Origin of the sequence: Arthrobacter sp. NPDC057259 (assembly GCF_042668995.1) — a bacterium.
GTDB lineage: Bacteria > Actinomycetota > Actinomycetes > Actinomycetales > Micrococcaceae > Arthrobacter.
The window spans coordinates 1-56,611 of the sequence record NZ_JBHUYA010000007.1 but is presented as its reverse complement, the minus strand read 5'-3'; the positions used below and the strand labels follow the sequence as shown (position 1 = coordinate 56,611).

General features: G+C 69.0%; 54 protein-coding genes, 6 tRNA genes and 1 riboswitch (1 of these 61 cut by a window edge). Of the genes, 39 read left to right on the top strand and 21 right to left on the bottom strand.

The features are described from left to right. The 5 genes from ACFUCU_RS12535 to ACFUCU_RS12515 form a co-directional block, all read left to right on the top strand. On the top strand, positions 1-939 hold the 3' portion of the coding sequence (locus ACFUCU_RS12535; protein ID WP_377972944.1) for an HlyD family efflux transporter periplasmic adaptor subunit. Its footprint begins 630 nt before the window's first position; the window shows 939 of its 1,569 coding nt (coding positions 631-1,569); the start codon falls outside the window, past its left edge; the stop codon is at positions 937-939. A 3-nt stretch (positions 940-942) separates the two neighbouring features. After that, on the top strand, positions 943-1,662 hold the full coding sequence (locus tag ACFUCU_RS12530; RefSeq protein WP_377972943.1) for an ABC transporter ATP-binding protein: 720 nt from the start codon (positions 943-945) through the stop codon (positions 1,660-1,662). Continuing rightward, positions 1,659-2,903, top strand: coding sequence for an ABC transporter permease (locus ACFUCU_RS12525; RefSeq protein ID WP_377972942.1), 1,245 nt, complete (start codon positions 1,659-1,661; stop codon positions 2,901-2,903). The genes ACFUCU_RS12530 and ACFUCU_RS12525 overlap by 4 nt, the downstream gene beginning before the upstream one ends. A 7-nt stretch (positions 2,904-2,910) precedes the next feature. Beyond that, positions 2,911-3,495 (top strand): hypothetical protein, encoded by a 585-nt coding sequence (locus tag ACFUCU_RS12520; protein ID WP_377972941.1) that lies wholly within the window; start codon positions 2,911-2,913, stop codon positions 3,493-3,495. A 163-nt stretch (positions 3,496-3,658) separates the two neighbouring features. Continuing rightward, on the top strand, positions 3,659-4,006 hold the full coding sequence (locus ACFUCU_RS12515) for a VOC family protein (RefSeq protein WP_377972940.1): 348 nt from the start codon (positions 3,659-3,661) through the stop codon (positions 4,004-4,006). A gap of 103 nt (positions 4,007-4,109) precedes the next feature. On the opposite strand, the gene ACFUCU_RS12510 is transcribed toward ACFUCU_RS12515, so the two are convergent. The 9 genes from ACFUCU_RS12510 to ACFUCU_RS12470 form a co-directional block, all read right to left on the bottom strand. Beyond that, a complete protein-coding gene (locus ACFUCU_RS12510) occupies positions 4,110-6,275 on the bottom strand; it encodes a 3-hydroxyacyl-CoA dehydrogenase NAD-binding domain-containing protein (protein WP_377972939.1) in 2,166 nt (721 codons plus the stop codon). Next, entirely contained in the window at positions 6,272-7,576 is a 1,305-nt protein-coding gene (locus tag ACFUCU_RS12505) for a thiolase family protein (protein ID WP_377972938.1), read from the bottom strand. The genes ACFUCU_RS12510 and ACFUCU_RS12505 overlap by 4 nt, the downstream gene beginning before the upstream one ends. Positions 7,577-7,721: 145 nt before the next feature. Continuing rightward, the gene (locus tag ACFUCU_RS12500) at positions 7,722-9,104 is read right to left on the bottom strand and encodes an HRDC domain-containing protein (protein ID WP_377972937.1); all 1,383 of its coding nucleotides are present in this window, start codon (positions 9,102-9,104) and stop codon (positions 7,722-7,724) included. A 116-nt stretch (positions 9,105-9,220) separates the two neighbouring features. Beyond that, positions 9,221-9,865, bottom strand: coding sequence for a DUF3000 domain-containing protein (locus ACFUCU_RS12495; protein ID WP_377972936.1), 645 nt, complete (start codon positions 9,863-9,865; stop codon positions 9,221-9,223). 69 nt (positions 9,866-9,934) lie between these two features. After that, a complete protein-coding gene (locus ACFUCU_RS12490; RefSeq protein ID WP_377973038.1) occupies positions 9,935-11,026 on the bottom strand; it encodes a threonine aldolase family protein in 1,092 nt (363 codons plus the stop codon). 37 nt (positions 11,027-11,063) lie between these two features. Then, entirely contained in the window at positions 11,064-11,795 is a 732-nt protein-coding gene (locus tag ACFUCU_RS12485) for an SDR family NAD(P)-dependent oxidoreductase (RefSeq protein ID WP_377972935.1), read from the bottom strand. Further along, positions 11,792-13,165 (bottom strand): DUF6421 family protein, encoded by a 1,374-nt coding sequence (locus tag ACFUCU_RS12480; RefSeq protein ID WP_377972934.1) that lies wholly within the window; start codon positions 13,163-13,165, stop codon positions 11,792-11,794. Before ACFUCU_RS12480 ends, ACFUCU_RS12485 begins: the two co-directional genes overlap by 4 nt. Before the next feature lie 146 nt (positions 13,166-13,311). Continuing rightward, positions 13,312-13,809, bottom strand: coding sequence for a peptide-methionine (R)-S-oxide reductase MsrB (gene msrB, locus ACFUCU_RS12475; RefSeq protein ID WP_377972933.1), 498 nt, complete (start codon positions 13,807-13,809; stop codon positions 13,312-13,314). 14 nt (positions 13,810-13,823) lie between these two features. Continuing rightward, a complete protein-coding gene (locus ACFUCU_RS12470) occupies positions 13,824-14,315 on the bottom strand; it encodes a hypothetical protein (protein ID WP_290258084.1) in 492 nt (163 codons plus the stop codon). Positions 14,316-14,495: 180 nt separating this feature from the next. Between ACFUCU_RS12470 and ACFUCU_RS12465 the strand changes: the two genes are divergently transcribed. Beyond that, positions 14,496-15,923, top strand: a complete 1,428-nt coding sequence (locus ACFUCU_RS12465) for an alpha/beta fold hydrolase (protein WP_377973037.1) — start codon at positions 14,496-14,498, stop codon at positions 15,921-15,923. 16 nt (positions 15,924-15,939) lie between these two features. On the opposite strand, the gene ybaK is transcribed toward ACFUCU_RS12465, so the two are convergent. The 3 genes from ybaK to ACFUCU_RS12450 are packed head-to-tail and all read right to left on the bottom strand — an operon-like array spanning position 15,940 to position 17,831. Then, positions 15,940-16,434: a Cys-tRNA(Pro) deacylase gene (gene ybaK, locus ACFUCU_RS12460; RefSeq protein ID WP_377972932.1), complete on the bottom strand. Its 495-nt coding sequence runs from the start codon at positions 16,432-16,434 to the stop codon at positions 15,940-15,942. An 8-nt stretch (positions 16,435-16,442) separates the two neighbouring features. Continuing rightward, entirely contained in the window at positions 16,443-16,904 is a 462-nt protein-coding gene (locus ACFUCU_RS12455) for a SufE family protein (protein WP_290258081.1), read from the bottom strand. Between the two features lie 9 nt (positions 16,905-16,913). After that, on the bottom strand, positions 16,914-17,831 hold the full coding sequence (locus tag ACFUCU_RS12450) for a sulfurtransferase (RefSeq protein WP_377972931.1): 918 nt from the start codon (positions 17,829-17,831) through the stop codon (positions 16,914-16,916). 213 nt (positions 17,832-18,044) lie between these two features. Here ACFUCU_RS12450 and zapE point away from each other — a divergent pair, with 213 nt between their 5' ends. Further along, positions 18,045-19,082, top strand: a complete 1,038-nt coding sequence (gene zapE / locus ACFUCU_RS12445; RefSeq protein WP_377972930.1) for a cell division protein ZapE — start codon at positions 18,045-18,047, stop codon at positions 19,080-19,082. Between the two features lie 152 nt (positions 19,083-19,234). Here zapE and ACFUCU_RS12440 read toward each other — a convergent pair whose 3' ends face one another. The 6 genes from ACFUCU_RS12440 to ACFUCU_RS12415 all read right to left on the bottom strand — a co-directional run bounded on the left by ACFUCU_RS12440 (position 19,235) and on the right by ACFUCU_RS12415 (position 20,243). Then, positions 19,235-19,501, bottom strand: a complete 267-nt coding sequence (locus ACFUCU_RS12440) for an antitoxin (RefSeq protein ID WP_377972929.1) — start codon at positions 19,499-19,501, stop codon at positions 19,235-19,237. A gap of 203 nt (positions 19,502-19,704) precedes the next feature. Then, positions 19,705-19,776 (bottom strand) — tRNA-Val (locus tag ACFUCU_RS12435). Positions 19,777-19,810: 34 nt separating this feature from the next. Continuing rightward, a tRNA-Gly gene (locus ACFUCU_RS12430) sits at positions 19,811-19,883 on the bottom strand. A 54-nt stretch (positions 19,884-19,937) separates the two neighbouring features. Then, positions 19,938-20,012, bottom strand: a tRNA-Val gene (locus tag ACFUCU_RS12425). A 40-nt stretch (positions 20,013-20,052) separates the two neighbouring features. Further along, positions 20,053-20,123, bottom strand: a tRNA-Cys gene (locus ACFUCU_RS12420). 47 nt (positions 20,124-20,170) lie between these two features. After that, a tRNA-Gly gene (locus tag ACFUCU_RS12415) sits at positions 20,171-20,243 on the bottom strand. 442 nt (positions 20,244-20,685) lie between these two features. Here ACFUCU_RS12415 and ACFUCU_RS12410 point away from each other — a divergent pair. The 3 genes from ACFUCU_RS12410 to ACFUCU_RS12400 all read left to right on the top strand — a co-directional run bounded on the left by ACFUCU_RS12410 (position 20,686) and on the right by ACFUCU_RS12400 (position 22,411). Beyond that, positions 20,686-20,760 (top strand) — tRNA-Val (locus ACFUCU_RS12410). A gap of 259 nt (positions 20,761-21,019) precedes the next feature. After that, positions 21,020-21,865, top strand: a complete 846-nt coding sequence (locus ACFUCU_RS12405) for a cytochrome (protein WP_377972928.1) — start codon at positions 21,020-21,022, stop codon at positions 21,863-21,865. A gap of 303 nt (positions 21,866-22,168) precedes the next feature. Then, positions 22,169-22,411 (top strand): hypothetical protein, encoded by a 243-nt coding sequence (locus tag ACFUCU_RS12400; RefSeq protein WP_377972927.1) that lies wholly within the window; start codon positions 22,169-22,171, stop codon positions 22,409-22,411. A 235-nt stretch (positions 22,412-22,646) separates the two neighbouring features. Here the strand turns inward: ACFUCU_RS12400 and ACFUCU_RS12395 are convergent, their stop codons facing one another. Beyond that, entirely contained in the window at positions 22,647-24,254 is a 1,608-nt protein-coding gene (locus ACFUCU_RS12395) for a DUF222 domain-containing protein (RefSeq protein WP_377972926.1), read from the bottom strand. A gap of 130 nt (positions 24,255-24,384) precedes the next feature. Between ACFUCU_RS12395 and def the strand changes: the two genes are divergently transcribed. From def to ACFUCU_RS12305, 18 genes are all read left to right on the top strand, one after another. Further along, a complete protein-coding gene (gene def / locus ACFUCU_RS12390) occupies positions 24,385-24,960 on the top strand; it encodes a peptide deformylase (protein WP_377972925.1) in 576 nt (191 codons plus the stop codon). Beyond that, positions 24,957-25,877: a methionyl-tRNA formyltransferase gene (gene fmt / locus ACFUCU_RS12385; RefSeq protein ID WP_377972924.1), complete on the top strand. Its 921-nt coding sequence runs from the start codon at positions 24,957-24,959 to the stop codon at positions 25,875-25,877. Before def ends, fmt begins: the two co-directional genes overlap by 4 nt. Further along, a complete protein-coding gene (locus ACFUCU_RS12380) occupies positions 25,874-27,490 on the top strand; it encodes an RsmB/NOP family class I SAM-dependent RNA methyltransferase (RefSeq protein WP_377972923.1) in 1,617 nt (538 codons plus the stop codon). The genes fmt and ACFUCU_RS12380 overlap by 4 nt, the downstream gene beginning before the upstream one ends. A gap of 48 nt (positions 27,491-27,538) precedes the next feature. Then, entirely contained in the window at positions 27,539-28,195 is a 657-nt protein-coding gene (gene rpe / locus ACFUCU_RS12375; RefSeq protein WP_364137674.1) for a ribulose-phosphate 3-epimerase, read from the top strand. A 125-nt stretch (positions 28,196-28,320) separates the two neighbouring features. Then, positions 28,321-28,471: riboswitch (FMN riboswitch) on the top strand. A 155-nt stretch (positions 28,472-28,626) separates the two neighbouring features. Then, on the top strand, positions 28,627-29,769 hold the full coding sequence (ribD, locus tag ACFUCU_RS12370; RefSeq protein WP_377972922.1) for a bifunctional diaminohydroxyphosphoribosylaminopyrimidine deaminase/5-amino-6-(5-phosphoribosylamino)uracil reductase RibD: 1,143 nt from the start codon (positions 28,627-28,629) through the stop codon (positions 29,767-29,769). Next, positions 29,769-30,407, top strand: coding sequence for a riboflavin synthase (locus tag ACFUCU_RS12365; RefSeq protein WP_377972920.1), 639 nt, complete (start codon positions 29,769-29,771; stop codon positions 30,405-30,407). The genes ribD and ACFUCU_RS12365 overlap by 1 nt, the downstream gene beginning before the upstream one ends. Next, positions 30,404-31,099, top strand: a complete 696-nt coding sequence (ribB, locus tag ACFUCU_RS12360; protein ID WP_377972919.1) for a 3,4-dihydroxy-2-butanone-4-phosphate synthase — start codon at positions 30,404-30,406, stop codon at positions 31,097-31,099. Before ACFUCU_RS12365 ends, ribB begins: the two co-directional genes overlap by 4 nt. Positions 31,100-31,121: 22 nt before the next feature. Further along, complete coding sequence (gene ribA, locus ACFUCU_RS12355; protein ID WP_377972918.1) at positions 31,122-31,838, top strand: GTP cyclohydrolase II; 717 nt, start codon at positions 31,122-31,124, stop codon at positions 31,836-31,838. A gap of 55 nt (positions 31,839-31,893) precedes the next feature. Further along, positions 31,894-32,376, top strand: a complete 483-nt coding sequence (ribH, locus tag ACFUCU_RS12350) for a 6,7-dimethyl-8-ribityllumazine synthase (protein WP_377972917.1) — start codon at positions 31,894-31,896, stop codon at positions 32,374-32,376. An 81-nt stretch (positions 32,377-32,457) separates the two neighbouring features. After that, positions 32,458-32,721, top strand: coding sequence for a phosphoribosyl-ATP diphosphatase (locus tag ACFUCU_RS12345; protein ID WP_290258065.1), 264 nt, complete (start codon positions 32,458-32,460; stop codon positions 32,719-32,721). 103 nt (positions 32,722-32,824) lie between these two features. Beyond that, positions 32,825-33,667, top strand: a complete 843-nt coding sequence (hisG, locus tag ACFUCU_RS12340; protein WP_290258064.1) for an ATP phosphoribosyltransferase — start codon at positions 32,825-32,827, stop codon at positions 33,665-33,667. 74 nt (positions 33,668-33,741) lie between these two features. Continuing rightward, entirely contained in the window at positions 33,742-34,518 is a 777-nt protein-coding gene (hisF, locus tag ACFUCU_RS12335; protein ID WP_290258063.1) for an imidazole glycerol phosphate synthase subunit HisF, read from the top strand. 943 nt (positions 34,519-35,461) lie between these two features. Next, on the top strand, positions 35,462-35,665 hold the full coding sequence (locus ACFUCU_RS12330; protein WP_377972915.1) for a hypothetical protein: 204 nt from the start codon (positions 35,462-35,464) through the stop codon (positions 35,663-35,665). A gap of 739 nt (positions 35,666-36,404) precedes the next feature. After that, complete coding sequence (locus ACFUCU_RS12325) at positions 36,405-36,785, top strand: hypothetical protein (protein ID WP_377972913.1); 381 nt, start codon at positions 36,405-36,407, stop codon at positions 36,783-36,785. A 68-nt stretch (positions 36,786-36,853) separates the two neighbouring features. After that, positions 36,854-37,771, top strand: coding sequence for an NmrA family NAD(P)-binding protein (locus ACFUCU_RS12320; RefSeq protein ID WP_377972911.1), 918 nt, complete (start codon positions 36,854-36,856; stop codon positions 37,769-37,771). A 394-nt stretch (positions 37,772-38,165) separates the two neighbouring features. Then, positions 38,166-38,618: a VOC family protein gene (locus ACFUCU_RS12315; RefSeq protein WP_377972910.1), complete on the top strand. Its 453-nt coding sequence runs from the start codon at positions 38,166-38,168 to the stop codon at positions 38,616-38,618. Between the two features lie 278 nt (positions 38,619-38,896). Further along, complete coding sequence (locus ACFUCU_RS12310) at positions 38,897-39,316, top strand: hypothetical protein (RefSeq protein ID WP_377972909.1); 420 nt, start codon at positions 38,897-38,899, stop codon at positions 39,314-39,316. Between the two features lie 14 nt (positions 39,317-39,330). Continuing rightward, positions 39,331-39,633: a hypothetical protein gene (locus ACFUCU_RS12305; protein ID WP_377972907.1), complete on the top strand. Its 303-nt coding sequence runs from the start codon at positions 39,331-39,333 to the stop codon at positions 39,631-39,633. A 108-nt stretch (positions 39,634-39,741) separates the two neighbouring features. On the opposite strand, the gene ACFUCU_RS12300 is transcribed toward ACFUCU_RS12305, so the two are convergent. Next, a complete protein-coding gene (locus ACFUCU_RS12300) occupies positions 39,742-40,125 on the bottom strand; it encodes a hypothetical protein (RefSeq protein ID WP_377972906.1) in 384 nt (127 codons plus the stop codon). Between the two features lie 120 nt (positions 40,126-40,245). Beyond that, positions 40,246-40,890, bottom strand: coding sequence for a TIGR03085 family metal-binding protein (locus tag ACFUCU_RS12295; RefSeq protein WP_290258047.1), 645 nt, complete (start codon positions 40,888-40,890; stop codon positions 40,246-40,248). A 244-nt stretch (positions 40,891-41,134) separates the two neighbouring features. Here ACFUCU_RS12295 and hisI point away from each other — a divergent pair, with 244 nt between their 5' ends. From hisI to pyk, 11 genes are all read left to right on the top strand, one after another. Then, positions 41,135-41,530 (top strand): phosphoribosyl-AMP cyclohydrolase, encoded by a 396-nt coding sequence (gene hisI / locus ACFUCU_RS12290; protein WP_364137633.1) that lies wholly within the window; start codon positions 41,135-41,137, stop codon positions 41,528-41,530. A gap of 107 nt (positions 41,531-41,637) precedes the next feature. Then, a complete protein-coding gene (locus ACFUCU_RS12285; RefSeq protein ID WP_377972904.1) occupies positions 41,638-43,206 on the top strand; it encodes an anthranilate synthase component I in 1,569 nt (522 codons plus the stop codon). Next, on the top strand, positions 43,203-43,817 hold the full coding sequence (locus tag ACFUCU_RS12280) for a Trp biosynthesis-associated membrane protein (protein WP_377972902.1): 615 nt from the start codon (positions 43,203-43,205) through the stop codon (positions 43,815-43,817). The genes ACFUCU_RS12285 and ACFUCU_RS12280 overlap by 4 nt, the downstream gene beginning before the upstream one ends. A gap of 113 nt (positions 43,818-43,930) precedes the next feature. Continuing rightward, positions 43,931-44,218, top strand: a complete 288-nt coding sequence (locus ACFUCU_RS12275) for an HGxxPAAW family protein (RefSeq protein WP_290258043.1) — start codon at positions 43,931-43,933, stop codon at positions 44,216-44,218. Between the two features lie 2 nt (positions 44,219-44,220). Continuing rightward, a complete protein-coding gene (gene trpC / locus ACFUCU_RS12270) occupies positions 44,221-45,036 on the top strand; it encodes an indole-3-glycerol phosphate synthase TrpC (protein ID WP_377972900.1) in 816 nt (271 codons plus the stop codon). A gap of 93 nt (positions 45,037-45,129) precedes the next feature. Next, positions 45,130-46,494 carry a tryptophan synthase subunit beta gene (gene trpB / locus ACFUCU_RS12265; RefSeq protein ID WP_377972899.1) on the top strand — a complete coding sequence of 455 codons (1,365 nt, stop codon included), beginning with the start codon at positions 45,130-45,132 and terminating at the stop codon, positions 46,492-46,494. Further along, entirely contained in the window at positions 46,491-47,336 is an 846-nt protein-coding gene (gene trpA / locus ACFUCU_RS12260; RefSeq protein ID WP_377972897.1) for a tryptophan synthase subunit alpha, read from the top strand. Before trpB ends, trpA begins: the two co-directional genes overlap by 4 nt. 3 nt (positions 47,337-47,339) lie before the next feature. Beyond that, entirely contained in the window at positions 47,340-48,629 is a 1,290-nt protein-coding gene (gene lgt, locus ACFUCU_RS12255) for a prolipoprotein diacylglyceryl transferase (protein ID WP_377972896.1), read from the top strand. A 262-nt stretch (positions 48,630-48,891) separates the two neighbouring features. Next, positions 48,892-53,508 (top strand): glutamate synthase large subunit, encoded by a 4,617-nt coding sequence (gene gltB / locus ACFUCU_RS12250; protein WP_377972894.1) that lies wholly within the window; start codon positions 48,892-48,894, stop codon positions 53,506-53,508. Continuing rightward, on the top strand, positions 53,501-54,958 hold the full coding sequence (locus ACFUCU_RS12245; RefSeq protein ID WP_377972893.1) for a glutamate synthase subunit beta: 1,458 nt from the start codon (positions 53,501-53,503) through the stop codon (positions 54,956-54,958). The genes gltB and ACFUCU_RS12245 overlap by 8 nt, the downstream gene beginning before the upstream one ends. A 104-nt stretch (positions 54,959-55,062) precedes the next feature. After that, on the top strand, positions 55,063-56,562 hold the full coding sequence (gene pyk, locus ACFUCU_RS12240) for a pyruvate kinase (RefSeq protein ID WP_377972891.1): 1,500 nt from the start codon (positions 55,063-55,065) through the stop codon (positions 56,560-56,562). Positions 56,563-56,611: the final 49 nt, after the last annotated feature.

Below are 56,611 nucleotides of genomic sequence, written 5' to 3'. Positions count from 1 at the left end.
TCCTCCACCCAGCTCAAGGACAAGCAGCAGCTCGCCACCGCGTCCACCGCGCTGGGTAACGCCCAGAACTCCGCGGCCTCCGCCGGCGGTACCAACATCACGAGTGCCCAGGTGGCGGTGGAGACCGCGCAGGCCAACCTGGCCTCCTGCAACGTCAACGCCCCCGCTGCCGGCACGGTCACCGCCGTCAACGCCACGGTGGGCGCTCTCGCCGGCTCCTCCGGCGGCTCGGGCTCCGCCGCAGCGGGGTCCACCGGAAGCGGCGCAACCAGCGGCGGGGCGTCCGGCGGGTCCGCCGCCTCCGCCGGCAGCAGCACCACCGCGGCCAGCGGCGGCTCCTCCGCGGGCTTGGTCACCATCAGCGACACCACGCACCTCCAGGTGGTGGCCGGGTTCTCCGAGTCGGACATCGCCGCCATGAAGCCGGAGCAGACCGCCCAGTTCGTCTTCCCGGCCCTGAACGCCCAAGGCAACGCCCAGCCGGCCACCGCCGCACCGGTGACCGGCAAGGTGGTCTCCATCGCGCAGACCTCCAGCACCACCAACGGCGTCGTAACCTACCCGGTGACCGTGTCCATCGCCAACCCGCCCGCGGGCCTGCGCCTGGGCCAGAGCGCCAACATCACCGTCACCACCGCCGTCGCGGACAACGCGCTCCTGGTCCCGAGCCTCGCGGTGACCACCAGCGGCGACCGGCAGACCGTGAACGTCACCCGGAACGGCGTCACCACCCCCACCAAGGTCACCACCGGAATCACCGCCAACGGCAGGACCCAGATCCTGACCGGGCTCTCCGAGGGCGACCAGATCGAGCTGCCCGCCATCTCCAATACCCTGGACAGCGGCACCGGGACCACCCAGCAGGGCGGCGCCGGCTTTGGCGGGGCCGGGTTCGGCGGCGGCACCCGCGGCGGCGGCAGCCGGAACGGCGGCCAGTAGGCCATGGCGGCGGTCATCGAGCTGACCAACGTCAGCAAGGTCTATGGCAGGGGAGAGGCCGAGGTCCGGGCCCTGGACGGTGTCAGCATCGGCATCGAACGCGGTGACTTCGTGGCCATCATCGGCGCCTCCGGGTCCGGCAAATCCACCATGATGAACATCATCGGCTGCCTGGACGCCCCCACCTCGGGCGGCTACTTCCTCGACGGCATCCGCACCGCTGACCTGGACGAGTACCAGCAGGCGCAGATCCGCAACCGCAAGATCGGCTTCGTCTTCCAGAACTTCAACCTCATCTCCCGCACCAAAGCCGCGGACAACGTGGCCATGCCGCTCGCCTACGCGGGCGTCGGCCGGCAGGAACGGCACACCCGGGCGCTGGCGATGCTCGACGCCGTCGGCCTCGCCAGCCGCGCCGACCACAAACCCTCCCAGCTTTCCGGCGGCCAGCAGCAGCGCGTGGCGATCGCCCGGGCGCTGGTCACCAACCCCGTGCTGCTCCTCGCCGACGAACCCACCGGCGCCCTCGATTCCTGGTCCTCCGACGAGATCCTCGACCTGTTCGAACGGCTGCACGCGGCCGGCCGCACCATCGTCATGATCACCCACGAGATGGACGTGGCGGAGCGCGCCGGCCGCGTGGTCCGGATGCAGGACGGGCGGATCATCTCCGACGTCCGGCAGCGTCCGCTCCGCGTCCCCGCCCTGGCGGCGGCGCAGTGAGCCTCCTGGAGGCCGCGCGCTTCGCCCTGGCCGGCGTCGCGGCCAACAAGCTGCGCTCGGTGCTCACCACGCTGGGCATCCTCATCGGCATCGCCGCGGTGATCGTCCTGCTCGCCGTCGGCGCCGGCACCAGCAACGCCATCAAGGCGCAGATCGGCAAACTCGGCACCAACGTGCTGACCGTCAGCCGCTCCACGTCGGTGGGCGGACGGGCCGGGGCCGGCACCGCGGTCAGCGGCACCCGGACCAGGAGCACCAACCTCACACTGGACGACGAGAAGTCGCTGACGGACCCGGTGCTGGCGCCCGACGTCGCCCGCACCGCGCCGATCGTGCAGGCACAGGGGGTGACCGGGACGTACAACAACGCCACGCACTCGGTGGCGAGCTTCCTCGGCACCACGGCGCCCTACTTCACCATCAGCAACAGCACGGTGGCCACCGGCAGCCTCTTCACCGACGCGGACCAGCAGGGGGCCGCTCCGGTCGCGGTGATCGGAGCCACGGTTGCCTCGGACCTCTTCGGCGCCTCCACCGCCTCCGCCGTCGGCCAGACCATCCAGCTCAACGGGCAGAACTTCACCGTGTCCGGGGTGCTCACCGCCAAGGGCTCCTCCGGCCTGAACGATCCCGATGACATCGTGGTTGTCCCGCTCTCGACGGCGCAGAGCAAGTTCACCGGCTACGCGCCGACGCTCGCCTCGATCACGGTCCAGGCGGCGTCCGCGGATGTGATGAACCAGGCGCAGAACGAACTGCAGATGATCCTGGACGCCCGGCACGGCGTGGATGCGACCAACCGCGATTACCAGATCCGGAACCAGGCACAGATCCTTACCACCGCCACCAACACCACCCAGACCCTGACCATCCTGCTGGGCGCCGTGGCGGCGATCAGCCTGCTGGTGGGCGGCATCGGCGTCATGAACATCATGCTGGTCACGGTCACCGAACGGACGCGGGAGATCGGCATCCGCAAGGCGATCGGCGCCTCCCGCGGCAGCATCGTCGCCCAGTTCCTGATCGAGTCGCTGATCATCTCCGTGATCGGCGGTGTGGCCGGGATCGTGATCGGGTTCGCCGGCAGCGCCTTCCCGGTGCTCGGTGTGCAGCCCGAGGTCCAGCCGTGGACGGTGTGGCTGTCGCTGGCCGTCTCCGCCGTGATCGGCCTGGTCTTCGGTGTCTATCCCGCCAACAAGGCCGCGAAGCTGCGGCCCATCGACGCCCTCCGCTATGAATAGGACAGCCATGAAGAACGTATTTGCCGGCGCCGAGGGCGCACGCCGCCGCCGCGGGACCGTTGGGGAGGACGACGGCGGGGCCGCCCTTGGGGGGACGGACGCCGAAGCCGCCGGCACCCAGGCGCTGCCGGTGACCGCGGAGACCGGGTCCTGGGGAGGCCCGCACCCGGCCACGGACGCGCTGCCCGCCGGTACGGCGACGGAGGCGCTGCACACGGCGGCGCTGCCGGCGTCGGCCCCGGAACTGCCGGACGCCGCGGACGAGCCGTTCGTCCCGCGCAGCCGCTACGTCATGGGCCGGTCCACCAAGATCCTCGTCTGCGTCGCCCTCGTGGCCGGCGGCATGTTCGCGGGCTCCGCCGTGCAAAAGCAGATCGACGCCGGCAACCGCTCCCAGCGGGCCAACTTCGGGACCTTTCAGAACGGCGGCAACGCCGGATCCCAGAACGGCGGAGGCGCCGGTAGCACGACGCCGGGCCAGGGCCGCCGCGGCGGACAGACGGGCACCGGCGGGACCACCGGCACCGCCGGCGGCAGTGGAACCGGCGCGGGCGGGCAGTCGTCGGCGCCGGCCCAGGGCGGGAGCAAGTAGGGCGGTCCCGGTGGTGCCGAACGTGCAGAACGTGCAGAACGTGCCGGCGCACCGTACGGGCTTCCGCGGTGCGGTCCGCCCCTCCTGGTAGAGTGCGCGGCAGTTTCCTATCCCTCTCCCGTCCCGAGGAGAGGCGCATCAACCAACCGGAGGTCCGCCGCCCATGAATCCCGTCCGCGCCGAGATCGGTACAGTCTTCGTCCCCGTCAGCGACATCGCGGCCGCGAGGGACTGGTACTGCGGCCTCATGGGCGTACCGGCGGACGGTGAGATCCTCTTCGACCACCTCTATTTCCTGCCGATGACGGGCGCCGGGCTGGTCCTGGACAGCAAAATCTTCTCCCCGGACGCCGTGTTCCGGGCGCCGGCCTTCCACCTGAACACCGGCGATATCGACGCCGCCCACCGCCACCTGACCGGCCTCGGCGGGGAAGTCATGGACATCACGGACGGCCGGTGGTTCACCTTCCGCGACCCGGACGGCAACCTCCTGATGATCTGCGAGTGCTAGGCCGCCAGCTGCTGCAACGGTAGGGTCCGAACGCAAAGCGCCGCCGCTCCCCGCCCGGAAGGGCAGGGAACGGCGGCGTTTGGTTGCCGGGTGATCCGGCAGCCTACGCGGCTGGCTCCGAGGCCACGCCCGCGGGCAGGAACTTCTTCCCGTTGACCCGCTCCGAGGCGCCCACCCGGTCCAGGTAGGGGGTGATGCCGCCCAGGAACATCGGCCAGCCGGCACCCAGGATCATGCAGAGGTCAATGTCCTCCGGCCCGGCCACGACGCCCTCGGAGAGCATCAGCCCGATCTCCTCGGCCAAGGCGTCCTGCACCCGGCGCAGCACCTCCTCGCCGGTCGAGGGCGAGTCGCCGAAGCTCATCAGCGCCAGCGTTTCCTCGGGGATCCGGGGGGAGCCGGCCTTCACGGAGGCGGGGTCCCACACGGAGGTCACGCCGTTGTCGATCAGGGCCTGCAGGTTCTTCGAGACCGGGAAGCGGTCGCCGAAGGCCGCGTGCAGGGATTCCTGGACGTGCTGCGCGACCGGCAGTCCCACCATGGCGCCGAGGACGAACGGCGTCATCGGCAGGCCCATCGGGCGCAGGGCGTTGTCCGCGACATCGGCCGGGGTGCCCTCGTCGAACGCTGCAGTGACCTCGCCCATGAGCCGCAGCAGGATCCGGTTGACCACGAACGCCGCGGCGTCCTTGACGAGGACGGCGGACTTCTTGAGTCCCTTGGCGAGGACGAACGCGGTGGCCAGCACGGCGTCGTCGGTCTTCGGCGCCCGGACGATCTCCAGCAGAGGCATCACGGCCACCGGGTTGAAGAAGTGGAAGCCCACCAGGCGCTCCGGGTGCTCCAGGTCCTCCGCCATGGCGGTGACCGAGAGCGAGGAGGTGTTGGTGGCCAGGATGCACTCGGGCGAGACGATCGCCTCGACCTCCTTGAACACCTGCTTCTTGACGTTGAGTTCTTCGAAGACAGCCTCGATCACGAAGTCGGCGTCGGCGAAGGCTTCCTTGGACACCGAACCGCTGACCAGTGCCTTGGTGCGGTTCGCGGCGTCGGGGCTGATCCGCTTCTTCGCCAGCAGCTTGTCCACCTCGCCGTGGACGTAGGTGACGCCCTTGTCCACTCGGGCCTGGTCGATGTCCGTCATCACTACGGGGACCTTGAGCTGGCGGGCGAACAGCAGCGCCAGCTGGCCGGCCATCAGGCCCGCGCCGACGACGCCGACCTTGGTCACCGGCCGGGCAAGCTTACGGTCCGGGGCGCCTGCGGGCCGCTTGGCCCGGCGCTGCACCAGATCCAGGAAGGCGTACACGGTGGAGCGGAACTCGTCGGTCTGCATCAGGTCGGCGAGGGTCTCGCACTCCAGCTCGGCCGACTCGGCCTGGGTCATGGTGCGGTTGGCCTCGAGGACGTCCAGGACCTTGGCCGGGGCGGGGGAAGCGTTCGAGGTCTTGGCCTCCACGAACGCCCGTCCCGCGGCGACCGCGCCGGCCCAGCGCTCGGCGACCGCGGGATCGGCGGGGTCGACGGCGGCGGCGCGTGCCGGGGTTTCGACGCCGGCGATCACCTTCGCGGCCCAGGCCACGGACTGCTCCACGAAGTCGGCCGGTTCGAAGATCGCGTCCGCGACGCCGAGGTCGAAGGCCTGCGGTCCGGTCAGGGTGCGGTTGTTGCTCAGCGGGTTCTCGATCATCACCTTGACGGCGTTCTCCGGCCCGATCAGCCGCGGCAGGATGTACACGCCGCCCCAGCCCGGAACCAGGCCGATGAATGCCTCCGGCAGCGCCAGGGCACCCGCACCGGTGGAGACCGTGCGGTAGGTCGACTGCAGCGCGATCTCCAGCCCGCCGCCCAGGGCCAGGCCGTTGATGAACGCGAAGCTCGGCACGCCCAGATTCGCCAGGGTGGAGTAGACCTCGTGGCCCAGTTGGGCCATCCAGAGGCCCTGCTCGCGGCCGCTGACCGACTTGACCGTGGACAGGTCCGCGCCGGCGACCAGGAAGTAGGGCTTGCCGGTGACGCCGACGCCGACGATCTCGCCGCGGGCGGCCCGCTCGCGCAGGCCTTCGAGGACGGTGCCCAGCTCCACCAAAGTGTTCGGGCCAAGGGTGGTGGGCTTGGAGTGGTCCAGGCCATTGTCGAGGGTAACCAGCGCGAACGTGCCCGGGCTGGTGCCGTTCACGGCTGGAAGCTCGATGTCCTGGACGTAGGAGTGGGTCACCGTCTCGTTCGGAAACAGGGTGGCAAGTTTCTGGAAATCGGCGGCGCTCATGCTGCTGCTCCCGTCTCGGTGGCGGTGTCGCCCGTGGTGGTGGTCTCGGTGCCGTAGTCGGCGTGGTGCGGGTTCTCCCAGATGACGGTGGCGCCCATGCCGAGGCCGATGCACATGGTGGTCATGCCGTAGCGGACGGACGGGTCCTCTTCGAACTGGCGGGCCAGCTGGTTCATCAGGCGCACGCCCGAGGAGGCCAGCGGGTGGCCGACGGCGATCGCGCCGCCGTAGCGGTTGACCCGGGGGTCGTCGTCGGCGATCCCGAAGTGGTCCAGGAAGCTGAGCACCTGCACGGCGAAGGCCTCGTTGATCTCGAACAGGCCGATGTCCTCGATGCCGAGGCCGGAGTTCTTCAGCGCCTTTTCGGTGGCCGGGACCGGGCCGATGCCCATGACCTCGGGTTCGACGCCGGCAAAGGCGTAGCTGACCAGGCGCATCTTGACCGGCAGGCCCAGTTCCTCGGCGGCGTCGGCGGAGGCCAGCAGTGCGGCGGTGGCGCCGTCATTGAGGCCGGCGGCATTGCCGGCGGTGACCCGGCCGTGCGCGCGGAACGGCGTGCGCAGCCCGGCGAGGTCCTCGACCGTTGTGCCGGGGCGGGGAGGCTCGTCCACGGAGTTCACGGTCCAGCCCTGGCCTGGCTTCATGGTGGCCACGGGGACCAGGTCCGGCTGGATCTGCTCCTTGGCGTAGGCCGCCGCGAGCTTGTCCTGGGAGGCGACGGCGTAGGCGTCGGTGCGCTCCTTGGTGATGGCGGGGAACCGGTCGTGCAGGTTCTCGGCCGTGTTGCCCATGTTCAGGGCGGCGGGGTCCACGATCCGCTCGGACATGAACCGCGGGTTCGGGTCCGCGCCGGCGCCCATCGGGTGGTTGCCCATGTGCTCGACGCCGCCGGCGATGACGACGTCGTAGGCGCCGAAGCCGATGCCGCTGGCCGTGGTGGTCACGGCGGTCATGGCGCCCGCGCACATGCGGTCGATGGCGAAGCCGGGAACGGTGCGGGGCAGGCCGGCGAGCAGGGCAGCGGTGCGGCCGATCGTCAGGCCCTGGTCACCGGTCTGCGTGGTGGCGGCGATGGCGACCTCGTCGATCCGCCCGGCCGGGAGGGAGGGGTTGCGGCGCATCAGCTCGCGGATGCACTTGACCACCAGGTCATCGGCGCGGGTCCCGGCGTAGATGCCTTTCTCGCCGGCGCGGCCGAATGGGGTGCGCACGCCGTCGACGAAGACGACGTCGCGCACGGCGCGGTGGGCGGAGCGGGGGGTGCCGCTGCTGCGGGCTCCGCTGGGGCTGTCTTGGCTCACGTGTAACTCCTCATTGAGACAGGGGTGCCGGGCCCGTCCCCGCGGCCGGTGACGGCTGGTGCGCGGGATGGCCCTGGCGGCATCGCTAGCAATGTTACTCGTGAGTAACATCACAAGCAAGGAGCCCTGCCCCGGAACTTAGGCGTCACACGGCTGGCGGCGTGACCGGCTTGGGTTCTTTGGGCGGCAGCGGTTGCGGGTTGAGGAACGAGTCCGCGATCAGCCCGGCGGTGAGTTCGATCTGCCACTGGCGGGCGCCGAGGTTCTGCAGCTCCTCGGCGATGCCCTCCTCGCTGACCTCGGCCGGCGGGCGCCAGGCCACGCGGCGCAGGAAGTCGGGGGTGAGCAGGTTCTCCACCGGCAGGTTCAGTTCCTCGGCCAGGGCCTGCAGCCGGGGACGTGCGGTGGCGAGGCGTGCCGCGGCCTCGGGGTCACGATCGGCCCAGACGCGCGGCGGCGGGGGAGCGTTGGTGGGCAGGTGCAGCGGAGGCAGGTCCTCAAGGTTGCGGGCGGTGCTGATGCAGCGGAGCCAGCGCGGGGCCTCGCGCTGGGCGGCCCGGCCGTGGAAGCCCTTGGTGCCCAGCAGCTGCGGGACCGTGGTGGGCATCGCCTTCGCCGCGGCCACCAGGGAGGAATCGGGGATCAGCCGGCCGGGGGCGACGTCGCGCTTCTGGGCCAGCGAGTCACGCTCGAGCCAGAGTTCGCGGACCGCTGCGAGTTGCCGGCGGTCGCGGATCTGGTGCAGGCCGGAGGTCTTGCGCCACGGGTCCACCCGCGGCGGCGCCTGTCCGGCCTCGAGGATCGCGGCGAATTCCTGCTCGGCGTACTCCAGCTTGCCGTCCGCGGCCAGCAGTTCGATCAGTTCCTCGCGGAGCTCGGTGAGGACCTCGACGTCGAGGGCGGCGTAGCGCAGCCAGGGTTCGGGCAGCGGCCGGGTGGACCAGTCTGCGGCGGAGTGTTCCTTCGCCAGGCCGAAGCCCAGGAGCTGTTCGATCACGGCGGCCAGGCCCACCCGGGGAAGTCCGGCCAGCCGGGCGGCGAGTTCGGTGTCGAAGAGTTTGTCCGGCCACATGCCCAGCTCGGAGAGGCAGGGGAGGTCCTGGCTTGCCGCGTGCAGGATCCATTCCACGCCGCGGAGCGCGTCGTTGATGATGGTCAGGTCGCGGAACGGTTCCGGGTCGATTAGCCAGGTGCCGGCACCCTCGCGGCGGATCTGGACCAGGAAGGCCCGCTGGCCGTAACGGAAGCCGGAAGCGCGTTCGGCGTCGACGCCGGCGGGGCCATGGCCCGCGGCGAGGGCCGCTGCGCAGCGTTCCAGTCCGGCCTGCGTTTCGATCACGAGGGGGACCCCGTCGCGCGGGGCGTCCAGGTCGATGACCGCGGGAACCAGGCTGTCGAAGCCCTCGACGGTGATGTGCTCGGCTCCTCCGGGCTCCGGCGTGCCGCCCGCTGTGGCGGCGGCGGTGGGGGCGGCGGCTGGTGCGTCAGCCGTGTCTGCGGGGCTGGAGTCCGGTATCTGAGCGGTCATGGTGACTCCAGTTTACCGATAACCCCGCTGAGCAGGCCGAAAGCCGCTTGACGGCACACCGCGGCAGGGTCCGGCAAAGGGTGTAATCGGGGCACGAAAGGACGCCGGGAGGGGGCTCAGGCGGGCCGGGGGCGCCGGCGCGGGAGCACGGCCACGCCCTCGGGAAGCGGCGGCAGCCCGGCGAAGGTGCAGACCATGTCGGCCCAGGCCTCCAGGTGGGCGCCGATGTCCCGTCCCTCCGGGGTCCAGGAGGCCCGCAGCTCGATGTCGATGGCGCCGGGACGGTCCGCCAGCGTGCCGAAGCTTTCCGAGAGAACGCGGGTGGCGGTCCCGCCGGCGGAGCGGTACGGGGCCCGGTGGTTTTCCAGTGCCTCGACCAACCACGTCCAGGCCACGGAGCCGAGCATTTCGTCGTTGCCCATGTCGGGTTCGAGTTGGGCGCGGATGTAGGTGACGATCCGGAATTCGCCGTCCCAGACCTCGGACCCGTCCGGGTCGTGCAGGAGGATGAAGCGGCCGGTGGCGAGTTCGACGTCGTCACTCCCGGCGGCCGGTGCCAGCGCCGCGGCCGCGGGGCCGTGGACCGCGCCCGGTGTGCCGTCGCCGGGTCCCATTACCTCGGCGCCGAGGGCGACGGCAAAGGGGGCCAGCCGGGCGGGGGCGGGGATCTCGTCGAGACGCAATTCGCTGCGGCAGCGGGCTTCGCGGAGGGTGCCCAGGGCGAAGAGGAAATCCGCCGGCGCCTGGTCGAGTGCAGTCACAGGGACAGGGTAAGCACGGGGTCCGCCCCGGCCGGGCAGGCTCGCCGCCGGGCCGGAGCGGAGGGACGCCTAGTGGTCCGCGAGTTCGTGCCGGATGGCGGCGACAAAGGCATCGACGTCGTCCTCGGTCGTGTCGAAGGAGCACATCCAGCGCACCTCGCGCCGCGCTTCGTCCCAGTCGTAGAACCGGAACGAGGTGCGGAGCCGGTCCGCCACGCCGGGAGGCAGGATGGCGAAGACGCCGTTGGACTCGGTCTTCTGGCTCAGCTCGACACCGGGGACGGACTCGACGCCGGCGCGCAGCCGGGCCGCCATGGCGTTGGCGTGCGAGGCCGAGCGCAGCCACAGGTCGCCCTCCAGCAGGGCGATGAACTGCGCGGACATGAACCGCATCTTGGAGGCGAGCTGCATGTTCATCTTGCGCAGGTAGATCAGGCCGTGGGCGGCCTCGGGGTTGAGGGCCACCACCACCTCGCCGAACAGCAGGCCGTTCTTGGTGCCGCCGAAGGAGAGGATGTCGACGCCGGCGTCGCGGGTGAAGGCGCGCAGCGGCACGCCGAGGTGGGCGGCGGCGTTGGCCAGCCGGGCGCCGTCCATGTGCAGCTTCATGCCCTTGGCGTGCACGTGCTCGGCGATGGCCCGGACTTCCTCCGGGGTGTAGCAGGTGCCCAGTTCAGTGGTCTGGGTGATGGAGACGGCCAGCGGCTGCGCGCGGTGCTCGTCGCCCCAGCCCCAGGCCTCCTGGTCGATCAGCGCGGGGGTCAGCTTGCCGTCCGGCGTCGAGACCTGCAGCAGCTTGATGCCGCCGATCCGCTCCGGGGCGCCGTTCTCGTCCATGTTGATGTGGGCGGTGGAGGCGCAGATGACCGCACCCCAGCGGGGCAGCAGCGACTGCAGGGAGAGCACGTTCGCGCCGGTGCCGTTGAAGACCGGGAAGCACTCGATGCCGGTGCCGAAGTGTTCCTCCATCAGCTGCTGGAGGCGGGCGGTGTAGTCGTCCTCGCCGTAGGAGACCTGGTGGCCCTCGTTGGCGGCGGCCAGGGCGGCCAGCACCTCGGGGTGCACGCCGGAGTAGTTGTCGGAGGCGAAGCCGCGGACCGCGGGGTTGTGCAGCCGGGCGATCGTGGGTGCTTGTTCGGGGGTGTGGACCGCGCTGGTCATCGTTTCGTTCACGCTTTCAGTGTAGGCAGATGCCGGTTCAGCGGCTAAGCGGCAGGCGCCGGCCGTTGAGTTCCCCGGCAGGGGTGTCGAAGAGCCGGACGACGGCGGCGGCCAGGTCGGTGACGTCCGTGTAGCCCGGGAATTTTCGTTCCGGTGCCGCGGCGCGCATGGCGTCGTCGAGCAGCGCCTTGACCACGAAGACGGCTGCGGCGCTGTGCTGTTCCACCGGGTGTTCCTTGTGGCCGGACTGCTCGCGGCGGAAGCCGTCGGCCATGGCCAGGGTCCAGGCTTCGGCGGCGGCCTTGGCCGCGGCGTAGCTGGCCGCGCCGGCGGTCGGGGCGGCCGCGGTGGTGGAGGAGACCATGGCGAACCGGCCGGTGCCGGAGGCGGCGAGGTCGTCGTAGAAGGCGCGGCTGACGTTGCGAAGCGTGGTCACGGCGTTTCGTTCCAGGAAGTCCCAGTCCTCATCCGGCTGGTCCGCGATGCCCTTGGCGCCGCGCCAGCCGCCCACCAGGTGGATGACGCCGTCGAGCCGGACGCCCCGCCCGGCGAGGTCTGCGCGCAGTGCGGCGACGGCGGCCGGGTCGGCCAGGTCGCAGGTCAGCGGGACCACGCCCTCGCCGGCGGCGGCCGCGGCGGCCGTGATCCGGGAGGCGTCCGAGCCCACGGTGAAGACCGCGTGCCCGGCGCCGCGGAGGGCGCGGGCGACGGCGATGCCGGAGGCACCGCTGCCGCCCGCGACCAGGACGTTCAACACGTCAGCGCTCATGCGGCGGTTTCGGAGGTGCCGGTGATGCCCGCGGTGGACTCGATGACGGTGCGCATCTTCTTCTCCAGCGCCTCGTAGAACATTGAGAGCGGGAACTCGTCGTCGAGGACCTGGTCGGTCAGGCCGCGCGGCGGGCCGTCCAGGGGGAGCGCCTCCGGGCCCTTCGCCCAGACCGAGGCCGGGTTGGGCGTGACGGTCGAGGAGATGAGCTCGTACGCGGCCAGCCAGTGGGCGGTCTTGGGCCGGTCGATGGAGCGCCAGTAGAGTTCCTCGATCCGGGCGCCGAGTTCGACGACGACGTCGGCGGCCTCGTCCCAGTCGATGCTGAGCTTGCTGTCGGTCCAGTGCAGGACGTGGTGCTGGTGCATCCACGCGAAGAGCAGTTGGCCGCCCAGCCCGTCGTAGTTGCGGACCCGGCTGCCGGTGATGGCGAAGCGGAAGATGCGGTCGAAGATCACGGCGTACTGCACCAGCTTGGCGTGCCGGCGGGCTTCCGGATCGGCGTCCTCGTCCTTTTCGATCTTCACGGATTCGCGGAAGGCGGTCAGGTCGCAGCGGAGTTCCTCCAGGGAGTAGAGGAAGAAGGGCATGCGCTGCTTGATCATGAACGGGTCGAAGGGCAGGTCGCCGCGCATGTGGGTGCGGTCGTGGATCAGGTCCCACATCACGAAGGTTTCCTGGGTCAGCTCCTGGTCCTCGAGCAGGGCAGCGGCGTCGGCCGGCAGCTCCAAAGAGGCGATGTCCGCGGCGGCGTGCAGCACCCGGCGGAAGCGGGCGGCCTCACGGTCGGCGAAGATGGCGCCCCAGGTGAAGGTGGGGGTCTCGCGGACGGCCACGGTTTCCGGGAAGAGCACCGCGGAGTTGGTGTCGTAGCCGGGGGTGAAGTCGAGGAAGCGGATCGGCACGAAGAGCTTGTTGGAGTACTCGCCCGCTTCCAGGCCGTCGATGAATTCCGGCCAGATGACCTCGATCAGGACGGCTTCGACCAGCCGGTTGGTGCTGCCGTTCTGGGTGTACATCGGGAAGACCACCAGGTGCTGGAGGCCGTTGACCCGGTGCCGCTGCGGCTGGAAGGCCTGCAGCGAGTCCAGGAAGTCCGGGACGCCGAAGCCGCCGTCGGCCCAGCGGCGGAAGTCCGTGACGAGCAGGTCCAGGTAGGCGGCGTCGTGCGGGAAGGCCGGGGCCAGTGCGGCGACGGCGTCCGTGATGGTCGCGACCTGATCCGCGGCGGCGGCGTGGTCCGCCGCCTCGGGGACCGAACCGTCCTTGATCTGCAGGGCCTGCAGGGCGGTGGCGGCGGACTTCAGGCGCTGCCAGTCCGGGGACTCGGCGGTGATCGGGGCGGAAACGGTGAGGGCGGTAGCGGTCACGTCGGCGGCCTTTCTGGTTGCTCGGGAATCTACGGCGAGCGTAGCAAGCAAGCAGCATCCCTAACGCAAAATTAGCGCGAGCATAAGAAAGACTGGGGCAACCGTGGCTGCCCCAGTCTTCCAGCTCAAGCTGTCCGCGCCCTTGGCTAGTCCTCGGCCGGAACCAGGGTCAGCGACACGGAGTTGATGCAGTACCGCTGATCCGTGGGGGTGCCGTAGCCCTCGCCCTCGAAGACGTGGCCGAGGTGCGAATCGCAGGCGGCGCACCGGACCTCGATACGCTCCATGCCCAGGGTACGGTCACGGATGTAGCGGACGTTGCCCTCCGCGAGCGGTGCCCAGAAGGAGGGCCAGCCGCAGTGCGAGTCGAACTTCTCGGCGCTGGTGAAGAGCTCGGTGCCGCAGGCGCGGCACTTGTAAACGCCCTGGGTGTGGGTGTCCCAGTACTCGCCGGTGTAGGGCCGTTCGGTGCCGGCCTGACGGAGCACCTGGTACTCGGCCGGGCTCAGTTCCTGGCGCCACTCATCCTCGGACTTGACCACCGGCTGGACGCCGGAGCCGGCAGTCTGCTCCGTGTCGGGTTCGGCGTCGGTGACGGGGGAGGGGACGGGTGAATTCTTGGGTTTGTTGCCAAAGATACTCATGGCATCCATAACGCTTAGGAGTCCCCGATAAATCCCGAGCCGGCGTACAGGTGCAACACCGGCAGGCCCAGCTTGTCCTGCGCCTCGTTGGCCCAGTCGGTGTGGAAGGTGTCCGCCACCGCGTGCGGGCGGGTGATGACCACGGCCTGGCCGGCGTTGAGCTCCCGTGCCTTGGCAACCAGAGCGTCCACCGGCTTGCCTTCGACCACCTCCCCGGTCACGCCGCCGCCGATCCCGCCCAGGGCGGTCAGCGAGGCCGCGAGGGTCTCCGCTGCGGCCGTGCGCTCGTGCTCCGGATCAGGCTGTTTGCCGGAGAGCTCGCGGAATGCCTTCGCGAACTCCAGCATGGAGAGGTTCTCCAAGAAGTCCACCAGCAGGTGCCGTTCGGTGTTGGCCGGGACCAGGACCACCAGCGGCATGTCGCCGTCGGCGACCAGGGTCTCGATGTTGACGCGGTCGTCCGCGTTCAGGGGCTCTTCTGTCAGGATGACAATCGGGTCGCTCATGCCCCCAGCCTAGTCCCCGCGGTCAGCATCCGGGCGGGTCCCGCGCCCGATGCCGGACTGGCGTGCCGGGTGGGTGAGAATGATGGCATGGTCTCCCTTCCGCGTCCCTCCCGGCGTCCGGTGCCGGTACCGATGTCAGCCGCCCTCGCCTGGCAGAGTCCGCCTCCGGCGTCGCGCGCCATGCAGCGTTTCTCCGGCGGAGCATTCCGACGCGGCACCAGCCGCCGCGTCCTGCCCGTCCCGGTGGCGGCTGCCCCCGCGCCGGCCGCGTCCCTGACCCGCAACGCGAAGTGGGCGGCGGCCGGGATTGCCGGCGGCGGAGCCGCTGCCGGACTGCTGGCCGCCGGCTCGTCGGCGCTGGCGCTGTATTTCGCCCGCCGCGTGGTCACCCCCGTCCGGGTCCGGGAGGAGGACCAGGAGGTCCTGGCCGTGATCCGCGACGCCGGCGGGAAGCCGCAGGTGATCCTCAAGGCCACCCCGGACGCCGTGGTGGACGGCGTCTACGGACTGTTCTTCGACGGCGGCCGCGGGCACGCCCGGATCGGCCGGATCGTCTCCTACTCCCCGGCGGAACAGACCGTGCTGCGCGAGGTGGAGGCCGTCTACGCTGGAGACCTCAGCCAGGTCCGGCGGGCCTATTGGAGTGGCGCCGTACACCCGGATCCCGCGGCGCTGGGCCTGCCGGCGGAGGACGTCGAGATCGAGGTCGACGGCGGCACGGCGCCGGCATGGCTGGTCCGCCCCGCCCCGGCCGTCGACGCCCCGTCCGGCGCTCCCGTCGCATCCTCTGCTGCCGGAGACGCTCCCGACGCATCCTTCGCACCCGCCGCAGGCGAAGCCCCCGCCACTCCCGGTGCCGAGGCGCCGTCGAGGGAATCGGCGCCGCCGTCGGATGTGTGGGCGATCATGGTCCACGGACGCGGCGCCTCACGGCAGGAGGGCCTGCGGGCCGTCCGCGTGGCCCGCGACCTGGGCCTGACCAGCCTGCTGATCACCTACCGCAACGACGGCCAGGCGCCCTCCGCCCCGGACGGCCGCTACGGTCTGGGCTGGACCGAGTGGCGCGACGTCGAGGCGGCCATCGGCTACGCCCTGGAGCACGGCGCCCGCGAGGTGGTGCTCTTTGGCTGGTCCATGGGCGGCGCCATCAGCCTGCAGACCGCCGACCTCTCCCGCTACCACCACCTGATCCGGGCCATGGTGCTGGACGCTCCGGTGATCAACTGGGTGGACGTGCTGGCCCACCACGCCCAGCTGAACCGGATTCCCTCGGGTATCGGACGCTACGGGCAGCTGATGATGAGCCACCCGCTGGGCCGGCGCCTCACCGGTCTGGCGGCGCCGGTGGACCTCAAGGCGATGGACTGGGTGTCCCGCGCCGTGGAGTTGCGGACGCCCACGCTCATCATCCACTCGGTGGACGACGAGTACGTTCCCTACGGCCCGTCCGCGGTGCTGGCGGAGAAGAACCCGGAGATGGTCACGTTCGAATCGTTCACCACCGCGCGGCACACGAAGGAGTGGAACGTGGACCCGGAGCGCTGGGAAGCCCTGGTGACGGCGTGGCTGGGACAGCGGTTGGCCCCGCGGGCCACCCCGGTGGACTAGGCGGAACGCCCGGCCGTCAGCGGCCGGTGCCGATCCGGGCCGTGCTGGCGCCGGTGAGCCGAACCAGGTCCTGCGGGCTGAGTTCCAGGTCCAGGCCGCGCCGTCCGCCGGAAACCAGGATGGTCTCGAGGGCCAGGGCGCTCTCGTCCAGCACGGTGGGGGAGGACTGCCGCTGGCCCAGCGGGGAGATGCCGCCGAGCACATATCCGGTGCGGCGCTCTGCGGTCGCCGGGTCAGCCATGGCAGCCTTCTTCCCGCCAAGGGCCGCCGCGAGGGCCTTGAGGTCCAGGTTGCCGCTCACCGGCACCACGCCGACGGCGAGCCGGCCGTCGACGTCGACCATCAGGGTCTTGAACACCCGGGCCGGATCAATGCCCAGCACCTCCGCCGCCTCCATGCCATAGCTGGCCGCCGCCGGATCGTGGGTGTAGGGGTGCGCGGTGAAGGGAACCCCGGCCGCCGCGAGTGCCGCGGTGGCCGGGGTTCCCTGCGAGGCAGTCTTGCGTGCCATGGTGCCGGTCAGCCCTGCTGCGGCAATTCGGCGACCTTGCGCTTAATTCGCCCGAGCATCGCGGTCATGCCGCGCATCCGGAGCGGCGTGATGGCGCGGGTCAGGCCCAGCAGCTCGGGCATGTCGTCCGGCACCGCCAGGATCTCGGCGGGGCTGAGCCCGTCCAGTCCCTCGTGCAGGACACCGGCGAATCCGCGGGTGGTCGGAGCCTCCGGCGGGGCCTTGAAGAACAGCCGGACGCTCTGGGCCCCCGACTGATCCGCGGCGGGCTCGGTTTCGATCGTAAGGAACAGCGGCGACTGGCACTCGACCACCTGCTCCAGCAGCTCCGGGTGGTCCAGGAGCCGGGCCGGCGGGTCGGGCAGTTCGCGGGAGAACTCCAGCAGCAGCTGCAGGCGCTCGGATTCCTCGAGTGCCTGGAAGTCGTCAACGATCTCCGCCAGGGCGGTGGGCAGGGCAGTGGAAGTCACGATTCCAGCTTACTTTCCCGCGGGGACGGTGCCGCGCTCGGCGCCCCTGGCGATCGGGACGCGGACGGCGTTGCCCCACTCGGTCCAGGAGCCGTCATAGTTGCGGACGTTCTCGAAGCCCAGCAGGTACTTCAGGGCAAACCAGGTGTGGCTGGAACGCTCGCCGATCCGGCAGTAGGCCACGACGTCGTCGCCAGGGGTCAGCCCGGCCTCGCCCAGGTACAGCGCCTCAAGCTCGGAGCGGTCGCGGTAGGTGCCGTCCTCAGCGGCCGCGCGGGCCCAGGGGATGGAGGCGGCGGTGGGGATGTGGCCGCCGCGGAGGGCGCCCTCTTCGGGGTAGGCCGGCATGTGGGTGCGCTGGCCGGTGTATTCCTCGGGGGAGCGGACGTCGATCAGCGGCTTGCCCAGGTGGGCCAGCACGTCGTCCTTGAAGGCACGGATCGGGGTGTCGTTGCGCTCGACCACGGGGTACTCGGCCGGTTCGACGGCGGTCTTGTCCGTGGTGAGCGGCCGGCCCTCGGCGATCCACTTGTCGCGGCCGCCGTCGAGCAGCCGGACGTCCTCGTGGCCGAACAGGGTGAAGACCCAGAGCGCGTAGGCGGCCCACCAGTTGGACTTGTCGCCGTAGATGACCACGGTGCTGTCGCGGGAGATGCCCTTGGCGGAGGCCAGGGCGGCGAACGCTTCCCCGTCGACGTAGTCGCGGGTGACCTCATCGTTCAGGTCCGTGTGCCAGTCGATCTTGACGGCGCCCGGGATGTGGCCGGTCTCGTAGAGCAGCACGTCCTCGTCGGATTCGACCACCACCAGCTGACCGTTCCCGACGGCTCCGTCCTCCAGCGCGGCGGCGAGCCAGTCGGTGGAGACCAGCCGCTCGGGGTGGGCGTAGCCGGCAAATTTCTTGTTCTGCTCAACGGGGTAGGGCATCAAGAGCGCCTTTCACTGGAAGTCGGGGGTGCCGGGCGGACGCGTGTCGCGGCCCCGGGCCTATGACAACACTAACCACGGGCGCGCGGGATTGTTCCTTCGGGGTTCTCAGGGGGAAATATGGTCTTCGTCACGGCCGCGGCCGCCGCCGGTAGCCACTGCGGCTTTGCCGGTAGTCTTTCTGGGGACACGAGACCAGCAGAACGGACCACCTTGGTACAGATCGAACAGCTCGCCGCCAGAACCCCGGCGGTTTCCGTGGATGAACTCCTCAAGGGTTTTTATCCGTCGCCGCGCTTTGGTGAGGTCTCTTTCGCCAGCTACCGCCCCGATCCGGCCCAGCCCAGCCAGGCTCACGCCGTCCGGGCGCTGGAAACCTTCGCGGCCGGCGTCGGCGCCGGAAGCGGCGATGGCCTGTTCAAGCGGCTCTTCGGCAAGAAGGAAACGTCCCGCGCGGGCATCTACCTCGACGGCGGTTTCGGCGTCGGCAAGACCCACCTGCTGGCCTCTCTCTGGCACGCGGCGCCGGGGCCCAAGGCGTTCGGCACCTTCGTGGAGTACACCAACCTGGTGGGTGCGCTGTCCTTCCGGAAGACCGTGGAGGCCCTGAGCAGCTACAAGCTGGTCTGCATCGACGAGTTTGAACTCGACGATCCGGGGGACACCGTGCTGATGTCCCGGCTGATGCGCGAGCTCGCCGACGCCGGCGTCAAGCTCGCCGCGACCTCCAACACCCTGCCCGGTTCCCTGGGCGACGGCCGCTTTGCCGCCGTCGACTTTCAGCGCGAGATCCAGGTGCTGGCGGACCAGTTCGACGTCGTCCGGATCGACGGCGAGGACTTCCGCCACCGCGGCCTGCCGAAGGCTCCGTCGCCGCTGCGCAACGATGAACTCACCCACCACATGCAGCGGGAATTCGACGGCAAGACCGTGGCCAAGGACGAATTCAGTACCCTGATCAACCACCTGGCCGGCGTGCACCCCAGCCGCTACCGGCAGCTGATCGACGGGATCGACGCCGTGGTGTGGCGCAACGTGGAGACCATCACCGAGCAGGCCGTGGCGCTGCGCTTCGTGGTGCTCGCCGACCGGCTGTACGACAAGGACGTCCCGATCCTGGCCAGCGGTGTGCCCTTCGACCGGCTCTTCACTGAAGAGATGATGACCGGCGGTTACATGAAGAAGTACTTCCGGGCGGTCTCGCGCCTGACCGCCCTGGCCCGCGAGGGCCAGAACCACGAACCGTCGTAGGACTCACGGCGGCGGTGGTCCCGCCGTCCGCCCCGGCGCCGCCGGCTGCCCGCGGCAGCCGCGCCGCGTCGGCGTCTCGGTGTCACTGATTAAACGACGAAGGTGCCGGCGCCGCCTCACGGCGGGACCGGCACCTCGCTGACGTACCTGGGCTAAAGGCCCTGCTGCCGGGGTTCCCCGGCTACTGGCGGGACCCCCGCGACGTGGGGTTCGCTGGCGGGACCCGTTTCGGGCCGTCCGTTGGCGTTGTCCACGTAATCGGAGGCGCTCCGCTGAACGGTGTCGACGCGGTCGGCGTACTTTCCGCCGGTCTTGGAATCGACGAAGTCACCGGCCTTCTCGATGCCGTCCTTGATAGCCGTTTCGTTGCCATCAATCAGCTTCTGAGCCTTGCCCTTTAGATCGTCAAGTAAACCCACGGGCACCTCCTTTCAGTCGCGGAGCCAGATCGCTCCTAGCGCTTTCGATCCTAGCCCCGGCCCGGAGGCATGCCAAGGGAACTGACGGTTTGTACGCCCAGAGGAGAAAGCCATGATGGAAGGGGCATCACGACGGCGGCCGGTCGCGGTGCCGGGAGGCGAGGAAACGAAAAAAGCAGCTCCCGGGGGAGCTGCTCTGAGAGTGGGCGATACTGGGATCGAACCAGTGACCTCTTCCGTGTCAGGGAAGCGCGCTACCGCTGCGCCAATCGCCCGCAACCGGAAGAATCCGGAGTGGATGGTAAAGAGAGCGGACGACGAGATTCGAACTCGCGACATCCACCTTGGCAAGGTGGTGCTCTACCAGCTGAGCTACGTCCGCATTTAGTCCGTCCGGCAATGCCGGCGGTACTGGATCAAGCAAGTTGCCTTGCTTTGGTGGGCGATACTGGGATCGAACCAGTGACCTCTTCCGTGTCAGGGAAGCGCGCTACCGCTGCGCCAATCGCCCCTATGCATCCGGCCGGAACCGGAAACCAGGGTTTTCACCGAGGTGGGTACGGGATTCGAACCCGTGTATACGGCTTTGCAGGCCGCTGCCTCGCCTCTCGGCCAACCCACCGTGTAGACAGAATCCGTAAAGATCCTTATCCGTGACAGTGTCCTGCGAGCGGACGACGAGATTCGAACTCGCGACATCCACCTTGGCAAGGTGGTGCTCTACCAGCTGAGCTACGTCCGCAGTGTTGATTGTTGATTTCCCGCCGCACTCGGCAGTTCCTCGCGTTCCAACGAGTAAGAACTCTATAGGAGGTTCAGGCAATCTACAAATCGAGGGCGTTCCGCCGGCTGCCAACCCCCGCGGATCCCTGTAACCACGCGGATTTTGCTAATTACAGGGCTGTAATTCGAGGCCGTTTCCCGGCAACGTCGCGAGGGGCGGAGGTGACGGCTTGGGTGGGGGCACGACCAGCACGGCGCCGCTCCCGGCGTCACGAATCGCTGGTCCGGCCATCCGAAGTGTGGCTCTGTACGGCTGACGGCTCTTCAGAGGTTCCGACGTCGTCATCACGATTCGCGGACACCCCTGCCGGGCCCGGCCCGGGACCCGTCAGGCCGCCCCGTCCCAGTTGAAGGCCGATTTTTGATTTCCGCCGGGGTGGGCTAGCATTCAAGGGCACCCGGGGCGATTGGCGCAGTGGTAGCGCGCTTCGTTCACACCGAAGAGGTCACTGGTTCGAACCCAGTATCGCCCACCAACAGATGGTCCGTTCCGCTCTCCGAGCGGGGCGGACCATTGTTTTTTGGCGGTCAGGCGTCGTTATCGGCTGGGCCGGTCGGGCCGAGGACAGGACGGTCTCGGGCAACTCGACGGACACCGACCGCGGGCAGCGCCTCCCGGCGATGTATTTGGCTACCGGCAACCGGCTACGCACACGCGGCGCCCGCAACCGCCGTCGTCGTTGATCGCCTCCACAGTTTCATATCGCGTCAGACCCCTGTGAAAGAGTTTTTGCCATGACAGCCCCACTCCTCGCCCACGCCACCGAGTATGGACGGATGTACGCCCGTTCCACCTCGGCCCAGTTCACGGTTCCCTCGATCACCACAGTGATCGGCCAGCAGCCGCACGGACTGGATGGCTGGTTCGGCTACATGGGCGCCAACAGCCTGGCCGCAGATCCATCGCTGCCGGAGATCCTGGGCAGCCCGGCAAAGGTCCGCCAGGCCGTCAGTCGGGCGGCGAAGGCCGCGGAAACCTATCGGGACGACGCGGCCAAGCGCGGCGACCGGGTACACAACTACTGCGAACAGGTTGCGTTGCGTGCCTTGGGCCGGCCGCACCAGATGAAGGAAACCCGCGAGGCACTGGCGGCTAACGGCGAGGAAGCCTTCGCGGCCCGCTTCGACGAGTGGTGGGAGCTGTTCCAGGTCGAACCGATCGCACCGGAGATCACTGTCTGGAACCAGACCGTGGGCTACGCGGGAACCCTCGACCTGGTGGCGAAGATCAACGGTCGCACCTGCCTGATCGACTACAAGACAAAGGGCACCACGCGGGACGGCATGGTGAAGCCGCTGGACGCCAAGGTGGTGATGCAGCTGGTGGCCGGTATGAAGGCCGAGGAGAGCCTGGTTGACCCGGTGGCGGGGGAGTGGGAGCCGTGGCAGCACGGTGATTCGCCCATCCTGCTGGCCGTGGCCATCGGCGAGACCGAGGTCCGTCCGGAACGCGCCAACCCCAACGTGCTGAAGCATCATTGGTGGAAGTTCTGCGCGCTGCGACGGGTCTGGGAGATGTCGGCCGACACCGTGGCGGCGGGTCCCGCGCTGCTGCCGATCGCCCCGCCGATGGCACGCTAACCCTTCGCCTTAGCGCCTCTTTCGGGCCGAAACGCCCTTCCGCGAAGCGGCGCCGGCTAGGCACGCTAGGGCATGGCAGTTCGTCGTAGCTCTCGTTATCACTGCATGGTCGGTGCCCTCACCATGGCACTGCTAAGCGGTTGCGCGGCTCCCGGCGGTCCGGGCGAGGGGACGGCATCTGCAGCACCCACCGTGGAATCGGGATCCCCGACCGCTCAGGCTCCTGGACAACCGACCACGCCGGCATCCCCGTCGGGCGCCCCAGCCACTACGGCCGTGCCGGCATCGGAGACTCCTGTGGCCGTGCCGTTCAACCTCTTCACGCATTGCGGTATCCGCGAGGCACTTGTCGACGGGACGTACTTCCTCGCCGACAAGATCCTCGACGACGGCAGTGGCAACCCTCCCGCAGGCTGGGACAACCCCTACCAGGCCGGCACGATGACGGTCAGTGGCTCCACGGCGGTTTTCCGGGACGACGCGGGACACGCAGTGACTTTCCATTCGCGGCCGGGAGCCACCGGTTTCCTGAACATGTGCTCGTGACAGCAATCCCGGGCAGACCCAGTCACGACGGCGGCGCCAGCCACTAAACGGCGGGAGGTAGCAGCCGGTCCCGCGGCGCCGGCCGGATGACTGCGGGTGGTAGCACGCGGCCTCACGGCGTCGGCCGAATGACCGGCGGGAGGTAGCTTCCCGTCCCGCGGCGCTGGCCAGATGACGGCGGCAGTTAGTAGCGGGACGGAAAACCGGCCAGCCAGCAAAGTTGGGGACATCCCGGCTAGGCAGCAACAGGACGGAAGAATCCGTTGCGGCACGGTCTTCGGCCGGGGTCCACGTGCGGTGGCGGGATGAACCATGGCACCCCCAGGCGGACTTGGATCTCCCACTGTTCCTTGTGGACGACGTGATGGTGATGCGAGCACAGCAGCACGCCGTTGTCCGTACTTGTGGCCCCGCCGCGTGACCAGTAGTCGATGTGGTGCGCCTCGCACCACGGCGCCGGGATGGAGCAGCCGGGGAAGGCACACCCTTGGTCCCGGGCAACCAGTGCCTTCCGGATATGCGGCGGGAACACCCGTGACGCCCGGCCGATGTCCAGGACGAGGCCCTCACCGCCCAGCACCACAGGGATGATGTCCGCGTCGCACGCAATCTTCCGCACCGTCGAGGCGGTGACCGGGCCCGAGAAGAGCATGGTCCCCGTGCCCTCGCTTGATTCGATCCGTTCCAACAGGTCCCGGTAGTCGATAGTCACCATCACCTGCGGCCTGAGCCCTCCGGCGGCCGGTAGCCCATCTGAGCCGGAGGCAACCTTGCAGCCACCGACCAGTCCGTCGAGGCGCTTCTGGGCAAGGGAGCGCAGGTCGAGTCCCACCCCGCCGTCCATATCCGGGGGTGAACCAGAGACGCCGCCCTCGGTGCCCGGCCTTCCGCAGCTGGCGCCATCGCGGCCCTCTGCAGGGGTTACGGACCCACCGCCGTCGTTCCCGATCCGCGGATTTGTAGCGGTGTTCATGACGGTGATCAGGTGCTCGAACTGCTCGTCCGTGGCGAAAATCTCGAGGTGCTGCAGACCGTGCCGCCGCCTCCGGATGAAAGCGCCCTGAAGCTGCCGGAGTAGCTCCTCTGACGGTTCGCTCCCGTCCGGGTCCACAGCGTTCAACCACCGCTGCGCGATCCGGACCAGGAAATCGGGGTCATGTTCGACGGCGGTGCGGGTGAGGGCGTGTTCCATGCGCCCGAGCGTGGCGGTGTCGCAGACGGGTTTTGCGTTTGCCAGGGCCGCCACGGTGACGCAGGCCGACCGCGCAGAGACGTCGCCCGTTGCCACCGCGGCTCCCAGTTCCTCGCGGACCGGCGGAAGGAGCTCTCCAGTCAGGTCCTGCCGTGGCAGTACCGCCTCGGCCAGCCGCAGCCTGCTCCGTGCCTCGGCGAGAGAGATGTGCAGCCTGGCCCGGAGGAATTCCGCGGTATTCCGGTAGCCGTCGTCCGAGGCAGCGGACAGGGTGACGGCAATATCTTCGGAGGCAGACCGTCGCGCGGGTACCGCTGTCGCTGCTTCGTCCGCCTCCGCGATGACCGGCCGGGTGGGCTTGGCCGGCTCCTGCCAGCCGCTGGTCCAGCCGGGAACGGCGCGGGCTTCGGGTGCAGCCAGTTTCCGGCTCCGGTCCACCGCCGCTGCGGCCACGAGTTGCCAATATTCGGTGAGCCGGGACAGCTCTTCAGCAGCGTCCGCCAGGTCAGCGGCCGCCTGGACGTCGAGTCGGTAGGCGTCCCGCACCGCCTCCGGACCGGCCTCCCGGATCAGGGACACGGCCGCATAAACTCCGGCGACCGACGTCGGTCCGGAATCGAGATCCGCGATGAAACCCCCGATGGCTTCCATGCATCAAGTCTCCTGCGGGGGTCTGACATTTTTAGCGGGGCGATGCACAAGGCAGGGAAATCCCCGCTACCGAATCTGGCACTAAACTGGATGGAATCCCTGACCGCCCAGCTCGAAGGACAAATCACCCATGGCCATTTTGAACATCCGCATCATCGGGGACCCTGTGCTGCGCACAGTAGCCGATCCCGTGACGGAGTTCGGGCCCGAGCTGGCGAAGCTGGTGGCGGACATGCTCGAAACCATGGAGGACGTCGAAGGCGCCGGCCTGGCCGCCCCGCAGGTGGGCATCAGCCAGCGCGTCTTCACATACCGGATCCGCGGCGTCGAGGGTCACATCATCAACCCCGTCCTGGACAACAGCGAGGACTTCCAGCCCGACGAGGTGGAGGGCTGCCTCTCCATCCCCGGCCTGGGCTTCCCCGTCCGCCGCTTCCGCCACACGCGGGTGACCGGCGTCGACGTGCACGGCAACCCGGTGGAGCTCGAGGGCGAGGGCATGCTGGCCCGCGTCTTCCAGCACGAGACGGACCACCTTGACGGGATCCTCTTCACGGACCGTCTCGAGGGTGAGGACCGGAAGGCCGCCCTGCGCGCCATCCGCAACGCCAACTATGACTCCATCACCGAACAGACGACGTCGAAGCGCGCCAAGACCGTTGGCTCCAGCTTCGGCGCCGGCGCCTCCTTCGGTTCCGCCCAGTGAGGGTCCTCTTCGCTGGCACCCCCGCCGTCGCCGTCCCCTCACTTGACGCGCTGGTCGGCGCAGGGTTCGACGTCGTCGCCGTCCTGACGCGCCCCGACGCGCCGCAGGGGCGCAAGCGCGTCAGGACCCCGTCGCCGGTGGCGGCGCGGGCGGCCGAGCTCGGGATCGAGGTCATCCACGCGGCGAAGGTCGACGCCGACGTGACGGCCCGGATTGCCGCCGCCGCCCCGGACGTCGCCGCCATTGTTGCCTACGGCGGCCTGATTCCTCGGGCCGCGCTCGACGTCCCCGCCCACGGCTGGATCAACCTGCACTTCTCGCTGCTGCCGGCCTGGCGTGGCGCCGCCCCGGTCCAGCGCGCCCTGATCGCCGGCGACGACGTGACCGGCGCCGTAACCTTCCGGCTCGAGGAAGGCCTGGACACCGGCCCCGTCTACGGCACCCTCACCGAGTCGGTCGGACCCGAGGACACCGCGGGGGAACTGCTGGAACGCCTCTCCCACAGCGGCGCCGTACTGCTGGCCCAGACGCTCTCCGCGGTCGACGCCGGCAAGGCCGCCGCGGTCCCGCAACAGGGGGATGTCACCCTCGCCCCGAAGCTCACCCTCGAGGACGGCCGGCTCGACTGGCAGCTCCCGGCGCTGGCAATCAGCCGACGCTCGCGCGGCGTCACCCCCGAACCGGGTGCCTGGACCACGCTGGACGGACAGCGGATCAAACTTGAACCCGTCCGGCTGCGGCCCCACGCCGCGGCGCTTCCGCCGGGACACGTGGCGTTGGATGGCAAGGCCGTCCTGGTGGGAACCGGCTCACACCCGGTGGAACTGACCCGGGTACAGCCCGCAGGCAAGAAAATGATGGCCGCCGCCGACTGGGCGCGCGGGCAGGCAACACTGGAAAGCGTGGTCTTCGAATGAGCGAGTCCGGATCGAACGGAATCGGCCGCGGCCGCAGCGGAGGCGGCGCGGGCAGCCAGCGCGGCCAAGGCAACTCCGGCAGCCAGCGCGGAAAGGGCGGCGCCGGGGCCGACAGCTCCCGCGCCGGCGTGCGCCGCGACGCGCAGGGCCGCGAACGCAACCGGGGACCCAAGCGCAACTTCACCGAAAGCGCCCCGGCCCAGCGCACCCGTCGCGCCGACCCGGCCCGGCTGGTGGCCTTCGAGGTGCTCCGCGCCGTCGCCGCCGAGGACGCCTATGCCAACCTGGTGCTCCCGGCCCGGATCCGCCACCACGGCCTGGACAAGCGCGACGCCGGTTTCGCCACCGAACTCAGCTACGGCGCCCTCCGCGGCCAGGGCACCTATGACGCCGTCCTGGCCCGCTGCGTGGACCGGCCGCTGGACCAGCTGGACCCGGCGATCCTCGACGCCCTGCGGATCGGCGCACACCAGCTGCTGGCCATGCGCGTCCCGGCGCACGCCGCCCTCGACGAGACTGTCGGCCTGGCCCGCGCCGTCATCGGCGCCGGCCCCTCCGGCCTGATCAACGCCGTGCTGCGCAAGGTCTCCGCCCACACGCTCGACGAGTGGCTCGAGCTCCTGCTCACCGGGGAAGCGGACGAGACCAAGGGCGCCGCCATCCGCTACGCCCACCCGGAATGGATCGTCCGGGCCTTCCGCCAGTCGCTGGTGGCGCACGGCCGGCCGGTCTCCGAGATCACCAGCCTGCTGGAGGCGGACAACGCCGCCCCGGTGGTCAACCTGGTGGCCCTCCCCGGCCTCGGCAGCCTCGACGAGGCGCTGGAAAACGGCGCCACCCCCGGCGAGCTGGTGGAGGGCTCGGCGCTCTCCAGCGGCGGCGACCTGGGCCGGCTCGCCTCCGTCCGGGACGGCAGCACCCGCGTCCAGGACGTCGGCTCCCAGCTCGTGGCCCGCGCCCTCGCCGAGGTGGACCTCGCAGCGGAAGGCCACGGAGAAGCCAAGAACGACGACGGCGAACGCTGGCTTGACCTCTGCGCCGGTCCCGGCGGCAAGGCGGCCCTCCTCGGAGCCCTCGCCCGGCAGCACGGCGCCACCCTGCTGGCCAACGAACCCGCCCCGCACCGCGCCAAGCTGGTCAGTCAGGCCCTCAGCGCCGTTCCGCGCGAGACCTGGCAGGTCCGTACCGGCGACGGCCGCGAGGTGGGGGCCGAGATGACCGGCCAGTTCGACCGCGTCCTCGTCGATGTGCCCTGCACCGGCCTCGGGGCCCTGCGCCGCCGCCCGGAATCACGCTGGCGCCGCACGCCCAAGGACCTCGCGGACCTGGGCCCGCTGCAGCGGGAGCTGCTCAAATCCGCGCTCGACGCGGTCAAGCCCGGCGGCGTCGTCGCGTATGTGACCTGCTCGCCGCACCCGGCCGAGACCACCGCCGTCGTCAGCGACGCCCTGCGCAAGCGCGAGGACCTGGAGCTGCTCGACGCCGGCGCCGCGCTGGACGCCGTGAGCCTCACCGGTCACCTGGACGCCGGCCACGAGTCGACCGCCCAGCTCTGGCCGCACCTGCACCGGACGGATGCGATGTTCCTGGCGCTCATCCACAAAAAGGCCTGATCCAGCGGTCATACTGGCACCACACCGGCACCACAGCAAAGGACTTCCATGTCGCACACCTGCATCAACCCCAGCATCCTCTCGGCCGACTTCGCGAACCTGCAGACCGAGCTGGCGAAGATCCGGACCGCGGATGCGGTGCATGTGGACGTGATGGACAACCACTTCGTGCCCAATCTCTCCTTGGGCCTGCCGGTGGTGCAGCGGCTGCAGGAGATCAGCCCGATCCCGCTGGATGCCCACCTGATGATCGAGCACGCGGACCGCTGGGCACCGGCCTATGCCGACGCCGGCGTCGCCTCCGTGACCTTCCACGCCGAGGCGTCCATCGCTCCGGTGAAGCTGGCGCGCGAATTGCGGGCCAGGGGAGCAAAGGCCGGGCTGGCGCTGCGCCCGGGCAGCGGCGTCGAGCCGTTCTTCGACATGCTCGGCGAACTGGACATGATCCTGATCATGACGGTGGAGCCCGGCTTCGGCGGCCAGGAGTTCCTGGAACTGACCCTGCCCAAGATCCGCCGGGCCCGCGCGGCCATCGACGCGTCCGGCCTGGACGTGCTGCTGCAGGTCGACGGGGGCATCACCGAGGACACCATCTGGCGGGCCGCCGAGGCGGGGGCGGATGTCTTCGTCGCCGGTTCCGCGGTCTATGGGGCCGACGATCCGGCTGAGGCGATCGAGCGGCTCCGCGAGGCCGGAAAGCGCTAACACCGGACCGAGCGTCTGGACGACGCTGCGGCTTCTGGACGACCCCGCGCCTGTTGCGTCCGGTGACGGCCGCGGGCCCGGAATACCCGGCCGCCGGGCGCGGTTGTGTCAGAATAGCTACACACATACGTGCTCCGGGGTCGGTGTAAGTCCGAACCGGCGGTGACAGTCCGCGACCCGCGAGCCGGCGCCTTCCCACAGGAGGGCAACGGCGGACGGTTGAACCGGTGGAATTCCGGTACCGACAGTTAAAGTCTGGATGAGAGAAGCACGTACAGCTGTTACTGCGGCGCCCTTTCGCGCCGCGGCACTGTGCTGTCGTATACCCCCGGAGCCATCGCGGTTCAGAGGAAAGGTATAGACAGACACATGAACCCCCTGCGATGGCTCTTCAACCGCACCGCGGTCCTCCGGGACCGGGCGGGCGGCCGATGAGCGTTCACCACACCACACCTGATTTCAGCGCAGCCGAATCGGCGGCGATGGACGCCGCCCTCGCCGCCGCCGCCCTCGGTCCCCGCGGCGCAAATCCGCTGGTGGGAGCCGTCATCATCGCCCCCGACGGGTCCCCGCTGGTCACCGGCTACCACCGCGGCGCCGGCACCCCGCACGCCGAGGCCGACGCGATCGAGCAGGCGAAGCAGGCCGGGTTCGACCTCACCGGCACCACCATGGTGGTCACCCTCGAACCCTGCAACCACGTGGGCCGCACCGGCCCCTGCGCCCGGGCCATCATCGACGCCGGCATCGCCAACGTCGTCTACGCCGTGGACGACCCGCATGATCCCGCCGCCGGGGGAGCGGCCACGCTGCGCGCCGCCGGCGTCACCGTCCGTTCCGGCCTTGCCGAAAAGACGTCACTGGAGCTCAACCGGCGGTGGTTCGACGCCGTCGCCGTCCAACGACCGTTCGTCACCCTGCACATCGCCCAGACCCTCGACAGCAGGATCGCCGCCGCGGACGGCACCAGCCAGTGGATCTCCAGCCCCGAGTCGCTTCAGGACAACCACGCCCTGCGCGGCCGGATCGACGCCATCCTGGTGGGCACGCAGACCGTCCTGGTGGACAACCCGCGGCTGACGGCCCGCACCCCCGACGGCCGGAACGCGGACGAGCAGCCGTTGCGCGCCGTGATGGGACTGCGGGGAATCCCGGAGGACGCCGCCGTGCACGGCGACGACGGCAAGGTGCTGCACCTGCCCACCCGCGAGCCGGCCGAGGCGCTGGACCAGCTGTTCGACGCCGGCGTCCGGCACCTGATGGTGGAAGGCGGCTCCAGGATCCTCAGCGCGTTCCTCGCCGCCGGCCTGGTGGACGAGTTGATCCTCTACCTCGCGCCCACCCTGCTCGGCTCCGGCACGGCCGCCCTCGATGACCTCGGCATCGGCACCCTCGCAGACGCCCAGCGCTGGGACTGGGACGAGGCCACCGGCGGCTCCGTGCGACGGCTCGGCCGCGACCTGCGGCTCCACCTGCGGCCCCGCACCGGCAACGCCGCCAAAGAAACAGGCACCCCTTCTTCATCTGAGACCACCCCGCGCCATGCCGCGGTCACCGCCCCAGGAGGCAACTGATGTTCACCGGAATAATCGCCGAACAAGGAAAGGTACTCTCGGTCGCCCGCGACGGGGACACCAGCGCCACCCTCCGGCTGCACGCACCCACCAGCACCGAGGGCCTGGCCCACGGCGGCTCCATCGCCGTCAACGGCGTCTGCCTGACCGCCACGGACATCGACGGGACCGACTTCAGTGTCGATGTCATGGGCGAGACCCTGGTCCGGAGCACCATCGGCAGCCTTGCCGCGGGGGACCGGGTCAACCTGGAACGCTGCCTCCCGGCCGGGGGCCGGCTCGACGGGCACGTCGTGCAGGGCCACGTCGACGGCGTCGGACAGCTCCTGGAGCGCGAGGCGCTGGGCAACTGGGACCGGCTGCGCTTCGGTGTGCCCGCGCCGCTGGCCCGCTACATCGCCGAGAAGGGCTCCATCGCCGTCGACGGCGTCTCCCTCACCGTCACCGCAGTCAGCCCCGCTCCGGCGTCCGAGCCATGGTTCGAGGTGGGCCTGATCCCCACCACGCTGGCCGAAACCGGGCTCGGTGCCAAGGAGATCGGCGCGCCCGTGAACCTGGAGGTGGACGTGCTGGCCAAGTACACCGAACGGCTCCTGGCCTTGGCCCCCACCCGCACCGCCGGAGAGGACGCATCATGAGCACGCTGCAGAACCGCCGAGAGGACGCCGTCCGCGCCGCCGGCGCGGGCGCCCCGGTGCTGGACCCCATCGAGGACGCCGTCCGCGCCATGGCGGAGGGCCGGCCGGTGCTGGTGGTCGACAATGAAGACCGCGAAAACGAGGGCGACATCATCTTCGCCGCCGCGCACGCCACCCCGGCGCTGATGGGCTGGACCATCCGGCACAGCTCCGGCGTGATCTGCGTGCCGCTGGAGGACGACCGCGCCGACGCCCTGGCACTGCCCCCGATGGTCACCATCAACGAGGATGCCAAGGGCACCGCTTACACCGTCTCCTGCGATGCTGCGATCGGCGTCAGCACCGGAATTTCCGCCACGGATCGGGCCCTCACGGCCCGGATTCTGGCCGATCCCACCAGCGAACCCAGCTCCTTGACCCGGCCCGGGCATGTTTTCCCGCTCCGCGCCGTTAAGGGGGGTGTGCGGGAGAGGCCCGGCCACACCGAAGCAGCCGTGGAGCTGTGCCGGCTGGCCGGCGTCGAACCCGTCGGTGTGATCGCAGAAGTAGTGCACGACGACGGAGAGATGATGCGGCTGGACGGACTTCGCAGCTTCGCGCTGGAGCACGGCTGCCCGCTGATCTCGATCGCCGACCTGGTGGCGTACCTTGAGGCCGGGAACACCGGTAGCCACGCGGCGGCCTCCGCCTAGGACCTTGGACAGAGGAGAAACAATGACGACTTCCCCAGCGCAGCCGGCCACCCCGGCGCAGCAGCCGCATCCGGTCAGCGGCGGCCCGATCGTGCAGCTTCCCACCGCCTTCGGCGAATTCGTGGCCCAGGCCTGGACGGACCTGGAAACCGGTGCCGAGCACCTGGCGGTCAGCTCGCCGCTGCCCGCCACCGATGGCAAGGCGCCGCTGGTCCGGCTGCACTCGGAGTGCCTCACCGGCGACGTGTTCGGCTCCTACCGTTGCGACTGCGGCGAGCAGCTGGCCTACGCCCTGGAACTGATCCACGAGCACGGCGGAACCCTGCTCTACCTGCGCGGCCAGGAAGGCCGCGGCATCGGCCTCGCGAACAAGATCCGGGCCTACGCGCTGCAGGAAGCCGGCTTCGACACGGTCGAGGCCAACGAGCAGCTGGGCCTGCCGGTGGACGCCCGCTCCTACCAGGCCGCGGCCCAGATCCTGGCGGAGATGGGCCTGAACGAGGTCCGGCTCCTCAGCAACAACCCGGACAAGCAGGACCGGCTGGCCCAGGCCGGCGTGCACGTGGTCGAAATGGTCCCCACCGAGGTGCCCTCCCGCGAACAGAACCTCCGCTACCTGCAGACCAAGAAGGACCGGATGGACCACCGCCTGGTCCTGGACATGCAGCCGGCCGCGCTGGACCCGGGAGCTGGTGCCGGGTCCGGAGCCGGCGTCGAATCCGGCGTCCAGGCCGGCTAGGCCGCACCGCCTCCCACCCACTTTCTCCCCACAGAACCAAGAGCAAGGACACCCTATGAGCGGCCACGGCGCCCCCACGATCGACCTGACCACCCAGTCCGCGGAAGCCAGCAGCCTCAAGGTGGCCATCGTTGCCGCCAGCTGGCACACCGCCATCATGGACGGCCTGCTCGACGGAGCCCTCCGCGCGGCCAAGGACGCCGGCATTGACGAGCCCACCGTCCTGCGCGTGCCGGGCACCTTCGAACTGCCCGTCGCCGCCGCCCGGCTGGCGGCGCACTTCGACGCCGTCGTCGCCCTCGGCGTCGTCATCCGCGGCGGCACCCCGCACTTCGAATACGTCTGTGAGGCGGCCACCATGGGCCTGACCGAGGTCAGCGTCCGCACCGGCACCCCGGTGGGCTTCGGCGTCCTGACCTGCGACACGGAGCAGCAGGGCATCGACCGGGCGGGCCTGCCCGGCTCGAACGAGGACAAGGGACACGAGGCGTTCACCGCCGCCGTCGCCTCCGCCGTCACGCTCAAGCAGTACCGCTAGGCTGTGGAATCCCTCACATCAGGGGAGTCATCCGGAGGCCCGGCAGGCGGGGCCACGCCCCGAGCAAGTAGGCTGGAGGGTGTGAAGAATTTCGAGTCGCTGTTCGCAGAACTGAGTGAGAAGGCCGCCAGCCGTCCGGCAGGCTCCCGCACCGTCGCCGAACTTGAGTCCGGCGTCCACGGCATCGGCAAGAAGGTCGTGGAGGAAGCCGCCGAAGTGTGGATGGCTGCCGAGTACGAATCCGACGAGGCCGCAGCCGAGGAAATCTCCCAGCTGCTGTACCACCTGCAGGTCCTGATGCTCGCCAAGGGACTGACCCTGGAAGACGTCTACAAGCATCTCTAGCCACGCGGTTCCGCGTCCCTGGCTCACGCCGGCGGACGCGGAGTGGTCCGTGGCCCGCAGTGCCTGTTACCCCATGACGATCCACCCAGAAAGAAACCTCCCCATGCTGAGAGTTGCCGTCCCGAACAAGGGATCCCTGTCCGAAGCCGCCTCGGCCATGCTCGCCGAGGCCGGCTACCGCCAGCGCCGCGACAGCCGCGAACTGGTCATGGTCGACCCGGACAACGACATCGAGTTCTTCTTCCTCCGCCCGCGCGACATCGCCGTCTATGTCGGGCAGGGAACGCTCGACGTCGGCATCACCGGCCGCGACCTGCTCCTCGACGCCGAGGTCGACGCCGAGGAACTGCTGCCGCTCGGCTTCGCCGCCTCCACGTTCCGCTTTGCCGGCCCGGTGGGCGACTTCAGCTCCATCGACCAGCTCGAGGGCAAGCGCCTGGCCACCAGCTACGACGGACTGCTCCGCGGCTACCTGGCCGAGCGCGGCATCAACGCCAAGGTGGTCCGCCTGGACGGTGCGGTTGAATCCTCGGTCCGCCTGGGTGTGGCCGACGCGATCGCCGACGTGGTCGAGACCGGAACCACGCTCAAGGCCGCCGGAATGGAGATCTTCGGCGAACCGATCCTGAAGTCCGAATCGGTGCTGATCGGCCGCAAGGGCGAGCAGAACCCCGCCGTCGAGATCCTCATCCGCCGTCTCCAGGGCGTGCTGGTGGCCCGCCAGTATGTGCTGATGGACTACGACATCCGCAATGAGCTCGTGGAGCAGGCCGCCGCGCTGACCCCGGGCCTGGAGTCGCCCACGGTGTCTCCGCTGCGCGACTCCGACTGGGTTGCCGTGCGCTCGATGGTGCCGAAGAAGGACACCAACCGGATCATGGACGAACTCTACGACCTGGGCGCGCGCGCCATCCTGGTCAGCAGCATCCACGCCTGCCGGATCTAAGCCAGCCGGTCTTAGGTCAGCCAGTCTTAAGTCAGCCAAGGCCCCGAAGAAGCACGTCAACAGCAGGAGCAGTCATGTCAGTAGCCGTCCGCGTCATCCCGTGTTTGGACGTCGACGCCGGCCGCGTGGTCAAGGGCATCAACTTCGAGGGCCTGCGCGACGCCGGTGACCCGGTGGAACTGGCCCACCGTTACGACAACGGCGGCGCGGACGAGCTGACCTTCCTCGACGTTACGGCCTCCTCGGGCAACCGGGAGACCACGTTCGACGTCGTCCGGCGCACCGCAGAGGAAGTCTTTATCCCGCTCACCGTGGGCGGCGGAGTCCGCGGGGTGGCCGAGGTGGACAAGCTGTTGCGCTATGGTGCAGACAAGGCGGCGATCAACACCGCCGCCGTGGCCCGGCCGGACGTGATCGACGAGATCACCCGGCACTTCGGTTCGCAGGTGCTGGTGCTCTCCGTGGATGCCCGCCGCACCCGGCCCGGGTCCAAGCCCACGCCCTCCGGCTTCGAGGTCACCACCCACGGCGGCCGTCAGGGCACCGGCATCGACGCGCTCGAATGGGCGCGGGAGGCCGCGGACCGGGGAGTGGGTGAGATCCTGCTCAACTCGATCGACGCCGACGGCACCAAGGACGGCTTCGACCTGGAACTGATCCGGCTGGCCCGAGCCGCCGTGAAGGTCCCGCTGATCGCCTCCGGCGGCGCCGGCCGGCCCGAGCACTTCCCGCCGGCAGTGGCCGCCGGGGCCGACGCCGTCCTGGCCGCCTCCGTCTTCCACTTCGGCCCGGTGGACATGATCGCCCAGGTCAAAACCGCCATCCGCGACGCTGGGTTCGAGGTCCGATAACGGCCCGCAGGGTCCCGGCCGGCCCTGAACCGCCCGAAGTGGTTTCGGGTCCCGCGATTCTCTTGGCGGCGAGTTGAGCCGGTGCTGGTCCCGGGCGTGCCTGGGGTCGCTGTTGGTGTCTCCTAACTAACGTTGGGTGCATCTCTTTTCCGAAAAGCTTTCGAGACGTCGTTATGAGAACGTTGGCCGAAGAGAATTGCCGCCTTCCCGGCTGGCCGACCGAGCGCGGGTGAGAGGTCTCGTATGTCATGGGTTTCGAGACTGATATGTGTGTAGCGTATAGGGCACCTTCACCGGGCAATTTTGCGGGCGGGGTATACGGGACACCCTGGGCCGGGACCCCGCAACGCCGCAGGTCAGGGGTGGGTTGTCGCAGTAGGGGACCGGCTTACGGGACAGTTAGCGGGCGGGCCCCTTACGGGACAGCGACGGTCGTATCGACTGGGGTGCGCACTCTTCACGATAGGCGCGGGCACTAATATGCTTTGGCCATGTCGCAAGGCGAAGCCCGCAAAAGACTCGAGCCCAAAATGACTCGGGGTGGCTTTAGGTTCATGATCACGATGGCGGCTATCGTCGCCGCCCTCCAGCTAGTCGTTCTGGCCACGCGCCTATCCCTGCCCTGGGAAAACGGAAACTACTTGTTCATCGCGGTATTCCTGGCTTCAGTCGGCTTCGTAGCAAGACTTGCTTATGTCCGACAACATGACTCAGTTTTATGGGAAGAGGAGGAATCCGAACGGGAGCGGTGGAATCAGAGGGGACGTCAGCTCTGAGAGCGACTCCGCTGCAGGTGGTGCCGGTGATGGATCGGCAAGCGGACGGTCTCCTGGAACATGGAGTCTGTAGCACAGAGGGGGACCAATGGGACGGTCAGGCTCCGGCTCGGATCAACCTGCTAAATCATCTTGGGCGGTAGCGAATGGGTGAAGGCTTAGTTTTCGTGCTGGTGGCCGCTGTTTGGTTCGTCTTCCGCAAGCGGATAGCGGCATATCAGGTGTACCTGATTACGGAGAAGTTCAAAGTCCTTCCCGTTAGGGACGCAGCCGAGCAGGTGCGAGGCATGGAGCTGCTGGGCATGCTGTTTTGTGTGCTGCTCTTTGTTGCCGGTGTGTTGTTGATGGTTCTCCGCACGATGCTCAGGTAGACCCACAAGGGCGTCCGGTGAAGGATCACCTACCGCGACAAGGGTAGCTTTGCCGGCAGGAACGCCGTGGCTACCGTTTCGGCTTTAGTCATGTGTCTTGGATGTCCCTCGCGGACTCGGCGAAGACGTTTCTCGAATTCCGCGCGAGGCGATTCTTCGGGGAATTAGGACGCCAAGCGTCAGGCCCAATGGCATCGCGATACCTACCGTACACACCGCGAAAAATGCAACGGTGGGCCAGAAGGTGTGTCCCCAACTCGCCACTACGACCCAAGCCGTCACAGTAAGAAGTGCTGTCCATAGGGCTGATGACAAGATCTCTTTTGTTTTGCGCCCATTCATGGATCGATTTTGGCTGCTCACGCCCTGATGCTACCGGCGGAAACACGGGCAGGAGCCCGTTTGTCTGAATTTATCTAAGGCCCACCTTGAGAGCCGGACCGATTTTTTGGGCGAAGTGCCCGTTCAAGGATCCCCTAACGGACACCCGAACCGGTCGCCGCATCGGGATTTGTGCCTCATAACCTGATTGTCTCGAGTCCCGAGCGATTCGAGGCACGTAGGGTATGAGAAGTCTCCACCAACGACTCGATGGCCATCAGGAGAACGCTTGCGTGGACTCCCTTGGAGTCCAGATAGGTCGGGGTACGAGGGCGAGCCGCCCCCCGAAATTTAGACACGGCCGAGCAAAGGAGCGGAGGGGTCAGGGCGACTCGTCACGGACGCTAGTCTTCAGCCTATGACGCTGACGATAACCTTGACCTACTGCGTACTGCTCGGCCTCCTCGCAGTATTTCAGGTGCTGCTCATTGTCGGGCTTCCGCTGGGCCGCTTCGCCTGGGGCGGCCAGAACGAAGTCCTCCCGGCGCGCCTCCGATTGGGAAGCGCCCTGTCGGTTCTTATTTACGCCGTCTTTGCAGCCGTAGCCCTCGACAGGTCCGGGTTGATTTCCCTCCTGCCCGCGCCAGCTGATGTGGTGGCAATGTGGGGTGTTGCGGCCTACCTACTCCTGAGTGTCCTGCCCAACCTTGCATCAAAGAGCCGGGACGAACGCAGGCTCATGGCCCCGACATCCTTGGTGCTGGCCGGTCTGGCCATCGCCATTGCCTTGGGGTGGTAGCCGTGACCCCGCGACGTGACTCCAAGCAGTGACCAGCACACCACCCAAGCAGAGAAGAGCACCCCATCATGACCACTGTCCTCGTTGCCGGAGCCACCGGTGATCTCGGCCATCGGATCGTCCGCGAGTTGCTCGCCGCCGACGCCGATGTCCTTGTTCGTGTTTTGACCCGCCCAGGCGGCGGCGCCGCACAGGCGCAATACGGCGGGCGTGACCGCGTTGAGGTTCGCGTAGCGGCCTATTCGGACCACGTCGGCCTCGTCGACGCCCTCCGCGGCGCCGACGTCGTCGTGTCTGCCGTCAGTGGCGCGCGCTCCGTCATCGTCGACGCCCAGGAGGCGCTGCTGGCGGCGGCCGTCGAGGCCGGTGTGGCACGCTTCATCCCGTCCGACTACTCGGCTGATTATCGCCGGGTTACCCCTGGCAGCAACCGCAACTTCGAGCTGCGCCGGGAGTTCGCCGCCGCCGTCGATTCCACTCCGCTCCGCGCCACGTCCGTGCTCAACGGGGCCTTCGCTGACATGCTGACCGGTCAGGCTCCGATGATCCTGTTCAGGAGGCACAGGGTGCTCTACTGGTCCTCACCGGACCAGCTGCTCGACTTCACGACTAAAGACGACGTCGCCCGCACCGTCGCTCGCGTGGCACTGGACGACGCCGCTCCACGCGTCGTCGAGGTGGCAGGGGACAGGGTGACAGCCCGGGATATCGCGCGGATTATGTCCGAGCTCACCGGCGCCGCGTTCAGTACCCAGTGGGCCGGCACCACGGGATTGCTGTCCGGCATGGCCCGGATCGGGCGTCGCATATCGAGGGACGAGGACGCGACGTTCCCTGCCTGGCAGGGTATGCAGTATTTCGTGAGCATGTTCAGTGGCGAGGGCCATCTGCGTCACGTGAACAATGACCGCTACGGGCCGCAGGCGTGGACCAGCGTCCGTGACGTTCTTGAGGCGCACGTGAAGGACGGTGCGGTAAGGGGCTGAGGTCGTCGAAATCTACGCCGCGGGCGGGTCTGACCGACTACAGCCGATGCATATCCTCGGCGTCCGAAAAGTCCTAGTGGGAGGCTGCCGCCCGGAATTATCGGCGGTGGCCCGTATTATCCAGGCCGACAAAATGTGAATGGCCCAGGGTCTGGCCGCGGTGAAAGTCGCGAAGCGCCCGTTCCGAATCCGGGTCCGATCCCGCAGGCGGCCGTAGCGACTTTCTTGAGACATCGCGCCAAATAGACGCAACGATGATGACCAGAGCGGCAATGCCTAAAAGAATCCATTCCATGACTTCCCCCTAGGTCATCACTCTAGCTTGGGGCCTGCGGGCCGCCTTGAATCTGGGCTTTCCCACATGCGCAGTACGTCGGTCGGTAGCATGCGAAGGATGACGATCAAACTGGAAAACGTCGGGATTGCCGTCCGCGACATCGAGGCGGCGATCGCCTTCTTTGTTGACCTGGGCTTCGAACTTGTCGGCCGGGACACAATCGCGGGGGAGTGGGCGGACACCGCCGTCGGCCTCGACGGTAACCACGCCAAAATCGCCGTCCTGACGACGCCGGACGGGCACGGTCAGATCGAGCTCTTCGAATACCTCCACCCCGACGCCATCGAGACTGACCCCACCCTGCCCAACGAGATTGGCATGCACAGGGTGGCGTTCTCCGTGGACGACATCGACGCGGCGCTGGACATAGCGTCCCGGCACGGCTGCTATCCACTTCGCGGGGTGGCAACATACCGGGACATCTACAAGCTCACCTACCTCCGCGGTCCGAGCGGCATCCTGGTCATGGTGGCTGAGGACCTGACGAAGAACAGAGGGCCGGCTGAGTAGCCCTCTACTTGCGTCGGGCGGCCAAAAAACAAGTAGTGCACTCTCTGTTGCCTCGCCGTCGCGTTGGATAGTTTGGGCGCCATCGCGCCAGCGAGCGGCGCGCGAGGGGGACGCGCTGCACCTGCCGTTGAGTCTGCGGGGCCCGGACCCGCGTGCTGCTTACCTGCGATGAGCTAGACGCCGCACGGTCCGGGTCCTATGGGGCACCGCATCCGGGTGGTGCCGGAGCGCGCCGCCCGGATCGGGAGGCGGACCAGTGATCCGAGAAGGGACGCCTCATGCAGCGAACATCCACCACGGCGGCGGTCATCACGGCCGCCTTGCTTTCCCTCACCGGCTGCGGGACGGGATCCGGCACCGGTCCAGATACCGCGACGGCGGATGCCACGCCGGTGGCGGCCCAGCCATCCTCGTCCACACCGACCCCCGTGAAGACCTTCAGCAACGCGGACCTCAGCGGCTTGCTCTCCACGCTCAGGGATGACCAGGGCCAGCCCCTGACCGTCGTTCCGGCCGCGCAGATCGATCAAGGCATTCTCAGGGTCAAAGAGTTGCTCAAGACCGCAGTGGTGAGCCCCGAAACCTGCAAACCTCTCGTCGACAGCAACGCCAACGTCCCGGACGGCAGTACCTACGCCGGAGGCACGTCCATCTCCGCGGCCGACAAAACGACGATCGCGGTGACGGTCATGCACTGAAGGACGCCAAAACCATGACCCAACAGCTTGCTGCCTCACAGGCTGCGGCCGCTCCGTGCAAGTCGTTCACCATCGAGGTGGGAGGCCAGAAGATAACCACCGAGACCGCGCCCGTTGACGCCAAGTCCGACGGCGACGCGTCCTTCGCGGCGCTCACCACCCAGCACCTTGCCACCGGCCAAGCCCAAACCGCATTGACCGTCACCGGCGTCAAAGGCAATCTCGCCGTCACTGCGGTGAAGGCGGGGCCGGCGGTGACTCAAGCGGCGTCGGCCGAGCTCATCAAGCTGATCAACACGGTCCTCGCCCACGACTGATGCGATCGTCGGTCCAGGGTCCCGCAGCGGACCCTGGACCAGTGACCGCGCCACCCTGGAGGAGGACACGCCAGCGGCCGTTGAAGGAGCCCACGCCGTGTCCCGGTCTCAGCTCGGGGAAATCACGATGTTCTTGTGGATGGGCTTCCACCCGGAGGCAAGGAGCCTGTTGACGTCGACAACTTCACGGATTCCCTTGCCGCTCACGTGGACGATCTCCCGGTCGTCCCGCAGGTCTGCACAGCCGGCTATCCATGAGGAGGCGCTGGAGCCCTCCGGCACGGCGGCGACGCAGGCCCGTTTGCCGTCGGCGCTCTTGGCCCCGAAGTACCTGACGGCGTTGTCCTCGGCCAGGAATCTCACGCTGCCCGCGGGGATCTCATTCTCGGGCTGAAGGGTGACGCCGGCGGGAAGCCGGTCTTGCTCCGTGGCCGCGCGGTTCAGTGCGTCGATTGTTGGAGATGAGGAGCAGCCGTTCAGCAGGATTGTCACTGCGAGTGCCACCGCAGGGATGTGGAGTTGCATAGCGCTGCCCCCTCAGGCTCGGTTTCCAGTGAGCCTACAGGTGGGCAAGGGAAATCCGCCGCGCATTCGCAGCGGACGTGCCGAAAACTAGAGCCCGACCTCGGCGGACTGCAGGAGGGCGACGGCGTCGGGCTGGCCCTCGAAGGTGACCAGCGCGTGCCGGGTCCGGCCGTGGGCGTGCATCAGCAGTTCGCCGGGCTCACCGACGATCGCCACGGAGACGGGGGCGCGTTTGGCGACGTGCCGGGGCCCGGAGGGGCTGACCAGCACGATGCCCAGATCAACGCCGCGGTAGAGGATGGCGGCGCGCTTGATCAGGTCATCCCACAGCGCATCCGAATAGCCCTCGTCCAGCGCCCGCGGAGCCCAGCGGTCCACGGCCCGGCGCACGTCTTCGGTGTGGACGAAATATTCAGTCAGGTTGGAGCTCTCGTCCAGCGCCTTGATCCGCATGGGGGACAGGGCGGGCGGCCCGGCGCGGAAGGTGTTGACCAGCTTCGCGTACGCCTCGGGGCTCTTCAGGGTCTCCGCGAGTTCCGCCGTCGCCTCATCCGAGGTCTTCCTCAGGCTCTTGATGAGCAGGCCCAGTCCCACGCGCGCCTTGCGCTCACGCAGGTACAAGTGCGCGGCAAGATCACGCGTCTGCCAGCCCTTGCAGAGCGTGGGGGAGTCGGGGCCGGCCGCAAGCAGGGTTTCGGCCAGGACTTCTCGGGACGGGTCGACGAAATGCATCACTTGTGAAACTAGCACGAGACGCCCTTCCCTGCGCACAGGAAACGGCGGTCATTTCGCAACCCGTGGCCGTAACCCGTGGTGCGGGTGATGAAGGAGATAGGGCGACGACGGCGGGCCAGGCCCCGGCGGGTGCCCCGGTGCACGGCGTCGAGGTCGCCCGGAGGTCGTTCGGTAGCGCCGGGGGCTTCGCACTGGGACCCGGCGGGCGGCGTGTCCCGCGCAGGCACTAGACTTGGGGGTGATGTCTGAGCAGCCCGCCCCCGCCCCCGCCGCGCCTTCCGGCCCCCTCCCCGAGGACCTCGCACGATCCCTGAAGCGGGACGCCGCCGGACTGGTCGCCGCGATCATCCAGCAGTTCGATACCGGCGAGGTGTTAATGCTCGGCTGGATGGATGACGAGGCGCTGCATCGGACCATGACCACCGGCCGGGTGACCTTTTACTCCCGGTCCCGCCAGGAATACTGGCGCAAGGGCGATACCTCCGGCCACGTCCAGTGGGTCAAGTCGCTCGCGCTGGACTGCGACGGCGACGCCCTGCTGGTCCGCGTCGACCAGGTGGGCGCGGCCTGCCACACCGGCACCCGCACCTGCTTCGACGGACGCGACCTCGACGCCGTCGTCGGCCACGCCGGCTGACCCGTCCGGCACCATCCCGCGCAGCCGGCGCCGCCGCAGCCGGAAACTACCGCAGCCGAACCAACCCGCACACCTAAGACCTACAGAACAGGTGGAAGTACGCAGCCATGCAGGACCTCGGAATCATCAGCCCCAGCCTGGAGGAGTTCCGCGAGCTCGCGGCCGGCAACCGCGTCATCCCGGTCCGGCTCAAGGTGCTGGCCGACGCCGAAACGCCTATCGGCCTCTACCGCAAGCTCGCCCAGGGCCAGCCGGGAACATTCCTGCTCGAATCCGCCGCCGTGGGCGGATCCTGGTCCCGGTACTCCTTCATCGGTGCCCGGTCGCGCGCCACGCTGACCACCAAGGACGGCCAGGCGCACTGGCTCGGCGAACCGCCCGTGGGCGTCCCCCTGTCCGGCAGCCCCGTGGACGCCGTCCGGGACACCGTCCGCGCCCTGCACACCGAGCGCTTCGAGGGCCTGCCGCCCTTCACCTCGGGCCTCGTCGGCTTCCTCGGCTGGGAATCCGTCCGCCACTGGGAAAAGCTCACCAGCCCGCCCGAGGATGACCTGCAGCTGCCCGAGATGGCGCTGAACCTGGTCACCGACATGGCCGTGCACGACAACATGGACGGCACCGTCCTCCTGATCGCCAACGCGATCAACTTCGACAACAGCTCCGAGCGCGTGGACGAGGCCTGGCACGACGCCGTCGCCCGGGTCAAGGAACTGCTCGCCAAGGTCAGCACCCCCACAGCACAGCCGGTCTCCGTGCTGGAATCCGCCGCCCTGGACTTCGCCTCCAGCGTCCAGGAGCGCTGGGACGAGAACCAGTACCTCGCCGCCCTGGACCGCGGCAAGGAGGCGATCGTTGACGGCGAGGTCTTCCAGGTGGTCATCTCCCGCCGCTTCGAGATGGAGTGCGGCGCGGACCCGCTGGACGTCTACCGCGTGCTGCGCAACACCAACCCCAGCCCCTACATGTACCTCTTCAGCCTGGCCGACGCCGACGGCCGCGAATACTCGATCGTCGGCTCCTCGCCCGAGGCGCTCGTGACGGTGACCGGCGACGAGGTCATCACCCACCCGATCGCCGGATCCCGCCCGCGCGGCAAGACCGTGGAAGCGGACAAGGCCCTGGCCGAGGAACTGCTCGCCGACGAGAAGGAACGCGCCGAGCACCTGATGCTGGTGGATCTCTCCCGCAACGACCTCTCCAAGGTCTGCGTCGCCGGCACCGTGGACGTCACCCAGTTCATGGAGGTGGAGCGGTTCAGCCACATCATGCACCTGGTCTCCACCGTCGTCGGCCGCCTCGCCCCCGACGCCACCGCCTATGACGTCCTGAAGGCCACCTTCCCGGCCGGTACGCTCTCCGGCGCCCCCAAGCCGCGCGCCCTTCGTCTCCTCGACGAGCTGGAACCCCACCGCCGCGGCATCTACGGCGGCGTGGTGGGCTACCTCGACTTCGCCGGCGACATGGACATGGCCATCGCAATCCGCTCCGCCCTGTTGCGCGACGGGCGCGCCTACGTCCAGGCCGGCGGCGGCATCGTCGCGGACTCGGTCAACGCCGCGGAGGCCCAGGAAACCATCAACAAGGCCGCGGCCCCCATGCGCGCGGTCCACACGGCCCAGTCGCTGCACACCATCACCCCGGACTCGTTGCCGGGCGCCGAGGGGAGCCGGTCATGAGCGGCACGGTCAAGAGCACCAGTCCGGTGGTTCCCCGCTGGGCCCGCAAGTCCAGCCTGGTCCTGCTGATCGTGGTGCTGGCCCTGGCGGTCTTCGGCGCCACGACCCAGACCTGGCTCACCGTCCGGCTGGACGCCGGGCAGCTGGGCCAGGCGGTCGCCAACCGTGACGGCCTCCAGGTGCAGGGGAGCAAGGCCGCGACGGCGGTCACGGCGCTGGCCCTCGTGGCTCTCGCCGGCGGACTCGCCGCCGCCATCGCCGGCAAGGTGGCCCGCTGGGTCATCACGGTCATCATCCTGCTCGCCGCCGTCGGAATCGTCACCGCCGCCGGCACCGTGCTGGCGGACCCGCTGGCCGCCGCGCAGGGATCCATCGCCGCCGCCACCGGCATCAGCGGCAGCAACGTCTCGGTGGCCACCACCGTCTTCCCCCTCCTGGCCGTCATCGCCGGGGCGCTGCTGGGCCTCTCCGCGCTGCTGGTCGTCCCGGCCAGCCGGCACTGGAAGAGCCGGACGAAATATGACGCCGCCGCCGTCAAGGCCGGCACCGGGGGTCCCGCCGACGAAATCGACAGCTGGGACCGGCTCACCCGCGGCGACGACCCGACGTAGGCAGCGCCCCGCGCGGCCCGGCTCACGTGCCGACCGGCCCGCCCGCGCCCCCGGCCATTGTCACGGCCAAAAAATGGCAGAATGTAAGCAGTATTGATCCTGAGGAGATTTCCATGAGCAAAGCCCCCATGTCTGCACCGAAGCCCGCCGCCGGCACCGGCATCTACGACGACGTCGACCACAGCGAGCCGACCGGCCACGGCAACAGCCCCGCCGCCTGGACCACCGTGATCATCATGCTGGTGGGCGCACTCATCGCATCGATCGCCTTCGTGATCGCCAACACCCCGATCTTCGTCGCCGGCGCGGTCATCATGCTGGTCGGCCTGGTGGTTGGCTTCGCCATGCGCAAGGCCGGCTACGGCGTGGGCGGCAGCAAGCTGAAGAACTCCGGCCACTAGGAGTGAGTGTTCTCGACGACATCAATGCCGGTGTCCGGGAGGATATGGAGGCCCGCCAGCGGCTGGTTTCGCTCGCCGAGCTGAAGGACCGCGTGGCGGCCGTCGCTCCGGCCAAGGACGCCTGGGCCGCCCTGGGCGGGGACTCCGCCAGGGACCAGCTGAAGGTGATCGCCGAGATCAAGCGCAGCAGCCCCTCCAAGGGTGCGCTGGCCACCATCGGCGATCCGGCCTCGCTGGCCCGGCAGTACGCCGACGGCGGCGCGGCCGTGATCAGCGTCCTGACCGAGCAGCGCCGCTTCCACGGTTCCCTTGTGGACCTGGACACGGTCCGCGCCGCGGTGGACGTGCCGCTGTTGCGCAAGGACTTCATGATCGATGAGTACCAGTTCTGGGAAGCCCGCGCCCACGGCGCGGACCTGGTCCTGTTGATCGTCGCCTCCCTCTCCGACGCCCAGCTCCGCGATTATGCGGCGCTGAGCCACGAGCTGGGGATGAACGTCCTGGTCGAGACCCACACCCCGGAGGAAGTCGAGCGGGCCGCGGCGGCCGGCGCCAGGATCATCGGCGTCAACGTCCGCAACCTCAAGACGCTCGACGTCGACCGCTCCGTCTTCGCCGACCTCGTCGCCGCCATCCCCGCCGGCGCGCTCGTCGTCGGCGAGTCCGGTGTGCGCGACGTCGACGACGTCCGGCACTACGCGGCGCACGGCGCCAACGCCGTCCTCGTCGGCGAAGCCCTGGTCAAGAACGCGACCCCGCAGAAGCGGATCGCCGAATTCATGGCCGCGGGCGCCGAGGAAATCGCAGCACGGGCCTGACGCCGGGAGGGCCGGACCTCTGAGGTCCGGCCCTCCGGCGCCTCCGTGCGGCCCCCAAGATCTAGTTAGCAGTGGAACAGGATGGTGAGACTGATGGTCGATGCACCCATGACCGGCTCAGAGGAAAGCCCCGCGGACGCGTTCCTGCAGGGCAACCGGCCCGACGAAGCAGCGCAGGGCACGCCCTCGCTGCGGCACGCCCCGGGACCGTACTTCGGTTCCTACGGCGGCCGCTGGATGCCCGAATCCCTGATCGCCGCCCTGGATGAACTCGAGGACACCTTCGAGAAGGCCAAGGCCGATCCCGAGTTCACCGCCCAGATCGCCGAGCTGAACAAGAACTACTCCGGCCGGCCCTCTCTGCTGACCGAGGCCAAGCGGTTTGCCGAGCACGCCGGGGGAGTGCGGATCTTCCTCAAGCGCGAGGACCTCAACCACACCGGCTCGCACAAGATCAACAACGTCCTCGGCCAGGCCCTGCTGGCCAAGCGGATGGGCAAGACCCGCGTCATCGCGGAGACCGGCGCCGGCCAGCACGGCGTGGCCAGCGCCACCGCCGCGGCCCTGCTGGGTCTCGAGTGCGTCGTCTACATGGGCGCCGAGGACTGCCGCCGGCAGGCCCTCAACGTCGCCCGGATGGAACTGCTCGGCGCCACCGTGGTGCCCGTGACGAACGGCTCCCAGACGCTCAAGGACGCCATCAACGAGGCCCTGCGCGACTGGGTGGCCAACGTGGACAGCACCCATTACCTGCTGGGCACCGCGGCCGGCGCCCACCCGTTCCCGGCCATGGTGCGCTACTTCCACGAGGTCATCGGCGAGGAAGCCCGCGCCCAGATGCTGGAACAGACCGGCCGGCTGCCGGACGCGGTCTGCGCCTGCATCGGCGGCGGTTCCAACGCCATCGGCATCTTCCACGGCTTCCTGGACGATCCCTCCGTGAAGATCTACGGTTTCGAGGCCGGCGGCGACGGCGTCGAGACCGGCCGCCACGCCGCCACCATCACGCTCGGCCGCCCGGGCGTGCTGCACGGCGCCCGCTCCTACCTGATGCAGGACGAGGACGGCCAGACGGTCGAATCGCACTCCATCTCCGCCGGCCTGGACTACCCGGGCGTCGGCCCGGAGCACTCCTACCTCTCGGACATCGGCCGCGTCAGCTACGAGCCCATCACGGACAGCGAAGCCATGGACGCATTCCGGCTGCTGTGCCGCACTGAGGGCATCATCCCCGCCATCGAATCCGCCCACGCCCTCGCCGGTGCGATCAAGATCGGCCAGCGCCTCGCCGCTGAAGCTGCCGAGTCCGGCAACCCGGAGAGCGCGCACGAGAAGATCGTGCTGGTAAACCTCTCCGGCCGGGGCGACAAGGACGTGGCCACCGCCGCGGAATGGTTCGACCTGCTGGACAAGAACTCTCCGGAAGCGGAGATCGCCAAGGAAGGGGAGCAGCTGTGAGCTCCGAGACGCCTGCCGCCGGGACGCCTGCCGCCGCAAACGCCGCAACGGCCAGCAAGTCCGCCGCCGCCATCGACCGCGCCCGGTCCCAGGGCCGTGCCGCGCTGATCGGCTACCTCCCCGCCGGGTACCCCACCGTCGAGGACACCATCGCCGCCGGCATCGCGCTGGCCGAAAACGGCGCCGACCTGATCGAAATCGGGATCCCCTACTCGGACCCGGTCATGGACGGCCAGGTCATCCAGGCCGCCACCACCGAGGCCCTCGCCAAGGGGTTCCAGGTCAGCCAGGTCTTCGACGTCGTCCGCGGCATCACCAGCAAGACCGACGCCGCCGTCCTGGTCATGACCTATTGGAACCCCGTGGTCCGGATGGGCGTGGACGAATTCTCCCGCCGCCTGGCCGAGGCCGGGGGAGCCGGGCTCATCACGCCCGACCTGATCCCGGACGAGGCCGCCGAATGGATGGCCGCCTCGGATAAATACGGCCTGGACCGTGTGTTCCTGGTGGCGCCGTCGTCGACTCCGGAGCGCATGAAGCGGACCGTGGACGCCAGCCGCGGCTTCGTCTATGCCGTCTCCATCATGGGCGTCACCGGTGCCCGCACCTCGGTGAGCTCCGCCGCGAAGAACGTGGTGTCCGCGGCCCGTGCCGCCGGCGCCGAGCGGGTCTGTGTGGGCCTGGGCGTCTCCAACGCCGGCCACGTCCGCGAGATCGCCGCCTACGCGGACGGCGTGATCGTCGGCACCGCGCTGGTCGCGGCGATCGGTGAGGGCGGCGTCGATGCGGTAGCGTCCCTGACGAAAGAGCTCAGCACCGGCCTCATCAAGGAAGAAGCGTAGTCAATGCAGGCAGTCCTCCACGCGGCAGCGCTGGTTCCCGCGAGCATACCGAGCCCGGTCTGGTCCGGGTTCGACATCCCGCTGCCCTGGGGCTCCCTGCGGATCCACGCCTACGCGCTGTGCATCCTGGCCGGCATCATCGCCGGCCTCTGGCTCACCTCCGTGCGCTGGGCCAAGCGCGGTGCCCCTGAGGGCAGCGTCTGGGACATCGCCATCTGGGCCATCCCGTTCGGCATCATCGGCGGCCGGCTCTACCACGTGGTCTCCTCCCCGGACGCCTACTTCGGCCCCGGATTCGACGGCACCGGCGACCTCTCGCTCATCCCGCAGATCCAGCGCGGCGGCCTCGGCATCTGGGGCGCCGTGCTGCTCGGCGCGGTGGGCGCCTGGATCGGCTGCCGCCGCGCCGGCGTCAAGCTCAGCGCCTTTGTCGACGCCGCCGCGCCCGGCCTGCTGCTGGCCCAGGCCATCGGCCGCTGGGGCAACTACTTCAACCAGGAACTCTTCGGCGGGCCCACCACCCTGCCGTGGGGCCTCCAGGTGGACCCCACCAACCCGAATTTCCCGGCAGGAATGCCGGCGGACACGCTCTTCCACCCCACGTTCCTCTACGAGTCCCTGTGGAACCTCGTCGGCGTGGTGATCCTGCTGGCCCTGGACCGGAAGTTCTCCTTCCGCCGCAGCCGGCTCTTCTGGCTCTACGCCATGTACTACACGCTGGGCCGGGTCTGGATCGAGGCCATGCGCATCGACGATGCCGAGCAGATCAACCTGTTCGGCATCACCACCCGCCTCAACGTCTGGACCAGCCTCCTGGTCCTGGCCGCCTCACTGCTGGCCTTCGTCCTCCTGGGCCTGCGCAAGAGGACCGGCGAGGACACCGTGTACCTGCCCGGCCGCGAACCCGCCGCCGTCGAGGGTGACGCTGAGGATGCCGACGACGACCACGTCACCGAAGGCAGCGCGGAGGAGCGCGATGCCGCCGAAGGCAGTGCGGAAGAGCGCGACGGCGAACGGGACGCGGAGGACCGCGACGGCGACGCCGTCGAGGGCGGCCGCGACGCCGAGAAGGCCACCGTCCCGGCCGTCCGCCATTCGGACTCGGCTGTCTCAGATAATGAATCCCGTGATAATCTCCCGGTGAATACCAGCGGTCCGGACCGGGCTTCGGCCCAGGCCGTAGCCGCGGGCGAACCCAACGGCGGCCACGATGCCGCCGCCGCGAAGCCGGCAACCGGGAAAACCGGCCGCCGCGCCGCCGGAACCGCGCCGGAGACTGACGCCACCCCATAGTTCAGGACCGGCATTCGGGCTGCAGGGAAACCCCCGGCCGGGCCCGTTACCCACAGCGTCGTGGTCTCATAGGACAGCGCGTCCGGCACATAACAGCCGCGCGCAAGTCCGGCCGGCGGCCCGCGTAACTGTTCGTGCAGTATGCGGCCCTGGCCTACAATTCCAGTAGGAAAATCACACTGTTGTGCCCGTCACACCGGCGCAGCGTCACGGGCCAATGTTGTCCCTCCCATACGCTCGATCAGGAGGAAGGACGTCTCCCATGACCCAAACTCTGCACAGCCCCAGCTGGTCCGAACCGGACCAGCCCGCGACGGCACTCTCGCCTTTCCGGCGCTTCGCGGCACTGCCCGACGCCGCAGGCCTCTACAACCCGGAGCAGGAGAAGGACGCCTGCGGCCTGGCCATCATTGCCACCCTCCGCGGCGAACCCGGCTACGACATCGTCGATGCCGCTCTCACCGCCCTGCGCAACCTCGAACACCGCGGCGCCGTCGGAGCCGATGAGGGAACCGGCGACGGTGCCGGCCTCCTCATGCAGATCCCGGACGAGTTCTTCCGTGCCGTGACCAGCTTCGAGCTGCCCGCCGCCGGCCAGTACGTGGTGGGCACCGCCTTCCTCCCCGCCGAACAGCGCGAAGCCGACGCCGCGAAGGCAGGCATCGAAGCCCTCGCCGCCGATGAGGGCCTCACCGTCCTCGGCTGGCGTGAGGTGCCAGTCGTCGCCGACCTGGTCGGCGCCATGGCCCGGGCCTGCATGCCCTACTTCTCCCAGCCGTTCCTGGCCTCCAGCACCGGTGAGGTGCTCTCCCACAATGACCTGGACTCCCGGGCCTGGCGGATCCGCAAGCGCGCGCAGAACAAGTTCGGCGTCTACTTCCCGTCGCTCTCGTCCCGGACGATCGTCTACAAGGGCATGCTCACCACCGCGCAGCTGGAGCCGTTCTACCCGGACCTCTCGGACAAGCGCTTCAAGACCAAGCTCGCGATCGTGCACTCGCGCTTCTCCACCAACACCTTCCCGTCCTGGCCCCTTGCCCAGCCGTTCCGCACCATCGCGCACAACGGCGAGATCAACACCGTCAAGGGCAACCGGAACTGGATGCGGGCCCGCCAGTCGCAGCTGGCCAACCCGCTGCTGGGCGACAGCCCCGAGGAGCTGTACCCGATCTGCACCCCCGGCGCCTCGGACTCGGCGTCGTTCGATGAGGTCGCCGAGCTGCTCTGGCTCTCCGGCCGGCCCATCACGCACTCGATCATGATGATGATCCCCGAGGCCTGGGAAAACCATGCCACCATGGACCCCGCCCGCCGGGCGTTCTACGAGTACCACTCCCTGCTGATGGAGCCTTGGGACGGCCCCGCCGCGGTGTCCTTCACCGACGGCGCGCTGGTGGGCGCCACCCTGGACCGCAACGGCCTGCGTCCGGGCCGTTACTGGATCACCGAGGACGGCCTGGTGGTCTTCGCCTCTGAGGTCGGCGTGATCGACGTCGAACCGGCCAAGGTGGTCAAGAAGGGCCGCGTCTCGCCCGGCAAGATGTTCCTGGTGGACACCGAGGCCGGCCGGATCATCGACGACTCCGAGGTCAAGGCCGAGGTGGCCGCGGCGAACCCGTGGGCCGAATGGCTCAAGGACAACCTGATCGACCTCAAGGACCTTCCCGAACGCGAGCACGTGGTGCATACCGCCGCGTCGGTGAACATCCGCCAACGCACCTTCGGCTACACCACCGAGGAACTGAAGATCCTGCTCGGCCCGATGGCCCGGACCGGTGCCGAACCCCTCGGCGCCATGGGTTCGGACACCCCGGTGGCCGTCCTCTCCAAGCGGCCCCGGCTCTTGTTCGACTACTTCGTGCAGTCCTTCGCCCAGGTCACCAACCCGCCGCTGGACGCCATCCGCGAGGAACTGGTCACGTCGCTGACCTGCGCGATCGGACCCAACGGCAATCTGCTGGACACCAAGCGGGTCCGCCAGCCGCAGGTCTCGCTGCCGTTCCCCGTGATCAACAACGACCAGCTGGCCAAGATCGCGAACATCGAGAACGCCGACGGCGACCGCGTAGCCATGAAGGTCCGCGGCCTGTACCGGCCCGAGGGCGGCGAGAACGCGCTCCGGGCCCGGCTGACCGAGATTTGCGAGCAGGTCTCCGGCGCGATCAACCGCGGCGTGCAGTACATCGTGCTCTCGGACCGTGACTCGAACGCCCAGTGGGCCCCCATCCCGTCCCTGCTGCTGGTCAGCGCCGTGCACCACCACCTGCTGCGCAGCGCCAACCGCACCAAGACCGCGCTGGTGGTCGAGGCCGGAGACGTCCGCGAGACCCACCACGTGGCCGTGCTGATCGGCTACGGCGCGTCCGCGGTCAACCCGTACCTGGCGATGGAATCCGTGGAACAGCTCATCGCCTGCGGCGACGTCACCGGCGTCACCCCGCAGGACGGCGTCTACAACCTGATCAAGGGCCTGGGCAAGGGCGTCCTGAAGATCATGTCCAAGATGGGCATCTCCACGGTGGCCTCCTACACCGGCGCCCAGACCTTCGAGGCGCTCGGCCTCGGCCAGGAACTGGTGGATGAATACTTCGCCGGCACCCACTCCCAGCTCGGCGGCGTCGGCCTCGACGTGATCGCGGCCGAGGTGGCCGCCCGGCACCGCATGGCCTACCCGGAGAACGGGATCGAGCAGCCGCACCAGCCGCTGCTGGGCGGCGGCGAGTACCAGTGGCGCCGCGACGGCGAACCGCACCTGTTCAACCCGGAGACGGTCTTCCGGCTGCAGCACGCCACCCGGGAACGCCGCTACGACATCTTCAAGGCCTACACCCGCGGCGTGGACGACCAGTCCACCAACCTGATGACCCTCCGCGGGCTGCTGAAGTTCAAGGACGGACTGCGCCCGGCCGTGCCGCTTGAGGAAGTGGAACCGGTCTCCAGCATCGTCAAGCGCTTCTCCACCGGCGCGATGAGCTACGGCTCCATCTCCCAGGAGGCGCACGAAACCCTGGCCATCGCGATGAACCGTCTCGGCGGCAAGTCCAACACCGGCGAAGGAGGCGAGGACGTCGAGCGGCTGCTGGACCCCATCCGCCGCTCTGCGGTCAAGCAGATCGCGTCCGGCCGGTTCGGCGTCACCAGCCTCTACCTGACCAACGCCGACGACATCCAGATCAAGATGGCCCAGGGCGCCAAGCCCGGCGAGGGCGGCCAGCTGATGGCCCAGAAGGTCTACCCCTGGGTGGCCCGGACCCGGCACTCCACGCCCGGCGTCGGACTCATCTCCCCGCCGCCGCACCACGACATTTACTCGATCGAGGACCTCGCGCAGCTGATCTACGACGCCAAGCGCGCCAACCCCTCGGCCCGGGTGCACGTCAAGCTCGTCTCCGAGGTGGGCATCGGCACCGTGGCCGCCGGCGTGACAAAGGCCAAGGCCGACGTCGTGCTGGTCTCCGGCCACGACGGCGGCACCGGCGCCTCGCCGCTGAACTCGCTCAAGCACGCCGGTGTGCCGTGGGAACTCGGCCTCGCCGAGACCCAGCAGACCCTGATGCTCAACGGCCTGCGCGACCGCGTGGTGGTGCAGGTCGACGGCCAGCTCAAGACCGGCCGCGACGTGGTCATCGCCGCGCTGCTCGGCGGCGAGGAATACGGCTTCGCCACCGCGCCGCTGGTGGTCTCCGGCTGCATCATGATGCGCGTCTGCCACCTCGACACCTGCCCGGTGGGCGTCGCGACGCAGAACCCGGAACTCCGGTCCCGATTCAACGGCAAGCCCGAGTTCGTGGTCAACTTCTTCGAATTCCTGGCCGAGGAAGTCCGCGAAATCCTCGCCGAACTGGGCTTCCGCAGCCTGGAGGAGGCGATCGGCCACGCCGAGATGCTGGACACCCGCGAGGCGATCAGCCACTGGAAGGCCGAGGGCCTGGACCTGGACCCCATCCTGCACGGGTTGGAGTTCGACGACGACGCGCCGCTGCGCAACCTCACCGGCCAGAACCACGAACTTGACAAGCACTTCGACCAGCGCCTGATAGGGATGGCCGCCGAGGCCCTCAGCGACCGGACGCCGGTGAAGATCTCCGTCGACGTGATCAACACGGACCGCTCCGTGGGCACGATGCTGGGCCACGAGGTCACCAAGACCTTCGGCACCGACGTGCTCGCCCCGGACACCATCGACATCACCCTGACCGGCACCGCCGGACAGTCGCTCGGCGCGTTCCTGCCCGCGGGCATCACGCTCCGGATGTTCGGTGACTCCAACGACTACGTCGGCAAGGGCCTCTCCGGCGGCCGCGTCATCGTCCGCCCGGACCGCACCAACGTCTTCCCGGCCGAGCGCAACGTCATCGCCGGCAACGTGATCGGCTACGGCGCCACCAGCGGCGAGCTGTTCCTGCGCGGCCAGGTGGGGGAGCGGTTCATGGTCCGCAACTCCGGCGCCACCGCAGTCGTCGAGGGCATCGGCGACCACGGCTGCGAGTACATGACCGGCGGCCAGGCGCTCATCATCGGACGGACCGGCCGGAACTTCGGCGCGGGCATGTCCGGCGGCACCGCCTACGTCCTGGACCTGCAGCCCGAACGGGTGAACAAGCAGGCCCTCGACGCCGGCGAACTGCTGCTGCGCGAGCTGGACGCCGAGGACCGCGAGATCGTCCACGCGCTGCTGACCCGGCACGTGGAGGAAACCGAGTCCCAGCACGCCGCCCGGCTGCTCGAGGACTTCGACGACACCGCCGCCCGCATCACCAAGGTCCTGCCGCGCGACTACGCGGCGGTCCTGCAAACCCGTCTCGACGCCATCGAAGAGGGCCTGGACCCCGACGGCGAAGAAGTTTGGTCTCGAATCCTGGAGGTTACCGGTGGCTGATCCACGCGGATTTTTGAAAGTACGCCAGCGTGAGACCCAGCCGCGCCGTCCCGTCCCGGTCCGCATCATGGACTGGAAAGAGGTCTACGAGGCGCAGGAGAAGGGTGTCCTCAAGGCCCAGGCCGGCCGCTGCATGGACTGCGGCGTGCCGTTCTGCCACCAGGGCTGCCCGTTGGGAAACCTGATCCCGGAATGGAACGACCTGGTCTGGCGGGACAAGGGCGAAGAGGCGATGGAGCGGCTGCACGCCACCAACAACTTCCCCGAGTTCACCGGCCGGCTCTGCCCTGCCCCCTGCGAGGCGTCCTGCGTGCTGGGCATCAACCAGCCCGCCGTAACCATCAAGCAGGTTGAGGTCTCGATCGTGGACCAGGCGTTCGACAACGGCTGGGTCACCCCGCTGCCGCCGGCGCGCCTCACCGGCAAGACGGTCGCCGTCGTCGGCTCCGGCCCGGCCGGCCTGGCCGTGGCCCAGCAGCTCACCCGGGTGGGCCACACGGTCGCCGTCTACGAACGCGACGACAAGATCGGCGGACTGCTGCGCTACGGCATCCCCGACTTCAAGATGGAAAAGGACCACGTCGACCGCCGGCTGGACCAGATGAAGGCCGAGGGCACCCGCTTCCGCACCGGCGTCGCCGTCGGCACCGACGTGACCTGGGAACAGCTGCGCCGCCGCTACGACGCCGTCGTGATCGCCACCGGCGCCACCGTGCCCCGTGACCTGCCGATCCCGGGCCGCGAGCTTGAGGGCGTGCACTTCGCCATGGATTACCTGGTGCCCGCGAACCGCGTGGTGGCGGGGGAGACCGTGGAGAACCAGATCAACGCCGCCGGCAAGCACGTGGTGATCCTCGGCGGCGGCGACACCGGCGCGGACTGCCTCGGCACCGCACACCGGCACCAGGCCGCCTCCGTGACCACCCTGGCGATCGGCAAGCAGCCGGCCGCCGAGCGCGCCCCGCACCAGCCGTGGCCGACGTTCCCGACCCTGTTCGAGGTGGCCAGCGCCCACGAGGAGGGCGGCGAGCGGACCTACCTGGCCTCCACCGTCGAGTTCGTCGGCGAGAACGGCAAGCTCACCGGCGTCAAGGTCGCCGAGACCGAGTTCGTCGACGGCAAGCGGCTGCCGAAGGCCGGGACCGAGCGGATCATCCCGGCGGACCTGGTGTTCCTCTCGCTTGGCTTCACCGGCGCCGAACCGGCCGGCATCACCGAGCAGGTCAGCGCCGACTTCGACGGCCGCGGCAACGTGGCCCGGGACGGCTACTACATGACCAACACCGAGGGCGTGTTCGTTGCCGGTGACGCCGGCCGAGGCCAGTCGCTGATCGTCTGGGCGATCGCCGAGGGCCGGGCCTGCGCCGCCGCGGTGGACAAGTTCCTGATGGGCAGCACCACGCTGCCCGCGCCAGTCGCGCCGACGGACCGTGCCATTTCGGTCCTCTAACCCGGCTCCGGGCCGGCGGGGCGATCCCTCGCCGGCCCGTGAAGGACGCCCGCCGTTCTTCTCCCCGTCAGCTTAAACAACCAAGAGACTACTAGGGTAGGTATATGAGACGCGCTAAAATTGTGGCCACCTTTGGACCGGCGATCGCCAGCTTCGAGAACACTCTCGCCGTGCTGGAAGCCGGCGTGGATGTGGCCCGGATGAACATGAGCCACGGCGACTACTCCGTGCACGACAACACGTACGAGAACGTGCGCAAGGCCGCCAAGCAGCTCGGCAAGGCCGTCGCCATCATGGCCGACCTGCAGGGTCCCAAGATCCGCCTCGGCCGCTTCGTCGACGGGCCGCATCTGCTGGCCGTCGGTGACATCTTCACCATCACCACCGAGGACGTCCCCGGTACCAAGGACATCTGCTCCACCACCCTGAAGAGCCTCACCGAGGACGTCAACCCGGGCGATGCCCTGCTGATCGACGACGGCAAGGTGGCCCTGCGCGCCCTGGAGGTCGACGACGTCAAGGTCGTCGCCCAGGTGGTCGTGGGTGGCTTCGTGTCCAACAACAAGGGCATCAACCTCCCCGGCGTGGCCGTCAACGTGCCCGCGCTGAGCGAAAAGGACGAGGATGACCTCCGCTGGGCCATGAAGCGCGGCGTCGACATGGTGGCGCTGTCCTTCGTCCGCGACGCGTCCGACATCACCCGCGTCCACGAGATCATGGACGAGGAGGGCCGCCGGGTTCCGGTGATCGCCAAGATCGAGAAGCCGCAGGCCGTGGAGCAGCTGCCCGAGATCATCGATGCGTTCGACGCGATCATGGTGGCCCGTGGCGACCTCGGTGTGGAGCTTCCGCTGGAGGAAGTGCCGATCGTGCAGAAGCGCGCCGTCGAACTGGCCCGCCGCTGGGCCAAGCCGGTCATCGTCGCCACCCAGGTGCTCGAATCCATGATCGACAACCCGCGTCCGACCCGCGCCGAGGCCTCCGACTGCGCCAACGCCGTGCTCGATGGCGCCGACGCGGTCATGCTCTCCGGTGAGACCAGCGTGGGCAAGTTCCCGATCGAGACCGTCAAGACCATGGCCCGGATCATCGAATCCACCGAGGTTCACGGACTGGAGCGCGTCCCCCCGCTGGGCACCAAGCCCAAGACCCGCGGCGGCGCCATCACCCGTGCCGCCGTCGAGATCGCCGACCAGCTGGAGGCCAAGTACATCTGTACTTTCACCCAGTCCGGTGACTCCGCCCGCCGCCTCTCCCGCCTGCGCCCCACCCGCCCGGTGTTCGCCTTCACCCCTGTGGAGCACGTGTGGAACCAGCTCGCGCTGACCTGGGGTATCCAGCCGGTGCTGGTCCCGATGGTGGGCCACACGGATGAGATGACGGCCCAGGTGGACCGCAACCTCCTCGAGATGGACCTCGTCGACGACGGCGACATGGTGGTCATCGCCGCCGGGTCGCCTCCGGGTAAGGCCGGTTCGACCAACATGCTCAAGGTGCACCGCGTGGGCGACCTCGCCGACGCCGGCAGCCAGGGCGATGCGACCGTCACCAAGGACAAGCTCGGCCCGTGGCCGGAAAAGAAGAAGAAGAACAACAAGATCTAGTTCTTCGGACACCAAAGGAGGGCCCCGCCGCTGGAAACCAGCGGCGGGG

Coding starts and splice junctions, on each gene's coding strand:
- ribD (WP_377972922.1), top strand. CDS start 28,627: ATGAGCGTTCACCACACCACACCTGATTTCAGCGCAGCCGAATCGGCG.
- ACFUCU_RS12465 (WP_377973037.1), top strand. CDS start 14,496: ATGCAGCGTTTCTCCGGCGGAGCATTCCGACGCGGCACCAGCCGCCGC.
- ACFUCU_RS12275 (WP_290258043.1), top strand. CDS start 43,931: ATGAGCAAAGCCCCCATGTCTGCACCGAAGCCCGCCGCCGGCACCGGC.
- msrB (WP_377972933.1), bottom strand. CDS start 13,809: ATGAGTATCTTTGGCAACAAACCCAAGAATTCACCCGTCCCCTCCCCC.
- hisF (WP_290258063.1), top strand. CDS start 33,742: ATGTCAGTAGCCGTCCGCGTCATCCCGTGTTTGGACGTCGACGCCGGC.
- ACFUCU_RS12285 (WP_377972904.1), top strand. CDS start 41,638: ATGCAGGACCTCGGAATCATCAGCCCCAGCCTGGAGGAGTTCCGCGAG.
- ACFUCU_RS12530 (WP_377972943.1), top strand. CDS start 943: ATGGCGGCGGTCATCGAGCTGACCAACGTCAGCAAGGTCTATGGCAGG.
- ACFUCU_RS12485 (WP_377972935.1), bottom strand. CDS start 11,795: ATGAGCGCTGACGTGTTGAACGTCCTGGTCGCGGGCGGCAGCGGTGCC.
- rpe (WP_364137674.1), top strand. CDS start 27,539: ATGTCGCACACCTGCATCAACCCCAGCATCCTCTCGGCCGACTTCGCG.
- ACFUCU_RS12315 (WP_377972910.1), top strand. CDS start 38,166: ATGACGATCAAACTGGAAAACGTCGGGATTGCCGTCCGCGACATCGAG.
- lgt (WP_377972896.1), top strand. CDS start 47,340: ATGCAGGCAGTCCTCCACGCGGCAGCGCTGGTTCCCGCGAGCATACCG.
- def (WP_377972925.1), top strand. CDS start 24,385: ATGGCCATTTTGAACATCCGCATCATCGGGGACCCTGTGCTGCGCACA.
- ACFUCU_RS12395 (WP_377972926.1), bottom strand. CDS start 24,254: ATGGAAGCCATCGGGGGTTTCATCGCGGATCTCGATTCCGGACCGACG.
- ACFUCU_RS12510 (WP_377972939.1), bottom strand. CDS start 6,275: ATGAGCGCCGCCGATTTCCAGAAACTTGCCACCCTGTTTCCGAACGAG.
- ribA (WP_377972918.1), top strand. CDS start 31,122: ATGACGACTTCCCCAGCGCAGCCGGCCACCCCGGCGCAGCAGCCGCAT.
- ACFUCU_RS12490 (WP_377973038.1), bottom strand. CDS start 11,026: ATGACCAGCGCGGTCCACACCCCCGAACAAGCACCCACGATCGCCCGG.
- ACFUCU_RS12405 (WP_377972928.1), top strand. CDS start 21,020: ATGACAGCCCCACTCCTCGCCCACGCCACCGAGTATGGACGGATGTAC.
- ACFUCU_RS12280 (WP_377972902.1), top strand. CDS start 43,203: ATGAGCGGCACGGTCAAGAGCACCAGTCCGGTGGTTCCCCGCTGGGCC.
- ACFUCU_RS12470 (WP_290258084.1), bottom strand. CDS start 14,315: ATGAGCGACCCGATTGTCATCCTGACAGAAGAGCCCCTGAACGCGGAC.
- ACFUCU_RS12295 (WP_290258047.1), bottom strand. CDS start 40,890: ATGCATTTCGTCGACCCGTCCCGAGAAGTCCTGGCCGAAACCCTGCTT.
- ACFUCU_RS12320 (WP_377972911.1), top strand. CDS start 36,854: ATGACCACTGTCCTCGTTGCCGGAGCCACCGGTGATCTCGGCCATCGG.
- ACFUCU_RS12365 (WP_377972920.1), top strand. CDS start 29,769: ATGTTCACCGGAATAATCGCCGAACAAGGAAAGGTACTCTCGGTCGCC.
- hisG (WP_290258064.1), top strand. CDS start 32,825: ATGCTGAGAGTTGCCGTCCCGAACAAGGGATCCCTGTCCGAAGCCGCC.
- pyk (WP_377972891.1), top strand. CDS start 55,063: ATGAGACGCGCTAAAATTGTGGCCACCTTTGGACCGGCGATCGCCAGC.
- hisI (WP_364137633.1), top strand. CDS start 41,135: ATGTCTGAGCAGCCCGCCCCCGCCCCCGCCGCGCCTTCCGGCCCCCTC.
- ACFUCU_RS12500 (WP_377972937.1), bottom strand. CDS start 9,104: ATGACCGCTCAGATACCGGACTCCAGCCCCGCAGACACGGCTGACGCA.
- ACFUCU_RS12450 (WP_377972931.1), bottom strand. CDS start 17,831: ATGCCCTACCCCGTTGAGCAGAACAAGAAATTTGCCGGCTACGCCCAC.
- ACFUCU_RS12515 (WP_377972940.1), top strand. CDS start 3,659: ATGAATCCCGTCCGCGCCGAGATCGGTACAGTCTTCGTCCCCGTCAGC.
- ACFUCU_RS12310 (WP_377972909.1), top strand. CDS start 38,897: ATGCAGCGAACATCCACCACGGCGGCGGTCATCACGGCCGCCTTGCTT.
- ybaK (WP_377972932.1), bottom strand. CDS start 16,434: ATGGCACGCAAGACTGCCTCGCAGGGAACCCCGGCCACCGCGGCACTC.
- trpB (WP_377972899.1), top strand. CDS start 45,130: ATGGTCGATGCACCCATGACCGGCTCAGAGGAAAGCCCCGCGGACGCG.
- ACFUCU_RS12520 (WP_377972941.1), top strand. CDS start 2,911: ATGAAGAACGTATTTGCCGGCGCCGAGGGCGCACGCCGCCGCCGCGGG.
- ACFUCU_RS12380 (WP_377972923.1), top strand. CDS start 25,874: ATGAGCGAGTCCGGATCGAACGGAATCGGCCGCGGCCGCAGCGGAGGC.
- ribH (WP_377972917.1), top strand. CDS start 31,894: ATGAGCGGCCACGGCGCCCCCACGATCGACCTGACCACCCAGTCCGCG.
- ribB (WP_377972919.1), top strand. CDS start 30,404: ATGAGCACGCTGCAGAACCGCCGAGAGGACGCCGTCCGCGCCGCCGGC.
- gltB (WP_377972894.1), top strand. CDS start 48,892: ATGACCCAAACTCTGCACAGCCCCAGCTGGTCCGAACCGGACCAGCCC.
- ACFUCU_RS12325 (WP_377972913.1), top strand. CDS start 36,405: ATGACGCTGACGATAACCTTGACCTACTGCGTACTGCTCGGCCTCCTC.
- ACFUCU_RS12305 (WP_377972907.1), top strand. CDS start 39,331: ATGACCCAACAGCTTGCTGCCTCACAGGCTGCGGCCGCTCCGTGCAAG.